Consider the following 54,077-nt stretch of genomic DNA (forward strand, 5'->3'; position numbering starts at 1 on the left):
CTACGATCAGACCAGACAACCGATCCTACCGGCCATCATAGTCGCCGCTCAACCGGCCATCGTAGTTGTCGCCGCGCAGATCGCCCGGCTGGGGGTGAAGGCCCTGATCGCCGGATCGCTCGCCAACCTGATGTCGGCGGCGCTGGCGGGCATGCTGATCGGGGCCTGAGGCCTCGCTTCCAAAGAATAAGGCGCGCGGGGATTATCGCCCCCGCGCGCCCTTATTCTTCCAATGCCTCAATCCTTGGCGGGCTCGGCGTCGCGGGGGGCCTTGGCGGCGACCGGGGCGGCGAAGCTCACGCCGTTCCGCGGCGGCGCCACCGCCTTGGTATCGCCGCCGGCCGCGCCCGCCACCAGCGAATCGAGCGTGGCGCCGTCGAAGCCCAGCTCGCGCATCAGGCTGTCGATCACCGGCGCCTGCGCGCGATAGCGCAGTGCCGCCGATACCGCCGAGTTGGCGAGGTTGCCGTCGCCCGCCGCGCCTGATCCACCGTCATTGGCGGCCGCGACCCCGCCGCCGCCGAGGCCGTCGACCTGCACGATCCTGATGCTGTCGATCGCCTCCATCGGCTTCGCCGCCTCGCGGATCACCTCCGGCAGCACCTTGAGCAGCGCCATCTTGGTCTGGAGCGAGATCTGGTCGGACGAGAGCAGGTTCGCCGCCTCGTTGATCGCCCGCTGGCCGGCGGCCTCGACCTCGAAGCGCACCCGCGCGGCGTCGGCCTTCAGCTTCTCCGCATCGGCCTCGCCCTGCGCCGCCGCGCGGAGCGCCTCGGCCCGGTCGGCGGCGGCCTGCTTTTCCGCCTCGGCCTGCACGCGGATGGCGATGGCGGCGCGCTCGGCCTCGCGGGCGGCGTCGATCAGCTCGATCCGCTTGACGCGCTCGGCCACCTCGGTCTCGCGGGCCGTGCCCACCTGCTCCTCGGCGGCGACGGCGGCCGCGCGCGCCTTGTCCGCCTCGGCCTTGGCCTGGCTTTCCTCGCGGCTCTTGTTCTGCACGGCGATCTGCTGTTCCTGCCGCGCGATCTCGATCGCCTGCGCCTGGGCGATCTTGGCCTGCTGGACGGCGCGGTCCGCCTCGATCTGGGCGGCGTCGGTCTGCTGCTTGGCGAGGATGCGCGCCTGGTCCGCCTCGCGCTGCCGCTCGGCCTGCTGGCGGGCGATCTCGGACGTCTGCTCGGCGCGGCGCATCTCCACCTCGCGCTCCTGCTCCAGCCGCGCGAACTCGCTGTCGCGGCCGATGGTGAGCGACTGGCGGGCGGCCTCCAGATTCTTCGCCTCGATCTGGACGCGGGTATCCTGCTCGATATCGTTGCGGGCTTTCTTGCGCAGCTCGATCTGCTCGGTCAGCTTGGTGAGACCCTCGGCGTCGAAGGCGTTGTTGGCGTTGAAATGCTCGATCGATGTCTGGTCGAGCCCGGTCAGCGAAACCGATTCCAGCTCCAGCCCGTTCATCGCCAGATCGGCCGACGAAACCTGCTGCACCTTCTGCACGAAATCGGACCGCTGCTCGTGCAGCTGGTTCATCGTCATACCGGCGGCGACGGAGCGCAGCGCATCGACGAACTTGCCTTCCACCAGCTCCTTCAGCGCATCGGGATTCATCGTCCGCATGCCCAGCGTCTGCGCGGCGATGGCGATCGCCTCGCGATCGGGCCGCACGCGGACATAGAATTCGGCCTTCACGTCGATGCGCAGGCGGTCCAGCGTGATCAGCGCGTCGCTGTTCTTGCGCTCCACCGCCAGGCGCACGGTGTTCATGTTGACCGGCATGGTCTCGTGGAACACCGGCAGCACCAGCGCGCCGCCGTTCATCACCACCTTCTCGCCGCCGAAGCCGGTGCGGACGAAGGCGATCTCCTTGGATGCGCGCTTGTAGAGCCGGGCGACGATGAAGCCCAGCGTCAGGATCAGCGCCAGCGCGATGCCGGCATAGATGCCGATGCTGACCAGCGAATTGCCCTGTTCGGTCACGGGTACGATGTTGCTCATCTAGCCTTCCAGTTGCAGCGATGATGGGCGGCCGGTGGCGATGGCGCGGAAGACGTTGCCTTCGCGGCGGACGAGCAGAATCTCCTCGTCCTCGCCGAAAACCTGGCCGTGATTGTCGGGTTCGGCCATCACATAATGGGTCTGGCCATGATGATCGCGGACCCGCGCCTTGGCGGGCGACCCGGGGGAGGCGCGGCCGACGACGATGGTGGCGCCAAGGCCCACCAGTTCGCCGGGGTCGATCGCGGTGGTCTCGTCGCGGGGCAGGATGCGGCCCAGCCCGCGTGCGAGGATGCCGGTGGCGGGCAGCGCCGCCACGCCGGCCGCCGGCGCCGCGATCCAGCCGGGCAGCAGCGCGCCAGTAAGATTCAGCGCCACCTGCTGGCCGATCAGCCCGATCAGGCCGAAGCAGGCGAGCAGCACGCACAGCAGCATCAGCAGCGGAATGCGGCCGATGCCCAGCCAGCCCAGCCAGTCGCCATCGCCGTCCATGTCGATCTCATGGCCGATCATCCCGGCGGAAAGCCCCACGGCCTCCACCGCGCCGATCAGCAGCATGAGGGCGAGCGCGACCGCGAACGCCAGATTTTCCCCAGCCCCCAGAAATTCGAGCAACGCCCTGATTCTCCCCCGCCTTCCCAGGACGCTATAGGCTGCCAAAGTTCACGTCGAGCGGAATGCGCCCGTCGCCGAAACTTCTCTGGAATTGATCGGGTTTCAATCTAAGGTCGCGCCGCACCGGGGAAGCATTGGGGACTATATGGGGCGGTTCTGGTCGTGGGGATTGATTGCGTTTGCCCTGATGCTGGGCGGCTGCAGCAAATCGGTCGAGCCGCCGCCGTCCACCGAGGAACTGGCCGAAGCCCCCGCAAGCCTAGAAAAGGGCGGAGATGCGATCCAGGTCAGCGTGCCGCAGATCGCTTATACTTATCATTATTCCTTCCGGCTGCCCGCCGATGCGATCGTCCGCGCGCAGGATCGCCATCTGGCGATGTGCGATCGGCTGGGGCCGGCGCGCTGCCGCGTGCTGGCGATGGGCCGTGCCTCGGGGGACGATGGCGGCGCCTCCGGTTCGATGACGCTCGCGGTCGAGGCGGGAATCGCCCGCAATTTCGGCACGGCGCTGGGGCAGGCGGTGGCATCCGCCGGTGGCCGCCAGGGCGATGCGAGCATCGAGGCGGAGGATCTTTCCAAGCGCATCGTCGACACGGAGGCGCGGGTGCGCGCCCGGCAAGCGCTTGCCGACCGGCTCATGGCCCTGCTCCAGACGCGCAACGGCCCCGTCGCCGATCTTGTCGCGGCGGAAAAGGCGGTGGCCGAGGTGCAGGAGGAGATCGACGCCGCCCGATCCTGGCTGGCCGAAGCGCGCGGGCGCGTGGCGATGTCGACCATCGAGATCGGCTACGCGCCGGATGATGCCGGCTTCTGGCAGCCATTGCGGCGGTCCGTGGGCAATGTCGCGGGCTTTTTCGGGGAAAGTCTGGGCCTGCTGGTCACGCTGGTCGCCACCATTCTGCCCTGGGTGCTGGCGGCGGGTGGACTGATCCTCGCGGTGCGCTGGCTGCGCCGGCGCTTCCGTCGCGACGAGGCCCACGACTAAGGCGCGCGCCGCCGAAGTTGCGCACCGCCCCGCTCCGTGACAGAGCGGGCGGATGCTCTCCGATCATGTCCTTTTCATCGATGCCGAGGCGCTTGTCGTCGATAAGCCCGCCGGCCTGCCGGTAACGCCGGTGCGGGACGGATCGTTGAGCGTGGAGAACCATCTCGATTCGCTGCGCTTCGGTTTCCAACGCCGGCCGCAGATCGTCCACCGGCTCGATCGCGATACCTCGGGCTGCCTGCTGCTCGCGCGCAACCCCAAGGCGCACAAGCGCTTTTCGGCCGCGTTCGAGGCGGGCAGCGTCACCAAGGTCTATTGGGCCGTCGTCAGCCCGCCGCCGGCCGAGGCGGAAGGGGTGATCGATCTGCCGCTCCTCAAGGTTTCGACCCGCGAGGAAGGGTGGCGGATGGTGGTGGACGATCGCGGCAAGGCATCGCGCACCCATTGGCGCAAGCTGATGGAGGCGGACGGCCGGGCGCTGATCGAATTCCGGCCCGAAACCGGCCGCACCCACCAGATCCGCGTCCATGCCGCATCGGGGCTCGGCGCGCCGATCGTTGGCGATTCGGTCTATGGCCGGGGCGATGCCGGGCCGATGCTGCTCCACGCCCGCGCGCTCACGGTGCCGCGCGAAGGCAAGCCGCCGGTGACGGCGCTGGCCGATCCGCCGCCCAGCTTCGGGCCGTTCGCGGCCCATGCCGCCGTTCCCGATGCCGCCGCCTGAACCCTGGCCGATCCCGGAGGACGCGCTGGAGGAGAAATTTCTCGCCGCCACCGGGCCGGGCGGCCAGAATGTCAACAAGGTAGCGACGGCGGTGCAGATCCGGCTCGACGTGTTCGCGCTGGGCCTCGCGCCCGATGTCTATCGCCGGCTGAAGGAACTGGCGGGCAGCCGCTTCACCGCCGATGGCGCGATCGTGCTGGTGGCCCGCACCCACCGCACGCGGGAGGCGAACCGGGCCGAGGCGCGCGAACGGCTGGGGGAATTGCTGGCCAAGGCCCATGTCCGCCCCGTGCGCCGGGTGAAGACCAAGCCCGGCAAGGCGGCCAAGGCGCGCCGGCTTGAAGGAAAGTCGCAGCGATCCGAAATCAAGCGCGGACGCGGCAAGGTCCGCATGGATTGAAGGAATATCCGATGTATCAGTTCGCCATGGCCGATGGGCAGGACAAGCCGGCCCTCTACCGCGATCTCGCCGCCGCGCTGGAGGCGGTGACGGCGGGCGAGCCCGATCCGGTCGCCAACATGGCCAATGCGGCGGCGCTGCTGTGGGAATATCTGCCCGATCTCAACTGGGCCGGCTTCTATCGCGCGCAGGGGCGCGAACTGGTGCTGGGGCCGTTCCAGGGCAAGGCCGCCTGCATCCGCATCCCCTTCGGCAAGGGGGTGTGTGGCACGGCGGCGGAAAGCGGGCAGGCGCAGTGCGTGGCCGATGTCCATGCGTTTTCCGGCCACATCGCCTGCGACGCGGCCTCCGCCTCCGAACTGGTGGTGCCGGTGAAGCGCGACGGCCGGGTGATCGCGGTGATCGATCTGGACAGCCCCACCCCCAACCGCTTCGATGCCGAGGACGTGGCCGGCATTACCGCGCTGGCGGTGATCCTGGCGGGCCGGATCGGCGAATAGAAGGCAGGCTCAGCTCAGCCGGTCCAGCGCCTCGTCGCTCAGCGATCCGGGGATGATCATCACCGGGCAGGGCAGCTTGCCGGCGTCCTGCCCGGCAAAATGGGCGACCAGCGGCCCCGGCGCGCCGGATGCGGCGGCGCCCAGCACCAGGGCGGCGGTTTCCGGCCGTTCCTTCAGCATCGCGCGCACCGCCGCCACCGGATCGCCGTCGCGCACGGTGATGGAAGGGCGCAGACCCGTTTCCTCGATCAGCTCGCCCGCCGCCTGCGCCACCAGCGCATCGGCGCGCAGCCGGGCTTCCTCCATCATCGCCGCCTGCACGCCGCCCCATTGCACGAACTCCGGGGGCGGGATCAGCGCCACGATCTCCACGGCGCCGCCCGTCTTGGCGGCGCGGCGCGCGGCGAAGCGCAGCGCGACGCGCGATTCGTCATTATCGTCGATCACCACCAGATAGGTGCGCATCGCTCGTCTCTCCCTGTTGGGGGCAAGACATGGGTGAAATGAAGCGCGCAGGCAAGCATGACGCGGGGGAAGGGGGCCTTGACCGGCAGGGCCGCTTGTCCGAGAGACGGTCGCCTGTTCCCTGCCCAGATATTCGAGGCCAGCCTTATGCCCATCGAACTCAAAATGCCCGCCCTCTCGCCGACGATGGAGGAGGGGACGTTGGCGAAATGGCTGGTGAAGGAAGGCGATACGGTGAAGTCCGGCGATCTCCTGGCCGAGATCGAGACCGACAAGGCGACGATGGAGTTCGAGGCGGTCGATGAAGGCACGATCGCGAAGATCGTCATCCCCGAGGGCACCGATGGCGTGAAGGTGGGCGAGGTGATCGCGCTGATCGCCGGCGAGGGCGAGGATGCCGCCGCCGCCGCGTCCTCCGCGCCCGCGCCCAAGGCGGAAAAGCCGGCCGAAGCCCCCGCGCCGAAGGCCGAACCCGCAACCGCCAAGGCCGAAGCCCCCAAGGCGGACGCGCCCCGTCCCGCCGCCCAGCCGGCCGCATCGGGCGATCGCGTGAAGGCGAGCCCGCTCGCCCGCCGTATCGCCCAGGCCCAGGGCATCGATCTCGCCGCCGTCACCGGATCGGGGCCGCATGGCCGCATCGTCAAGGCGGACGTGGAAGGCGTTAAGCCGGGCGCCGCCGCCCCGGCCGCTGCCGCCGGTGCGCCTGCTGCCCAGCCCGCGCCCGCGCCTGCCGCCGCTCCGGCCGGCATCCCGGCCGAGACGATCAAGCTTTCCAACATGCGCAAGACGATCGCCAAGCGGCTCACCGAGTCGAAGCAGACGGTGCCGCATTATTATCTGACGATCGACTGCAACCTCGATGCGCTGCTCAAGCTGCGGGGCGAGCTCAACGCCGGGCTGGAGGGCCGGGGCGTCAAGCTTTCGGTCAACGATCTCCTCATCAAGGCGCTCGGCGTGGCGCTGGCCGAGGTGCCGGATGCGAACGTCCAGTTCGCCGGCGACAACCTTGTCAAATTCCAGCGGTCGGACATTTCGATGGCGGTCGCCATCCCCGGCGGCCTCATCACCCCGGTGATCACGGACGTCGTCAACAAGCCGCTGTCGCGCATCGCCACCGAGGCGAAGGATCTTGCCGCCCGCGCCCGCGAAGGCAAGCTCTCGCCCGAGGAATATCAGGGCGGCACCGCCTCCATCTCCAACCTCGGCATGTTCGGCATCAAGCAGTTCGACGCCGTCATCAATCCGCCGCAGGGCATGATCCTCGCGGTCGGCGCGGGCGAGAAGCGGCCCTATGTCGTCAATGACGCGCTGGCCATCGCCACGGTGATGACGGCGACCGGCAGCTTCGATCACCGCGCCATCGACGGCGCCGTCGGCGCCGAGCTGATGGCTGCGTTCAAGCGCCTCGTCGAAAAGCCGCTGGGCATGCTGGCTTGAGCCGGGACGACGATATCCCGCCTTCGGGCGAACCGGCGATCCGCGTGATCGCGATGCCGGCCGATACGAACCCCTATGGGGACATATTCGGCGGCTGGCTGATGAGCATGATGGACTCGGCCGCCGGATCGGTCGCCTCGCGCTACTCGCACGGCCGCGCGGTGACGATCGCGGTGGAGGGGATGACCTTCCACCGCCCCGTCGTCGTCGGCGACGAGGTGTCGGTCTATGCGTCGCTGGTCGGCGTCGGCCGCACCTCGATGAAGATCGAGGTGCAGGCCTGGCGCCGCGCCCGGCACGACGACCGCAGCTATCAGGTGACGCACGCCACCTTCACCTTCGTCGCCATCGGCGAGGACCGGCAGCCCCGCCGCGTCCCCCCGCTGCCGGCGGACGGAGCGGCGAACTAGATAATCGTCGATGCGGGGGCGCTCCTCCCGCATCGCAGTTGGATCGGGAGCATTTCCTTGGCTGACACCTATGATCTCATCGTCCTCGGCTCCGGTCCCGGCGGCTATGTCGCCGCGATCCGGGCCGCGCAGCTCGGCCTCAAGGTCGCGATCGTCGAGCGCGAGCTGCTCGGCGGCATCTGCCTGAACTGGGGCTGCATCCCCACCAAGGCGCTGCTCCGCACCTCGGAAATCTATCACTACATGACCCATGCTGAGGCCTATGGCCTGTCGGTGGAGAAGCCGGGCTTCGACATCGCCAAGGTGGTGAAGCGGTCGCGCGGCGTCGCCGCCCAGCTCAACGCCGGCGTCAAGACGCTGATGAAGAAGAACAAGATCACCGTCGTCGAAGGCACCGGCACGATCACCGGCAAGGGCAGGCTGAGCGTCGAGAAGGACGGCAAGAAGACCGATCTCGCCGCCAAGGACATCATCATCGCCACTGGCGCCCGCGCCCGCGACCTGCCCTTCGCCAAGGCGGACGGCGAGCGGATCTGGACCTATCGCCACGCGATGACGCCCAAGGAAGTGCCGACGAAGCTGCTCGTCATCGGATCGGGCGCGATCGGCGTGGAATTCGCCAGCTTCTATTCGGACATGGGCGTCGACGTGACGATCGTCGAGATGCTGCCCCGCATCCTGCCGGTGGAGGACGAGGAAGTCTCCGCCTTCATGGAAAAGGCGCTGACCAAGCAGGGGATGAAGATCTTCACCGGCGCCGGCGTCGAATCGCTGAAGACGGGCGCCAAGGGCGTCACCGCCCAGATCAAGGGCAAGGACGGCAAGGTCGAGACGACCGAGTTCAGCCATGTCATCGTCGCGGTCGGCATCGTCCCCAATACCGAGAATATCGGGCTGGAGGCGCTGGGGGTGAAGACCACCAAGGGCCATATCGATACCGATCCGATGGGCCGCACCAGCGTGCCCGGCCTCTGGGCGATCGGCGATGTCACCGCGCCGCCATGGCTGGCGCACAAGGCGAGCCACGAAGGCGTGATCGCGGCCGAGGCGATCGCTGGCCAGCATCCGCACGCGATGGACAAGCGCAACATCCCCGGCTGCACCTATTCGCGGCCGCAGGTGGCGTCCGTCGGCCTGACCGAGGCGAAGGCCAAGGAAGCCGGCTATGAGGTGAAGGTCGGCAAGTTCCCCTTCATCGGCAACGGCAAGGCGATCGCGCTGGGCGAGGCGGAAGGCTTCATCAAGACGGTGTTCGATGCCAAGACCGGCGAGCTGCTCGGCGCGCACATGGTCGGCGCGGAAGTGACCGAGCTGATCGAGGGCTATACCGTCGCCAAGCAGCTCGAGACCACCGAGGCGGAACTGATCGAGACGGTCTTCCCGCACCCGACCCTGTCCGAGATGATGCACGAAAGCGTGCTCTCCGCCTACGGCCGCGCGCTGCACTTCTAGGGCAGGGCGATCCTCCCCATGCCCCGCCATCCTGACGAAAGTCAGGATCCATTGACGCTCCGCCCGGAAGGTGCGGAGCGGCGGGGGCAGGGATGACGGCCGGCCTCGATGCCGCCCTGCTCCACGCGCTGGCGGTCGAACCCGGATCGGCCGCCGCCGGACTCGCGCTTTTCTTCACGCGGTTCGGCGATGCCGGGCCGCGTTTTCTTATCGTTCTGCTGCTTGCGGCGCTGATCGGCTGGCGGCGCGGCCTCAGGCGCGCCGGCCTGTTCCTCGCCATCGTCGCGGGCGGGGCGCTGCTCGTCCTGCTGCTCAAGTCGGCGATCGGCCGGCCCCGGCCCGATCTGCTGCCGCATCAGGACATCGTCCGCTCCGCCAGCATGCCGAGCGGCCATGCCGCCAACAACCTGATCGTATGGCTCGCGGCCGCCCGTCTCTGGTCGCCGGCCTGGGGATGGACGGCGGCGGCCCTTGCGCTCGCGCTCGCCATCGGCCTGTCGCGGGTGATGCTCTCCGTCCATTGGCCGAGCGACGTGGCCGCCGGCTGGGCGATCGGCCTCTTGTGGGTCGCCGGCTGCCTCCGCCTCGCTCGCCGGGGGTGAATGCCCGATTGCCGGCGGCGGGAGGCGGGGTTACGACTGGCGACCGAGGACGAAGGGGGTCTTATGAAACAATCGCTTGCGGCGCTTTCCGCGCTGTTGCTCGCCACCGTAGCCGCGCCGGCTTCGGCGGAAACCGTGGTCGTCACGGCCGCACATATGTTCGATGCGAAATCGGGCAAGCTGCTTGACGATCCGGTCGTTGCCATCGTCGACGGCCGCATACAATCCGTCACTACGCGCGGTGATGCTCGGCATGTGTTTCCGGGGGGGATTCGGCGCGTCGATCTCGGCGAGATGACGATCCTGCCGGGCCTGATCGACATGCACGTCCACCTCGATGGCAACCCGCATTATGGCGGCTATACCGGCCTCCAGTTCACCGACAGCTTCTGGGCGATTCAGGGCACCGCCAATGCCAAGGCGATGCTGGAAGCGGGCTTCACCACCGTCCGCAACGTCGGATCGGGCAATTATGCCGATGTCGGCATGAAGCAGGCGATCGAGGAAGGGCTGATCCCCGGCCCCCGCATCGTGCCCGCGGCCCACGCGCTGGGCGCGACCGGCGGCCATTGCGACGAGACCTATCTGCCGCCCTCGTTCGAGGCGAAGGGCAAGGCGGTCGGCGATTCGGTGGACGAGCTTCGCCAGCGGGTGCGCGAGCAGCGCAAATATGGCGCGGAAGTCATCAAGGTCTGCGCGACGGGCGGCGTCTTCTCCCGCAATACCGAGCCGGGGCAGCAGCAGCTTAGCGAGGCGGAGCTTCGGGGCATTGCCGATGAAGCGCATATGTGGGGCCTGAAGGTCGCCGCCCATGCCCATGGCACCGCCGGCATCAAGGCGGCGATCCGCGCCGGCATCGACACGATCGAGCATGCCAGCCTGATCGACGATGAGGGGATCAGGCTGGCCAGGGAGCGTGGCACCTATCTTTCCATGGATATCTTCAACACCGAATATACCCAGTCGGAAGGCGCGAAGAACGGCGTGCTGGAGGATAATCTCCGCAAGGACCGCGAGATCGCCGAGATCCAGCGCCAGAATTTCCGCAAGGCGCATGATGCCGGCGTGAAGCTGGTGTTCGGCACCGATGCCGGGGTGATGCCGCACGGCACCGCCGCCGGCCAGTTCGCGATCATGGTCCGCTACGGCATGACGCCGGCGGAGGCGATCCGCGCCGCCACCCTCACCGCCGCGCAGGCGCTGGGCCGCGAATCGAGCGTCGGCGCGATCGAGCCCGGTCGCTATGGGGACATCATCGCCGTCTCCGGCGATCCGACCGCCAATGTCCGCCTGCTCGAATCCGTGCCCTTCGTGATGAAGGGCGGGGACGTGGTGAAGGACCTGCGCTGAACGGCGGCCGGCGGCTTATCCCGCCGGCTGCCTGATGGCCTCGATCGCGTCGTGCCCGGCCGATCCGGGCACCGTCCACACCAGATCGCCGTCGGTCCACTCCGCCGCCGGATCGACGGGGATCAGCCGCAGGGCCTGCCGCCCGCCGACCCGTTCGACGCCGAGGCGGTGGCCGACATAGCCGTGGCGCGCCAACTCCTCCATCAGCGCGGCGGGCGAGGCGTCGGCGCGGGCCAGGTGGCTCGCCACCATCTCCATCACGATCACGGGCTTGGCCTGGGCCATCGTCTTGCTCAGCCCGCGCAGCACGCGAAGCTCGAACCCCTCGACGTCGATCTTGATCACCGCCGGTATCTCGCCCGCCAGCATCTCGTCGCCCACGCCGATCGGGCAGGCGATGGTCTCGCCTTCGTCCGCATCGTAGCGCCGTGCGCCGAACGATCCCTCGCCGCTGTTCATGTGCGGCACGAACAGCGGAAGCGTGCCCGGCTCGTCGGCCAGGCCGCAGGCGTGGACGCGCGTGTTCATGATGCGGTTGCGTTCCAGATTGGCCTCGAACACGGCGCGCGGGCCGGGATTGGGCTCGAAGGCGATCACCCGTCCATCCGGCCCGGCCAGCCGGCTCAGCAGCAGCGATATCATCCCTTCGTTGGCGCCGATGTCCACCACCGTGTCGCCGCGCCGCACCACGCCCATCATCAGAAGCTGGGTCGGCAGGTCGTAGAAGCGGCCCAGGAAGAAGGTCGCCCGGTTGGACCAGCGGCGGATATCCACCCGCATCTCATAGCCGTGCAGCTTGCCGCGCACCCAGCGGGGCGGCTGCCCCGCCCAGAAGCCGTCATGGGCGTAGGTGCCGATCAGCCTGTTGTAGAGCTTGCCCCAGCCGGGCAGTTCCCGGCTTACATAAGGGCGGACGGTGCCGATGATGGCCGCCTGCGCGAATGCGTTGAACCATCCCATCCGTAATGTCCCCTGATCGATCGATTTGCCCGGACATACGGGCGAATCGCGACCCCCCGGTGACGACGATATGGAGCAGGCCGGCCTTTGCAACCGCGCCGCCGGGGCATAATGGACGGCGCGAGCCATTCCGGCGCCGCACCGATGGAATCGGGCGGGGCGGCGGGGTATCGCTTGCCCCGGCCGGGACGGCTGGCGGGCGCGAGGCGGCCCCCGTTGACCCAGGGCGACTCTCTCTCTATAGCGCCGCGCTGTTCGTCCGCCGGATTCCCGGATGGCGGACTAGCTTGAACATTGCTGATGCACGCAATGGTCCGGGCGGGTCGTTAGGCCGCCGGGGCCTTTGCGCGTTCCGGGCATGCCCCGGGGCAATTCGGGCATCGGTAAAGTAACCGCCGGTTTTTCCGGTAACAAAAGGTGAAGGGCTTCATGCCGACGATCAATCAGTTGATCCGCAAGGGACGCGAGCCGCAGAAGGCCAAGTCCAAGGTTCCCGCGATGGAGCAGAACCCGCAGAAGCGCGGCGTCTGCACGCGTGTCTACACGACCACCCCGAAGAAGCCGAACTCGGCTCTCCGCAAGGTCGCGAAGATCCGCCTGACCAACCAGCGCGAAGTCATCAGCTACATCCCCGGCGAAGGCCACAACCTGCAGGAGCACTCGGTGGTGCTGATTCGCGGCGGCCGTGTGCGCGACCTTCCGGGCGTGCGCTATCACGTGCTGCGCGGCGTGCTCGACACGCAGGGCGTGAAGGATCGCAAGCAGAGCCGTTCGAAGTACGGCGCCAAGCGTCCGAAGTAAGCTCTGGCCAAGGCCGGTTGACATGCCCGGCGCGGCCCTCGCGGCCCCGGGCGCCTAGATAAGGAAGTAACGAGATGGCTCGTCGTCGTCGTCCCGAAAAGCGCGAAATCCTGCCCGATCCGAAGTTCGGGGATGTCGTGCTCAGCAAGTTCATGAATTCCGTCATGCTCGACGGCAAGAAGTCGGTCGCCGAAAGCATCGTCTATTCGGCGCTGGATACCGTCGAGGCGCGCGCCAAGAAGGATCCGCTGGGCGTGTTCCACGATGCGCTCAACAACATCCGTCCGGGCATCGAGGTCCGCAGCCGCCGCGTCGGCGGTGCCACCTACCAGGTGCCGGTGGAAGTCCGTCCGGAGCGTTCGCAGGCGCTGGCGATCCGCTGGCTGATCGCCGCCGCCCGCGCGCGCAGCGAGAACACCATGTCGGCGCGTCTCTCGGGCGAGCTGCTCGACGCCGCCAACAACCGCGGCAACGCGGTGAAGAAGCGCGAGGATACGCACCGCATGGCGGAAGCGAACCGCGCCTTCTCGCACTACCGTTGGTAACGACGGGTTTGTAACCGCCGCTGGTAATCGGCGGGACTCGAAAGAGTCACACATACTTCCCATATCGTCGGGGACGGAGCGCACGCTCCGATCCCCGACATCGGAGATTAGATCATGGCCCGCAGCCACCCGCTCGCCAAGTATCGCAATATCGGCATCATGGCGCACATCGACGCCGGCAAGACGACGACGACCGAGCGCATTCTTTATTACACCGGCAAGTCCTACAAGATCGGTGAAGTCCACGAAGGCACCGCCACGATGGACTGGATGGAGCAGGAGCAGGAGCGCGGCATCACGATCACGTCGGCCGCGACGACCTGTTTCTGGGACGACCACCGGATCAACATCATCGACACGCCCGGCCACGTCGATTTCACCATCGAGGTGGAACGTTCGCTGCGCGTGCTCGACGGCGCGGTCGCCTGCTTCGACGGCGTGGCCGGCGTGGAGCCGCAGTCCGAAACCGTGTGGCGCCAGGCGGAGAAGTACAAGGTTCCGCGCATGTGCTTCGTCAACAAGCTTGACCGCACCGGCGCGAGCTTCGAGCGCTGCGTGGAGATGATCAAGGATCGTCTCGGCGCCCGTCCGCTCGTCCTCTATCTCCCGATCGGCATCGAAGGCGGCTTCAAGGGCCTGGTCGACCTGGTGAACAACCGCGCGATCGTGTGGCTCGAGGAATCGCTCGGCGCGAAGTTCGAATATCAGGACATCCCCGCCGACCTCGCCGATGCCGCGGCCGCCGCGCGCAGCGAGCTGATCGAGACCGCCGTCGAGCAGGACGATGCGGCGATGGAAGCCTATCTCGAGGGCAATGAGCCGGATGCCGCCACGCTGAAGGCGCTGATCCGCAAGGGCACGCTGAACTTCTCGTTCGTGCCGGTGCTGTGCGGCTCGGCCTTCAAGAACAAGGGCGTGCAGCCGCTGCTCGACGCCGTCGTCGATTACCTGCCGAGCCCGCTGGACATCCCGCCGGTCGAAGGCGTCAAGCTGGACGGCGAGACCAAGGATTCGCGTCCGGCCGACGATACGGCGCCGATGTCGGCGCTGGCGTTCAAGATCATGAACGATCCCTTCGTGGGCTCGCTCACCTTCGCGCGCATCTATTCGGGCAAGCTCGAAAAGGGCACCTACCTGAACTCGGTGAAGGACAAGAAGGAAAAGATCGGCCGCATGCTCCTCATGCACGCCAACTCGCGTGAGGACATCGACGAAGCCTATGCGGGCGACATCGTCGCGCTCGCCGGCCTCAAGGAAACCACCACCGGCGACACGCTGTGCGCGCCGACCGCTCCGATCATCCTGGAGCGGATGGAATTCCCCGAGCCGGTGATCGAGCTGTCGGTGGAGCCGAAGACCAAGGCCGACCAGGAGAAGATGGGCGTCGCCCTCAACCGCCTGGCCGCCGAGGACCCCTCGTTCCGCGTTTCGACCGACCACGAATCGGGCCAGACGATCATCAAGGGGATGGGCGAGCTCCACCTCGAGATCCTCGTCGACCGCATGAAGCGCGAGTTCAAGGTCGAGGCCAATGTCGGCGCGCCGCAGGTGGCGTATCGCGAATATCTCGCGAAGCCGGTGGAAGTCACCTACACGCACAAGAAGCAGTCGGGCGGCTCCGGCCAGTTCGGCGAAGTGAAGGTGAAGCTCACCCCCGGCGAGCGCGGCACCGGCTTCGTGTTCATCGATTCGGTCAAGGGCGGCAATATTCCGCGTGAATATATCCCCTCGGTCGAAAAGGGCATGCGCGAGACCGCCGAGACCGGTTCGCTGATCGGCTTCCCGATCATCGACTTCTCGGTCGAGCTGCTGGACGGCAAGTATCACGACGTCGACTCGTCGGCGCTTGCGTTCGAAATCACCGGCCGCGGCGCGATGCGCGAAGCGGCGCAGAAGGCTGGCATCAAGCTGCTCGAACCGATCATGAAGGTCGAGGTGGTGACGCCGGAAGACTATCTGGGCGACGTGATCGGCGACATGAACAGCCGTCGCGGCCAGATCCAGGGCACCGACAGCCGGGGCAACGCCCAGGTCGTCGAGGCGATGGTGCCGCTCGCCAACATGTTCGGCTACGTGAACCAGCTCCGCTCGTTCACGCAGGGGCGCGCGCAGTACACGATGCAGTTCTCGCATTATGACGAAGTCCCGGCGAACGTCGCGGACGAGGTGAAGGCGAAGCTGGCGTAAAGCTGAATTTGTGGTTATGGGCGCGTCCGCATCGGGCGGCGCGCTCGGAAAACGGTTTGAGAAGAAGGTAGGATACAATGGCGAAAGCTAAGTTCGAGCGGACGAAGCCGCACTGCAACATCGGCACCATCGGTCACGTCGACCATGGCAAGACCTCGCTGACGGCCGCGATCACCAAGGTGCTCGCCGAGACCGGCGGCGCGACCTTCGTCGACTACGCCAACATCGACAAGGCGCCGGAAGAGCGCGAGCGCGGCATCACCATCTCGACCGCGCACGTCGAGTATGAGACGGCCGACCGTCACTATGCCCACGTCGACTGCCCGGGCCACGCCGACTATGTGAAGAACATGATCACCGGCGCCGCGCAGATGGACGGCGCGATCCTGGTCGTGTCCGCCACCGACGGCCCGATGCCGCAGACCCGCGAGCACATCCTGCTCGCCCGTCAGGTCGGCGTGCCGCAGCTCGTCGTGTTCCTGAACAAGGTCGACCTGGTCGACGACGCCGAGATTCTCGAGCTCGTCGAGCTGGAAATCCGCGAGCTGCTCTCGAAGTATGACTTCGACGGCGACAACATTCCGATCATCGCCGGCTCGGCGGTCGCCGCCCTCGAAGGCAAGACCCCGGAAATCGGCCATGACGCCGTGCTGAAGCTGATGCAGGCCGTCGACAGCTGGATCCCCCAGCCGGAGCGTCCGCTCGACAAGTCGTTCCTGATGCCGATCGAAGACGTGTTCTCGATCTCGGGCCGCGGCACCGTGGTGACCGGCCGCGTCGAGACCGGCGTCGTCAAGGTGGGCGAGGAAGTCGAGATCGTCGGCATCAAGGACACCCGCAAGACCGTCGTGACCGGCGTCGAAATGTTCCGCAAGCTGCTCGACCAGGGCCAGGCCGGCGACAACATCGGTGCGCTGATCCGCGGCGTCGGCCGTGACGAGGTGGAGCGTGGCCAGGTGCTCGCGAAGCCGGGCACGATCACCCCGCACACCGAGTTCAAGGCCGAAGTCTACGTCCTGTCGAAGGACGAAGGCGGCCGTCACACGCCGTTCTTCGCCAACTACCGTCCGCAGTTCTACTTCCGCACGACCGACGTGACGGGCGAAGTGCAGCTGCCGGAAGGCACCGAGATGGTGATGCCGGGCGACAACGTCTCGATCGGCGTCAAGCTGATCGCCCCGATCGCCATGGACCAGGGCCTGCGCTTCGCCATTCGCGAGGGCGGCCGCACGGTCGGCGCCGGCGTCGTCGGCACGATCGTCAAGTAATTGCTTGCATGAGCCGGCCGGCTCCCCTACGGAGCCGGCCGGTATTTTTTCGCCCCGAAGGATTCGGCCGGCAGATTCGGTCCGGCTCCAGGGGCACGGCTCTTTCGCATCGGTAGAGAAATGGAAACGCAGAACATCCGTATTCGCCTGAAGGCGTTCGACCATCGCGTGCTCGATCAGGCCACCGGCGACATCGCCGACACCGCCCGACGCACCGGCGCGCTCATCCGCGGCCCCATTCCCCTCCCGACGCGCATCGAAAAGTTCACGGTCAACCGTGGACCGCACATCGACAAGAAGTCGCGCGAACAGTTTGAGGTGCGCACCTACAAGCGCCTCCTGGATATCGTTCAGCCCACGCCGCAGACGGTCGACGCTCTTATGAAGCTCGATCTCGCCGCGGGTGTTGATGTCGAGATCAAACTGGCCTAATAGGCCACCTCCCGTCGCGGCCGAATCGGCTGCGGCGCCTCGCGCGATTTTCCGCCACGCGGCGTAAGTCGAAAGGCGATCGGCCCCTGGGCCCTTCGATCGCGCGACGGAAGAGTAGGGATACCGGCCAGCCTTCAAGGCTGGCGACCGAGTCCCCGTCTTTCGCTTTTTACGAAGCGGAAATGATGGCCCTGACGGGGGCAAGGGTTCATTGGGCTGGGCTTCGGCGGTTGCGCCGGGGCCTTTTTCGTTGGCACGCTCCCCGCTGACGGGAGCCTCTGTTGGAAGGAACGGATCATGCGCACTGGCGTGATCGCGAAGAAGATGGGGATGACCCGCCTGTTCCAGGAAGACGGCCGGCACGTTCCGGTTACTGTTCTGTCCCTGGAAGGCAATCAGGTCGTCTCGGTCCGCGACAAGGAGCGCGACGGCTATGTGGCCGTGCAGCTCGGCGCGGGCACCGCGAAGGTAAAGAACATCTCGAAGCCCGAGCGCGGGCATTTCGCCAAGGCGGAAGTCGAGCCCAAGGCGCGCCTCGTGGAATTCCGCGTGGCCGATGACGCCGTGCTCGAGGTTGGCGCGGAAATCGCCGCCGACCATTTCGTGCCGGGCCAGTATGTCGACATTGCCGGCCAGACGCAGGGCAAGGGCTTCGCCGGCGCCATGAAGCGCTGGGGCTTCGGCGGTCTGCGCGCCACGCACGGCGTTTCCGTCTCGCACCGTTCGCACGGTTCGACCGGTAACCGCCAGGATCCGGGCAAGGTCTTCAAGAACAAGAAGATGGCCGGTCACATGGGTGATCGCCAGCGCACGCAGCAGAACCTCGAGATCGTCTCCACCGACGTCGAGCGCGGTCTGATCTTCGTCAAGGGCTCGGTGCCCGGATCGAAGGGCGCCTGGCTGATCGTCAAGGATTCGGTCAAGGTCGCGCGTCACGCCGATGCGCCCTATCCGGCCTCCGTGAAGAAGGCTGGCAGCAACGATAGCGCTCCGCAGGCCGAGGCTCCCGCCGAAGTCGCTGCCGAAGCCGCTGAAGGCCAGGAGGGCTGATCATGAAGGTCAAGGTTCAGACCCTCGACGCCAAGGCGTCGGGCGACATCGAACTCGCGGACGAGGTGTTCGGCCTCGAGCCGCGCGCGGACATCCTGCACCGCGTCGTCACCTGGCAGCTCGAAAAGCGCCGCGGCACGGCCCGTCCCACCCGCGAGCGTTCGGACGTTGCCCGCTCGGGCAAGAAGTTCGGTCGCCAGAAGGGCGGCGGCACGGCCCGTCACGGCGATCGCCGCGCCCCCGTCTTCATCGGCGGTGGTAAGGCCCACGGTGCCCGCCTTCGCGACTTCAACCCGTCGCTGAACAAGAAGGTTCGCGCGCTTGGCCTGAAGATGGCGCTCTCGGCCAAGGCCAAGGACGGCAACCTGATCGTCGTCGACGCGCTGGATGTCGCCGAAGGCAAGACCAAGACGCTCGCGGGCCAGCTCGCGAAGCTGGGCTTCGGCACGAAGGCGCTGGTGATCGACGGCGATGCGCTCAACGTCAGCTTCGCGCTGGCTTCGAGCAACATCAAGGGCGTCAACCTGCTGCCGGCGATCGGTGCGAACGTCTACGACATTCTGAAGCATGACACGCTGGTGCTGACCCGCGCCGCCGTCGAGAAGCTGGAGGCGCGCCTCAATGGCTAAGAAGCAGAACGAAGCGGTGGCACTGCGTCATTATGACGTCGTGCTCGCGCCGCACATCACCGAGAAGGCCTCGCTGCTCTCCGAGCATAATGCGGTGGTCTTCAAGGTCGCCGGCGACGCCAGCAAGCCCGAGATCAAGGCGGCTGTCGAAGCGCTGTTCAACGTCTCGGTGACGGGCGTGAACACCATCGTCCAGAAGGGCAAGACGAAGAAGTGGAAGGGCGCGCCCTACCGCCGCTCGGACGTGAAGAAGGCGATCGTGACGCTGGCCGAAGGCCAGTCCATCGACGTGACCACGGGGATCTGACGCCATGGCGCTGAAGCATTATAACCCGACCAGCCCGGCGCGGCGCGGCCTGATCCTCGTCGACAAGTCGTCGCTGTGGAAGGGCAAGCCGGTCAAGGCGCTTACCGAAGGCAAGCGCAAGTCCGGCGGCCGCAACAACATGGGCCACGCCACCGCGCGCGGCATCGCGGGTGGCCACAAGCAGAAGTATCGCTTCGTCGATTTCAAGCGCCGGAAGTGGGATCAGCCCGCGACCGTCGAGCGCCTGGAATATGACCCGAACCGCTCGGCCTTCATCGCGCTGGTGAAGTATGAGGACGGCGAGCAGGCCTACATCATCGCGCCGCAGCGTCTGGCTGCCGGCGACGTGATCGTGGCGGGCAAGAAGACCGATACCAAGCCCGGCAACGCGATGGAGATCGGCCAGGCCCCGGTCGGCACGATCGTCCACAATGTCGAGATGAAGCCCGGCAAGGGCGGCCAGATCGCGCGTGCCGCCGGCACCTATGTGCAGATCGTCGGCCGCGACAAGGGCATGGTGATGGTTCGCCTGAACTCGGGCGAGCAGCGCTACATCCGTTCGGACTGCATGTGCACGGTGGGCGCGGTGTCGAACCCCGACAACGCGAACCAGAACCTCGCCAAGGCCGGTCGCAACCGCTGGCTCGGCCATCGTCCGCTCACCCGCGGCGTCGCCAAGAACCCGGTCGACCACCCCCATGGCGGTGGTGAAGGCCGCACCTCGGGCGGCCGTCACCCGGTCACCCCGTGGGGCAAGCCGACCAAGGGCGCCCGCACCCGCAGCAACAAGGCGACGGACAAGTTCATCATCCGTTCGCGTCACGCGAAGAAGAAGAGGTAAGCCATGGCCCGTTCCGTCTGGAAAGGTCCGTTCGTCGACCTGCACCTTCTGCGCAAGGCCGAGGCCGCGCAGGAATCTGGTGCCCGCGCGCCGATCAAGACCTGGTCGCGCCGCTCCACGATCCTGCCGCAGTTCGTCGGCCTGACCTTCAACCTCTACAACGGCCGCAAGTTCGTGCCGGTGTCGGTCAACGAAGACATGGTCGGTCACAAGCTGGGTGAATTCGCGCCGACGCGCTATTTCCCCGGCCACGCCGCCGACAAGAAGGGCAAGCGCTGATGTCGAAGCCTGCATCCCCCCGCAAGGTCGGCGATAAGGAAGCGCTGGCGGTGGCCACCACCGTCCGCGGCTCGCCGCAGAAGCTGAACCTGGTCGCGGCCCTCATCCGCAACAAGAAGGCCGGCGACGCGCTCAACATCCTCGCTTTCTCCAAGAAGGCGATGGCGGTTGACGTCCGCAAGGTGCTTCAGAGCGCGATCGCCAACGCCGAGAACAACCACAATCTCGATGTGGACGCGCTCGTCGTGAAGGAAGCCTCGGTCGGCAAGGGCCTCGTCATGAAGCGCTTCGCCACCCGCGCCCGCGGCCGTTCCACCCGCATCGTCAAGCCGTTCTCGCGCCTGCGCGTGGTCGTCCGCGAGCAGGAAGAGGCTGGAGAATAACATGGGTCAGAAGTCCAACCCGATCGGCATGCGGTTGCAGATCAACCGCACCTGGGACAGCCGCTGGTTCGCCGAAGGCGCCGATTATGGCCGCCTGCTGCTTGAGGATCTGAAGATCCGCAAGTTCATCATGAAGGCGCTGCCGCAGGCGGCGATCTCCAAGGTGGTGATCGAGCGTCCGGCCAAGCTGTGCCGCATTTCGATCTACGCTGCCCGTCCCGGTGTCATCATCGGCAAGAAGGGCGCGGATATCGAGAAGCTCCGCAAGAAGCTGGGCGAGATGACGTCGTCGGACGTGAGCCTGAACATCGTCGAGATCCGCAAGCCGGAAATCGACGCCAAGCTCGTGGCCCAGGGCGTCGCCGACCAGCTCGAACGCCGCGTCGCGTTCCGCCGTGCGATGAAGCGCGCGGTGCAGTCGGCGCTGCGTCTCGGCGCGGAAGGCATCCGCATCACCTGCGCCGGCCGTCTCGGCGGCGCGGAGATCGCGCGGACCGAATGGTATCGCGAAGGTCGCGTGCCGCTGCACACGCTGCGCGCGAACGTCGATTATGCCGAAGCCGAAGCCCACACCGCCTATGGCGTGTGCGGGATCAAGGTGTGGATCTTCAAGGGCGAGATTCTCGGCCATGATCCGCTCGCCCAGGATCGGCTCATGATGGAAGCTCAGACGTCGGGGGTCCGGCCGGCGCGGTAAGGGGTTCGCCCCTTTCCACGTCGCCTGATCGACCGGACAATCGGTGTCAGAAGGCGATTAAGACATGCTGCAACCAAAGCGCACAAAATTCCGCAAGGCCTTCAAGGGCCGCATCCACGGCGATGCCAAGGGTGGCACTCAGCTCAACTTCGGCGCCTTCGGCCTGAAGGCGCTGGAGCCGGACCGGATCACCGCCCGCCAGATCGAGGCCGCCCGCCGTGCCATCACGCGCCACATCAAGCGCCAGGGCCGTCTGTGGATCCGCATCTTCCCGGACGTTCCGGTCTCGTCGAAGCCGGCCGAAGTCCGCATGGGCTCCGGTAAGGGTTCGCCCGAATTCTGGGCCGCCCGCGTCAAGCCCGGCCGCATCCTGTTCGAGCTGGACGGCGTTCCCGGCCCGCTCGCCCGCGTCGCTTTCGAGCGTGCGATGGAGAAGCTGCCGATCAAGACCAAGGTGGTCGCCCGCCTCGGTGAATCGATTTACGAGGCTGCGTGACATGGCCAAGATCAGCGATCTCAAGACGAAGACCGACGACCAGCTCTCCGAGCAGCTGGGCGAGCTGAAGCGCGAGCAGTTCAACCTGCGCTTCCAGGCCGCCACCAGCCAGCTGGAGAAGCCGTCGCGGGTGCGTGAGGTGCGTCGCACCATCGCGCAGATCAAGACCCTCCAGACCGAGCGCGCGCGCTCGGCCGCCAAGTAAGGAGACACCAGTCATGCCGAAGCGCGTGCTGACGGGGACTGTGGTCTCCGACAAGACCGACAAGACGGTGGTGGTGCTGGTGGAGCGTAAGGTGAAGCACCCGCTCTACGGCAAGATCATCCGCCGTTCGAAGAAGTATCACGCCCATGACGAGGGCAACGTGTTCAAGGAAGGCGAGACCGTCCGCATCGAGGAATGCGCGCCGATCTCCAAGCTGAAGACGTGGCGCGTTCTGGGCAAGGTCGGGGCCGAAAGCCCCGCCGTCGCCGGTTAAGGAGGACTGACCCATGATTCAGATGCAGTCCAACCTGGACGTGGCCGATAACTCGGGCGCCAAGCGCGTCCAGTGCATCAAGGTGCTCGGCGGTTCCAAGCGCCGCACCGCCACCGTCGGCGACGTGATCGTCGTGTCGATCAAGGAAGCCGCCCCGCGCGGCAAGGTGAAGAAGGGCGACGTGCACCGCGCCGTCATCGTCCGCACCGCGAAGGACATTCATCGTCCGGACGGTTCGACGATCCGGTTCGACGGCAACGCCGCCGTTCTGATCAACAAGAATAGCGGGGAGCCGATCGGCACCCGCATCTTCGGGCCGGTGGTGCGCGAACTGCGCCAGGCGGGCCACATGAAGATCATTTCGCTCGCGCCCGAGGTGCTGTGATGGCCGCGTTGAAGATCAAGAAGGGTGACAAGGTCATCGTCCTGTCCGGCAAGGACAAGGGCAAGACCGGCGAAGTCACCAAGTCGCTGCCCAAGGAGGGCAAGGTGATCGTGTCCGGCGTGAACGTCGCGACCCGCCACCGCAAGCCGACCCAGGTCAACCCGCAGGGTGGCCTGGAGCGCGTGGAAGCGCCGCTGCATGTCTCGAAGGTCGCGCATGTGACCGCCGACGGCAAGCCGACGCGCGTCCGCTTCGAAATCAAGGACGGCAAGAAGGTCCGCGTGGCCGTGAAGTCCGGGGAGCAGATCAATGGCTGACGCTTACAAGCCCCGCCTCAAGAAGCTGTACGAGGACCGCATCGTCCAGGCGATGACGGAGAAGTTCGGCTACACCAACCCGATGCAGGTGCCCAGGCTCGAGAAGATCGTGCTGAACATGGGCGTCGGCGAGGCGACGCAGGACAAGAAGAAGGTCGAGGTCGCGGCCCAGGAAATGACCGCGATCGCCGGCCAGAAGGCCGTCATCACCAAGGCGAAGAAGTCGATCGCGCAGTTCAAGCTGCGTGAAGGCATGCCGATCGGCGCGAAGGTCACCCTTCGTCGCGAGCGGATGTACGAATTCCTCGACCGGTTCGTGACGATCGCCCTGCCGCGCGTCCGCGACTTCCGCGGCCTTTCCGACAAGTCGTTCGACGGCCGCGGCAATTATGCCACCGGCCTGAAGGAGCAGCTGATCTTCCCGGAAATCAGCTACGACAAGATCGACAAGATCCGTGGCATGGACGTGGTCGTCGCGACGACGGCGAAGACCGACGAGGAAGCGCGCGAGCTGCTTCGCCTGTTCGGCTTCCCGTTCCCGCAGCCCGTCGTCGAAGAAAAGAAGGCGGCCTGATCTCCCTCGGGGAGACTGGCTCGATCCGATAAGGAAAGAGAACTTAAGTCATGGCGAAACTGAGTTCGATCAACAAGAACGAGAAGCGCAAGAAGCTCGTCAAGCAATATGCTGGCAAGTATGCGCGCCTCAAGGCGATCGCGGACGATGAAGGCAAGGACGAGACGGAGCGCCTGATCGCGCGCCTGAAGCTCGCCGAGCTGCCGCGCAACGCGAACCCCACCCGCGTTCGCAACCGTTGCGAGCTGACCGGGCGTCCGCGCGCTTACTACCGCAAGTTCCGGCTGTGCCGTGTCCAGCTGCGCGATCTGGCCAACAAGGGCCTGATCCCGGGCGTCACGAAGTCGAGCTGGTAAGGAACTGAAGATGGCTCTGACCGATCCTTTGGGTGATCTGCTCACCCGCATCCGCAACGGCCAGCGCGCGCGCAAGGACAGCGTCCTGTCCCCGGCGTCCAAGCTGCGTGCCCGCGTCCTCGACGTGCTGCAGCGCGAAGGCTATATCCGTGGCTACAGCTCGGAAGATCTCGCCGGCCACGATGGCCTGCGCATCGAGCTGAAATATTTCGAGGGCCAGCCGGCGATCCAGCATGTCGCCCGCGTCTCGAAGCCGGGCCGCCGCGTCTATTCGGGCGCCAAGGAGCTGCCGCGCATCCGCAACGGCCTCGGCATCACCATCGTCTCGACGCCGAAGGGCGTTCTGTCCGACGCGGAAGCGCGCGAGCAGAATGTCGGCGGCGAGATTCTCGCGGAGGTCTTCTGATGAGCCGCACGGGCAAGAAGCCGGTCGCCATTCCCGCGGGCGTGACGGCCACGATCGAGGGCCGCGAGCTTTCGGTGAAGGGGCCCAAGGGCACCCTCACCCTGCCGCTGGCCGATGAGGTGACCTACGCCATCGAGGACGGCCAGATCGCGATCCAGCCGGCCAACGACACCAAGCGCGCCCGCTCCTTCTGGGGCATGCAGCGCACCCTGGTGCAGAATCTGGTGACGGGCGTGACCGAGGGTTTCTCGAAGACGCTGCAGATCACCGGCGTCGGCTACCGCGCCAACCTTCAGGGCAAGAACCTGAAGCTGCAGCTCGGCTACAGCCACGACGTCGATTTCGCGGTGCCGGAAGGCATCACGATCGCGACGCCGGACCAGACGACGGTGCAGATCAGCGGCATCGACAAGCAGAAGGTCGGCCAGGTCGCCGCCGAGATCCGCCGCTGGCGCAAGCCGGAGCCCTATAAGGGCAAGGGCATCAAATATGCCGGCGAGTTCATCTTCCGCAAGGAAGGGAAGAAGAAGTAATGGCCAAGCTCTCTCTTTTCGCGAAGCGCCGCCAGCGCGTCCGCACCGCGCTGCGGGCTCGTGGCGCCACCCGTCCGCGCCTTTCGGTGCACCGTTCGGGCCGCCACATCTATGCCCAGGTGATCGACGACGCCGCCGGCCGCACGGTCGCCGCCGCCTCGACGCTGGACAAGGATGTCCGCGGCCAGACCGGCGCCACGGCGGAAGCCGCGGCTGCCGTCGGCAAGCGCCTGGCGGAGCGTGCCTCGGCCGCCGGCGTCACCAAGGTCGTATTCGATCGCGGTGGCTTTCTGTTCCATGGTCGGGTGAAGGCTCTCGCCGACGCCGCCCGCGAAGGCGGACTGGAGTTCTAATATGGCTGACGAAACCGAAATCCAGGCGGGCGCTCCTGCCGATGCGCCCGCCGCCGGCGGCGCGCCGGAAGGCGAGCGCCAGGGCCGTGGTCCGCGTGGCGGCCGTGGCCGTGGCCCGGGCGGTGATCGTGGCGGCCGTGGCCGCGACGGCAACCGTGGCCGTCGCGACGATCGTCGCGGTGGCGCCGAGGAAGGTGGCGAGGAGCTGATCGAAAAGCTCGTCCACATCAACCGCGTCTCCAAGACCGTGAAGGGCGGCAAGCGCTTCGGCTTCGCGGCTCTGGTCGTCGTCGGCGACGGCAAGGGCCGGGTCGGCTTCGGCCATGGCAAGGCGCGCGAAGTGCCGGAAGCCATCTCGAAGGCGACGGCTGCCGCCAAGAAGGCGATGATCCGCGTTCCGCTGCGCGAAGGCCGCACGCTGCACCATGACGGCAACGGCCATTTCGGCGCGGGCCGGGTGACGCTGCGCTCGGCGCCGCAGGGCACGGGCATCATCGCGGGTGGCCCGATGCGCGCCATCTTCGAAAGCCTGGGCGTGGCCGATGTGGTGACCAAGTCGGTCGGCACCTCGAACCCCTACAACATGATCCGCGCGACCTTCGAGGCGCTTTCGGATCAGACCAGCCCGAAGTCGGTGGCCCAGCGCCGCGGCAAGAAGATCGCCGACCTGCTGGGTCGTGGCGGTGCTTCGGCCGAGGTGGCGGAAGCCGAAGCCGCGGCCGTTACGGAGTAATCGGACATGGCGACCATCAAGGTGACGCAGGTCGGCTCGCCGATCCGCCGGACCAAGGACCAGCGCGCGACCCTCGTCGGCCTGGGCCTCAACAAGATGCACCGGACCCGCGAGCTGGAGGATACTCCGGAAGTGCGCGGCATGATCCGCAAGGTGCAGCACATGGTGAAGGTCGAGGGCTGATCCCCTCGGCCGTCCCGGCCGATTGCCGGGGCTCACAAGGCGCCGCGATGATGGCTTCGGCCGCATCGCGGCCCTTTGTCGATTTGGTCCATGGGCCGATTTGGGCTTTACGGCCCGGCGGCGAACGGGGTAGGGGCCTCGGCCTCTAGCCAGACAGATCGAGTCCGATTCCCGCGATGCGGGGCGGGCTCAGCGCGACAAAAGCGAAAGCGAGTGCACGATATGAAACTGAACGATATCCGCGACAATCAGGGCGCGCGCAAGGGCCGGGTCCGCGTGGGCCGCGGCATCGGCTCGGGCCTCGGCAAGACCGGCGGCCGCGGCCAGAAGGGCCAGAAGAGCCGCTCGGGCGTCTCGATCAAGGGCTTCGAGGGCGGTCAGATGCCGCTCCACATGCGCCTGCCGAAGCGCGGCTTCAACAACATCTTCGCCAAGGATTATGCCGAGGTGAACCTGGGCCAGATCCAGGCGCTGGTCGACGGCGGCAAGCTCGCCACCGACGGCGTGATCGATCACGCCGCGCTCAAGGCGGCGGGCGTCGCCCGTGGCGGCAAGGATGGCGTGCGCCTGCTCGGCAAGGGCGAGCTCAAGGCCAAGCTGTCGCTCAAGGTCGCCGGTGCGTCCGCCGGCGCCAAGGCGGCGGTCGAGAAGGCCGGCGGCTCGGTCGAGGTGATCGTGGTGGTTCCGGCGGCCGAAAAGGCTGCCGCCAAGAAGGGCAAGACCCTCGCCGCCAAGAAGGCCGCCAAGGCCTGAATTTCCGGTTGCGCTTTCCGGCCCGTTCTTGGTGTTCGGGGCTGACAAGCGCGACAGGGGCATTATATGAGGCGGCGGGGGGCGTAGAGGCACTCCGCCGCCTTCAATTTTTCCGGGGTCGTTAAACGCATGGCATCCGCAGCCGAACAACTGGCCGCCAACGTCAGTCTTTCCCAGTTCGCCAAGGCGACCGATCTCAAGAAGCGGCTGTGGTTCACGCTGGGCGCGCTCATCGTGTTTCGCCTGCTCAGCTTCGTGCCGCTGCCCGGCATCGATCCGGTGGCGCTCCACGCCCAGTTCGAAACGACCAAGGGCGGCGTTCTCGATTTCTTCAACACCTTTTCGGGCGGCAGCCTCTCGCGCATGAGCCTGATCGCGCTCGGCGTGATGCCCTACATCACCGCCTCGATCGTCGTGCAGCTCGCGACCTCGCTGTCGCCGTCGCTCGCCGCGATCAAGAAGGAAGGCGAGAGCGGGCGCAAGAAGCTCAACCAATATACCCGCTACGGCACGGTGCTGCTCACCGCGATCCAGGGCTATTTCATCGCCGTCGGCCTGGAAGCCTGGGGTGCGGACCAGGGCATGTCCGCCGTGATCGATCCGGGCATCCTGTTCCGCGTCACCACCGTGATCTCGCTGATCGGCGGCACGATGTTCCTGATGTGGCTGGGCGAACAGATCACCAGCCGGGGCATCGGCAACGGCGTCTCGCTCATCATCATGGCCGGCATCGTCGCCTCGCTGCCCACGCACCTCGCCCAGCTTTTCGAGGGCGGCCGATCCGGCTCGCTGTCGCCGGTGCTGATCCTCGGCGTGGTCGCGCTGATCGCGGGCCTGATCCTGTTCATCTGCTTCATGGAGCGCGCGCAGCGCCGGGTGCTGATCCAGTATCCGAAGCGCCAGACCGCGCGCGGCATGATGCAGGGCGATCGCAGCTTCCTGCCGCTCAAGATCAACACCGCCAACGTCATCCCGCCGATCTTCGCGTCGTCGCTGCTGCTGATGCCGCTCACGATCAGCCAGTTCGCCGGCCAGCGCGTGAACGACGATACCTGGTGGGGGTCGGTGCTGAGCTGGCTGAACCTCAACCTCGCCCATGGCGCGCCGATCTACATGCTGCTCTATGCGGCGGGCATCATCTTCTTCTGCTTCTTCTACACCGCGGTCGTCTTCAACCCGGAGGAGACGGCGGACAATCTGAAGCGTTACGGCGGCTTCATCCCCGGCATCCGCCCGGGCAAGCACACCGCCGACTATCTGGATTTCGTGCTGACCCGCATCACCGTGATCGGCGCGGCCTATCTGACGCTGATCTGCCTCGTGCCGGAATATCTGGCCTCGCGGGCGGGCATCAGCTTCGCGCTAGGCGGCACCAGCCTGCTGATCGTGGTCAACGTGACGATCGATACCGTCACGCAGATCCAGAGCCACCTGCTCGCCCATCAATATGGCGATCTCATCAAGAAGGCGAAGCTGAAGGGCGGCAATCGCCGCTGACGGCAAAGACCGGCAAACCGGCAATAGGGGGGACTAGCTTCCGATGAACATCATTCTGCTGGGGCCTCCGGGCGCGGGCAAGGGCACCCAGGCGGGCCGGCTGGTCGCCGAACGCGGCATGGTGCAGCTTTCCACCGGCGACATGCTGCGCGCCGCCGTCAAGGCGGGCACGCCGATCGGCCTCCAGGCCAAGGCGGTGATGGAATCGGGCGGCCTCGTCTCGGACGAGATCGTCTCCGGCCTGATCGGCGAGCAGCTCGACGCGCTGTCGCCCGATACCGGCGTGATCTTCGACGGCTATCCCCGCACCGCCGCGCAGGCCGAATCGCTCGATGGCCTGCTCGCCGCGCGCGGCCGCACCCTCGATCATGTGATCGAGCTGGAGGTGGACGAGGACGCGCTGGTCGAACGCATCACCGGCCGCTTCACCTGCGCGCAGTGCGGCGAGGGCTATCACGACAAGTTCAAGCTGCCCAAGGTGCCCGGCACCTGCGACGTCTGCGGCAGCCACGAGTTCAAGCGCCGGCCCGACGACAATGAGGAAACCGTGCGCACCCGCATGGCCGAATATCGCGCCAAGACCGCGCCGATCCTGCCGATCTACGAGGCGCGGGGCCTGGTCTCCCGCGTCGACGGCATGGCGCCGATTGCCGATGTCGAGGCCGCGATCGAACGGATCCTCGGCCCCCGATAGGAGGCGCGGGCACCCGCTTCGGGCCGCCGCCTCGTCATGCTATCATCCCCTCTCCCGATATCCGGGGGAGGGGATGATGCGTTTTACGGCCCCATTCGGTCTGGCCATGATCGGTGGAGCGGCGCTGGCCGCCGCGGCGCCTGCGGACGCGGAAGTCGTCTCCGCCTCCGCCGGTGCGTTCGAGATATCGCGCAGCGTCACCGTCCCCGTCACGCCCGATGCGGCCTATGGCGCGCTCGGCCATGTCGGCCGCTGGTGGAGCAGCGCGCACAGCTATTCGGGCAATGCCGCCAACATGACGCTGGACCTCCATGCCGGCGGCTGCTTCTGCGAGAAGCTGGCCGATGGCGGCTCCATCGAACATATGCGCGTGATCGCCGCCCGCCCCGGCCGCCTGCTCCGCCTGTCGGGCGCGCTCGGGCCCTTGCAGGCCGAAGCCGTCGCGGGGGTGATGAGCTGGACGCTCGCCGCCGATCCCGCCGGCGTCCGCATCGTCCAGACCTACAGTGTCAGCGGCCATGTTCGCGGCGGGGCGGACAAGATCGCGCCCGCCGTCGATCAGGTGATGGGCGAGCAGCTCCAGCGCCTCGCCGACTACCTCCGCGCCACCCGCACGCCCTGAGCGCCGGTCAGCGCGGGCGATCGCCCACCAGCGGGCCGATCGGCAGCATCTCGTTCGACGAGCGGATCGCCTCGGCCAGCGGCACGTAGCGCAGGTCGGTGCAGCCCAGGCTGAAGGACAGCGTCACCGCCTCGCCCGACTTGTCGACCCAGCGCACCGTCCAGCTCGGCGCGTCGGTGCGGAAGCTCTCGCATTCCTCCGGCCCGATCCGGCGGTCGGCGGCGGGGCGATAGGGGGCGAGCCTCTTCTCGATCGCGCGGAAGGTGGCGGGCTCCACCAGCAGCGCCTGCTCCCCCACCTTGGCGACGAAGCGCGTGCCGATGAAGCGGCCGCCGCCGTCCGCGAGGATGCGGGTGCTGTAGACCGGGCAGCGGCCGAAGCAGGGGCCGGCGGCGATGACGATCTCGGCCGTGTCGGCGTCGGCATCCGGCTCCGCGCCGGCAGGCTGGAGCGGCGCCATCGCAAGGAGACCGGCGGCACCCATCACCCTGGCTGCTGTCGAAAAGCTGCGCATCATCGAACGCCCCCTACGGATCGCGCGATCAGATAACATGTTATCGCGCTGGTGCCCGTGCAATTTATGGTAACAGCGGCGATATGATCGATTGCCCCGACCGGGCCTGCGCCCGGCGGGACGGAGGAGGATGCCATGCTGCTGTCGATGCTGTTCGCCGCCATGCTCGCCCCTGCCGCCGAGGAGCGCCGCCCCGGCGGCCAGCCGGAGGCGATCGTCTATCGCGATGCCGGCTATAGCGGCCCCGCCGTCGCGGTGGGCCGCGCCAACCCGGACATGGGCCTCGCCTGGCCGGTGCGCAGCATCCGCGTCAACAGCGGCACCTGGCAGCTCTGCCCGCAGCGCAATTATGGCGGCCGCTGCATCACGGTTTCGCGCAGCACGTCGAACCTCGGCAACCAGCTCGGGCCGGGAAGCCGCCTCGTCTCGATCCGCCCGATCGGAGCGGAGCCGCCGCGCCCCGTGCCCAACCAGTCGCTGCGCGGCATGGCGGCCGAATTCTTCCCCCGCCCCGCGCGGGACGGGCGCCGCGTCGCCGCCTGCGCCACGGGCAGCGCGACGGCCAATTGCGCCGCCCGCAGCGCCGACGCCTTCTGCCGCGCGCAGGGCTGGAACGGATCGAAGAGCGAGGCGCTGGAATCGGAAGGCCGCGCGGTCTACCTCGCCGACGTGCTCTGCGTCCGTTCGGGCTATTGAGCGAAGCCGCGCGCGGACGCTCTACCGCGCGATCATCCCCAGCTCGAAGGAAAGCTTCAGCAGCCGGGGCTCGGGTGCGGCGGGATCGGCGACGAAGGCCTGCGCCTCGCCGTTCACCGCGCCGCACAGGTTGAAGGGCGCGCCGCCGATGGCGATGGCCTGGCCGGGGCGGCAGCGGCGGACATGGCCGTCGCGGTCGATCTCGATATCCGCCGTGCCCAGCATCCGCCGCCGGTCGAAGCGCCGCTCGCTGCCCGGCAGCGGCCCCAGCGTGCCCACCGCCTCGCCGATCAGCCGCGCGTCGATCGCGATCGCCCGGCGATAATCCTCGCCCAGCACCGCCTTCAGGAAGGCCGGATCGGCGATCGCATCGCATTCCGGCGCGGCATCGGCCACGCTGCGCCCCGCGGTCTCCATGGTGCAGCCCAGCACATGGCCGCGCCCGTCGAGCGCGAGATGGGCGATGATGGCGGTATGTTCGAAGGTCGCGGGCGGATAGGGCGCGGTGGCGGCGGGGACGGGTGCCGCGGCCAGCAGCAGGTAGGGCAGCATCGATGAATCTCCTTGGGCCGCCATCCTAGTGGATCGCATCGGGCAAAGGCATCCGCTTTCGTCCGGTGCCCGATCCGCTGGACCGCGGACCGGGGCATTTCGTTCGCGGCGGAATCGCTGTAGGGCGCGCGGATGCTGCGCATCACCGAACTCAAGCTGCCGCTCGGCCACCCGCCCGAGGCGCTCGCCGCCGCGATCCGCGACCGGCTGGGCATCGCGCCGGAGGAATTGATCGATCACGCCGTCGCCCGCCGTGCCCATGATGCCCGGCGCAAATCGGCGATCCAGATGGTCTATTCGGTCGACGTGACCTTGAAGGACGAGGCGGCGGTGCTCGCCCGCTTCGCCGACGATCGCCACGTCCAGCCCACGCCCGACACCGGATATCGCCCGCCCGTGCAGGCGCCCGCCGGTCGCAGGGGCCTGCGCCCGGTGGTGATCGGGGCGGGGCCGTGCGGCCTGTTCGCCGGCCTGATCCTCGCCCAGATGGGCTTCCGCCCGATCATCCTGGAACGCGGCAAGGTGGTGCGCGAACGCACCAAGGATACCTGGGGCCTGTGGCGGCGCGGCGTGCTCAACCCCGAATCCAACGTCCAGTTCGGCGAAGGCGGCGCCGGCACCTTCTCCGACGGCAAGCTCTACAGCCAGATCAAGGACCCGCGCTTCCTGGGCCGCAAGGTGCTGACCGAATTCGTCAAGGCCGGCGCGCCCGAGGAGATCCTTACCGAGGCGCACCCCCATATCGGCACCTTCCGGCTGGTGACGATGGTGGAAAGCATGCGCCGGACCATCCAGGATCTGGGCGGCGAATATCGTTTCGAACATCGGGTGGAGGATTTCGATATCGCCACCGCGCCCGATGGCGGCCGCCGGCTGCGCGGGCTCCACCTCCACACCGGCGAATATCTGGAGGCCGACCATGTCGTGCTGGCCGTCGGCCACAGCGCGCGCGGCACCTTCCAGACGCTATACGATCGCGGCGTCCATATCGAGGCCAAGCCCTTCTCGATGGGCGTGCGGATCGAACATCCGCAATCCTGGATCGATCGCGCCCGCTTCGGCACCTGCGCCGGCCATCCCGATCTGGGGGCGGCCGCCTACAGCCTGTCGCACCATTGCTCCAACGGCCGCACCGTCTACAGCTTCTGCATGTGCCCCGGCGGGCGCGTGGTGGCGGCGACGTCGGAGGAAGGGCGCGTCGTCACCAACGGGATGAGTCAATATTCCCGCGCGGAATTCAACGCCAATTCGGGTTTCGTCGTCGGCATCGATCCCGAACGGGATTATCCCGGCCACCCGCTCGCCGGCATCGACTTCCAGCGGCATTGGGAATCGCGCGCCTTCGTGGCGGGCGGGTCCAGCTATCAGGCGCCGGGGCAGAAGGTGGGGGATTTCCTCGCCGGCCGCGCCTCCACCGAATTCGGGGAGGTCATGCCGTCCTACAAGCCGGGCGTGCACCTCACCGATCTCGCGCAGTGCCTGCCCGATTTCGTGGTGGATGCCTTCCGCGAGGCGCTGCCCGTCTTCGGCCGCCAGATCGCCAATTACGATCATCCCGATGCGATGATGACGGGCGTGGAAACCCGCACCTCGTCGCCGGTCCGCATCACGCGCGGCAGGGACTTCCAGAGCCTCAACACCGTCGGCCTCTTCCCCGCGGGGGAGGGGGCGGGCTATGCCGGCGGCATCCTTTCGGCGGGCGTGGACGGCATCAAGGTGGCCGAGGCCGTGGCGCAGAGCCTGGTCGCGGCGGGCTGAGGCCGCCGATCCGCCGCGCCCTTCGTTATTCCCGCCCGATCCATTCGGCCGCTTCCTCGATCGCGGTATAGATGCGGTCCAGCTCGCCGGCGGTGATGCAATAAGGCGGCAGGATATAGACGACATTGCCCATCGGCCTGAGCAGCAGCCCCCGGTCGCGGAAGAAGGCGTTGAGGCGCGGGCCGATCGCGGAAAGATAGTCGCTGCCTTCCTCCACGAACTCCATCGCCGCGATCGTGCCGGTCCGGCGCTTCGCCCTGATCCGGCCGCGCCCGTCCAGCGCCGCCAGCCGTTCCGCCTGCATCGCCGCCAGCGCCGCGATCCGATCGGCCACCGGCTCCTCGCGCCAGATGGCGAGGTTGGCGTTGGCCGCCGCGCACGCCACCGGATTGGCGGTGTAGCTGGACGAATGGAAGAACATCCGCCCGCGATCCGGCGAAAGATGCGCCTCGAATATGGCAGGCGTCGCCAGCGTCGCCGCCAGCGGCAGGGCGCCGCCGGTCAGCCCCTTGGAAAGGCAGAGGATGTCGGGCGCGATGCCGGCCTGGTCGCAGGCAAAGGTCGTGCCGGTGCGGCCCCAGCCGGTCATCACCTCGTCCAGGATGAACAGCACGCCGTGCGCCGCGCAGATCGCCCGCATGGCGGCCAGCACCTGCGGCCCATACATCATCATGCCGCCCGCCCCCAGCACCAGCGGCTCCAGGATGAAGGCGGCGGGCCTGTCCGCGCCCCGGCAGGCGGCCTCCAGCGCATCCAGCGTCGCCTGCTCGCGGCCCTCGGCGGGGAAGGGGATGGTGCCCACGTCGAACAGCAAAGGCTGGTAGGCGCGGTTGTAGACGCCGCGCTCGCCGACGGACATCGCCCCGATGGTGTCGCCATGATAGCCATGCTCCAGCACCAGGATGCGGTGGCGCGGCTCGCCCCGGTTCAGCCAATAGCCCAGCGCCATCTTCAGCGCGACTTCCACGCTGGTCGATCCGCTGTCGGAAAAGAATACGTGGGCGAGGCCGGCGGGCGCCATGGCGATCAGCCCGCGCGCCAGCGTCTCGGCGGGCTCATGGGTCCAGCCGGCGAAGATCAGCTGGTCCAGCCGGTCGGTCTGGGCGCGGATCGCCGCCTGGATGCGCGGCTCGCAATGGCCGTGGGTGATGACCCACCAGCTTGATATCGCATCGATCCAGGCGCGCCCGTCCGCGCCATACAGGGTCGCGCCCGCCGCCCGGTCGATCAGCGGTATCTCCTCGCCCAGCCCGTGCTGGGTGAAGGCGTGCCAGACGGGGGAGGGCGACGCGCTCATGCCGGCCGGGCCCTGAAATCGGCGATATCGAATCCCTCGGCGAAGGCCGCCGCCAGCATATCGGGCGTCAGCGGATCGAGGTGGGGCAGCCGCCCCAGCCGCCGCACCTGGCCGATGGCGGCGATGGTCGCCTCATTATCCTCGTTGGCCGGGCCGATATAGGCGATGCCGTGGATCGGCACGCCGCGCGCGCGCAGGGCCTCGATCGCGGACAGGCTGTGGTTGATCGTGCCCAGGCCGGTGCGCGCCGCCAGCACCACCGGCAGGCCCCAGCGCGCGAAGATATCGGCATAGAGCGTCGTGCGCGTCACCGGCACCAGCGGCCCGCCCGCGCCCTCGATCACCAGCGGGCCGGGCAGGGCGGGCGGGGCGATCGCCGCCGCGTCGATGGCGATCCCTTCCAGCTCGGCCGCGCGATGCGGGGAAAGCGGGTGGATCAGGCGGTGCGCCTCGGGCAGCGCCGGCCGGCCGCTCAGCCGCGCCACGATCTCGCTGTCGGTCTCCTCGTCCAGCCCGGCCTGGATCGGCTTCCAGTAGGTCGCGTCCAGCGCCGCGGTGAGGGCTGCCGCCAGCACCGTCTTGCCGATGCCGGTGTCAGTGCCGGTAATCACATATCGGGTCATGCGTTCAGGGTTCCGTAGGCGATATGGTAGGTGGCCCCGGCGCCCTCCGCTTCGAATGCCGCCATGGCCCGGCGCAGGGCGGGCGCCGGCACGGGCGGGCGCGGCACGCGCGGCCGGTGCGCGCCGATCGCCCGCAGCCCGGCCAGGAAGGCGCGGGCATCGGCATGGCGATCGACGAAATATTCGCTCTCCACCGTCGCGCCGAGCGCCGTCAGGGCCTCGGGGGCGGGATAGTCGCCCATGGCCGGGGCCTCGCCCGTCGCGGCGCGGTGCGCGGCATCCCATTCGGCCAGGCTGCCGGCGGCCATGGTGGCGAAGGCCAGCCGCCCGCCGGGGCGCAGCAGCGCCTTCAGCCGGCCGATCGCGCCCGGCAGGTCGGCGAACCACTGGAAGGCGAAGCTCGAACAGATCAGGTCGAAATCGCCCTCCACCTCCGGCCGCTCGCCATCGACCAGCGCGAAGCCCACGTCCAGGCGCGGGCCGATCCGTTCCGCGCAGCGATCGAGCATGGCGGGCGCGATATCGGTCAGCAGCCAGTCGCCCAGCCCGATCCGCCGGATCAGCGCCTCGGAAAGCAGGCCCGTGCCGCAGCCAATCTCCAGCACGCGCGGCCGGCGCGGCAGGGACAGGGCGCCGATGCGTTCCGCCAGCCGGCGCGCGGCATGGGCCTGCACCCGCGCCGCCGCGTCATAATGGCGCGCCTGGCCGAAGGCGTGGGCGACATGTGCGTTCACAGCAGGTCCCTCAGCAGGGCGGACAGGCCGGTCACGGCATCGGCGCCGGCATTGAGCGTCAGCGATATCCGCAGCCGCGATGTGCCGATCGGCACCGTCGGCGGCCGGATGCCCCGGACGTCGAAGCCCGCCGCCTGCACCGCGCCGGCAATCTCCATGGTTCGCTTGTCGTCGCCGATGATGACGGGGATGATCTGCGATCCCGTCGCCGGCAGCCCGGCCGCCGCCGCATGGTCGATCAGCGCCGCCAGCGCCGCGCGCCGTTCCGGCTCGTGCCGGACGATGCCGATCGCCGCGCGCACTGCCGCCGCCATCAGCGGGGAAGGCGCGGTCGAGAAGATGAAGCCCCGGCCCCGGTTCACCAGATAGTCGGTGATCGCGGCGGGGCCGCACAGCAGCGCGCCCTCGCAGCCCAGCGCCTTGCCGCAGGTGCTGAGCGTGATGACGTTGTCGCGCCCCTGCCACGGCGCCGCCAGCCCGCGCCCGTCCGGCCCGAACACGCCGGTCGCGTGCGCCTCGTCGATCAGCAGGAAGGCGTCGGTCTCGTCCGCCAGCGCCGCCAGCGCGTCCAGCGGCGCCCGGTCGCCGTCCATGCTGTAGAGGCTTTCCACCGCGATCCACACCCGGCCCTTGCCGCCGCCCGCGCGCCATGAGCCGATGGCATCGGCGAAGGCGTCCGCGTCGTTGTGCGCGGCGCTGGCGCGGTCCGCCTTGCCGGCGCGCATGCCTTCGTGCGCGCTGGCGTGGATCAGCTCGTCATACAGGATCAGGTCGCCGCGCCGGGGCAGCGTGGCGAAGGCGGTCGCGTTGGCGGCGAAGCCGGATGAGAAGAACAGCGCCGATTCGCAGCCGAAGAAGACGGCGGCCTCCGCCTCCAGCGCCTCATGCTCGGGATGGTTGCCGCGCAGCAGCCGCGATCCGCCGGCGCCCACCGGCACGCCGCGCGCCAGCGCCGCCGCCACCGATTCGGCCAGGCGCCCCGATCCGGCGAGGCCGAGATAGTCGTTGGAGGCGAAATCCGCGCCCGCGCGCGGGATAAGGCTGCGCCGCCGGCCACGGCGGGCAAGCGCGGCGAGGTCCGCCCGATGCTGGTCCAATATCGCCATCGCGGGCGCCCTAGCGGAAGGCGGCGGCGCTTGCAAAGCAGGCGGGCGCGGTGCATGGGCCGCCTCCGCCCGCCGGGATTGCGTGCTTGACTCCGCCCCGCCCCGGCCCTAAGCGCAGCTCATCCCTAGAGACCGGTTCCGGCGGCGTTTCGGCGTGCGCCGTTTTTTCGTTCTCTACGGGGTGCGTCGAGATGGGACGGGGAAGCCACCCGTCCTGTGGAGCAGGAGAATAGACAAGTGGCACGTATTGCGGGTGTCAACATCCCGACCAACAAGCGCGTCGAAATCGCGCTGACCTACATCCATGGCATTGGCCCGGCCAAGGCCAAGGAAATCACCGCCAAGCTGGGCATCGAGCCCGCGCGCCGCGTTCAGGACCTGTCGGACCAGGAAGTCCTTCAGATCCGCGAGACGATCGACGCCGGCTACACCGTGGAGGGCGATCTTCGCCGGCAGGTGGCGATGAACATCAAGCGCCTGATGGACCTGGCCTGCTATCGCGGCCTGCGTCACCGCAAGGGCCTGCCGGTCCGCGGCCAGCGCACGCACACCAATGCGCGCACCCGCAAGGGCAAGGCCAAGCCGATCGCCGGTAAGAAAAAGTAAGATAAGAAATCAGTCCGGGCGACTGGTTTCCTTACTTTTCCGCCGGGGGCGAGGCCTCGCAGAGACCGCCCCGGCGCCACGCAAGAGATTAAGGTCAGGATCTATCCATGGCACGTGAACCCCAGCGCCTTCGCCGTCGCGAGCGCAAGAACATCACCGCCGGCGTCGCCCATGTGAACGCCAGCTTCAACAACACCATGATCACCATCACCGACGCGCAGGGCAATGCGATTGCCTGGTCGTCCGCCGGCATGATGGGCTTCAAGGGCAGCCGCAAGTCGACCCCCTATGCCGCCCAGGTCGCGGCCGAGGATGCCGGCAAGAAGGCCGCCGAGCATGGCGTCCGCACCCTCGAGGTCGAGGTCAAGGGCCCCGGCTCGGGCCGTGAATCGGCGCTTCGCGCGCTGCAGGCGGTCGGTTTCCACATCACCTCGATCCGCGATGTGACGCCGATCCCGCACAATGGCGTGCGTCCTTCCAAGCGCCGCCGCGTCTGATTGTGCTTGGCGGGGGCCTTCGGGCCTTCGCCGCTGAGTTTTCCGGCCACGGCGGACGCGCCGTGGTCCAACCCCCAAGGGGAAGTCCATGGCTGTCAACGCAAAGAACTGGCAGGAACTGAAGAAGCCGCAGGGCCTCGAAAAGAAGGCGGGCGGCGACGGCAAGCGCAAGGCGACCTTCGTCGCCGAGCCGCTGGAGCGTGGCTTCGGCCTGACGCTGGGCAACTCGCTGCGCCGCGTGCTCCTCTCCTCGTTGCAGGGCGCGGCCGTCACCTCGATCAAGATCGAGAACGTGCTTCACGAATTCTCGTCGCTGACCGGCGTTCGCGAAGACGTGACGGACATCGTGCTGAACGTGAAGCAGATCGCGCTGCGCATGCAGGGTGAAGGCGCCAAGCGGCTCCAGCTTTCCGTCACCGGCCCGGCCGAGGTGACCGCCGGCGACATCGCCACCACCGGCGATATCGAGGTGATGAACCCCGAACTGGTGATCTGCCACCTCGACGAGGGCGCGTCGCTCAACATGGAGCTGACCGCCGATGTCGGCAAGGGCTACGTTCCCGCCGCCGCCAACCGTCCGGCCGACGCGCCGATCGGCCTGATCCCGGTCGACGCGCTCTACTCGCCGGTCCGCCAGGTCGCCTACAAGGTGGAAAACACCCGCGTCGGCCAGGAGCTTGACTATGACAAGCTCACCCTGACGATCGAGACCGACGGCACCGTCACCCCGGAAGATGCGATCGCTTATGCGGCCCGCATCCTGCAGGACCAGCTCCAGCTCTTCGTCCACTTCGACGATGCGCTCGTCCAGGCCGCTCCGTCGGCCGGCGGCGTCGCCGCGGCGCCCGCCGCCGGTGGCGAGCCGGAGCAGAACGCCAACCAGCTCAACCGCTACCTTCTCAAGAAGGTGGACGAGCTGGAGCTTTCGGTCCGTTCGGCCAACTGCCTCAAGAACGACAACATCATCTACATCGGCGATCTCGTGCAGAAGACCGAGGCGGAGATGCTGCGCACGCCGAACTTCGGCCGCAAGTCGCTCAACGAGATCAAGGAAGTTCTCGCTTCGATGGGGCTGCGCCTGGGCATGGAAATCCCCGGCTGGCCGCCCGAGAATATCGAGGAAATGGCCAAGAAGCTCGAACAGGAATTCTGACGATCGGCGGCTCTCCCGCCGATCGTCACCCCGGCGCAGGCCGGGGTCTCGCCGGACGGGAGCGCCGCTCTCCATCGTGGGAGGTCCCAGCCTTCGCTGGGATGACGTCGAAGAAGGGGAATGGGCGGCGCCCTTAACGGCCGCCTGGTCCGGGGTACCTGATACGGCCCCTGAACGAACTGGAAGGAAATACCATGCGTCATCGCGTTGGCGGTCGTAAGCTTCAGCGGACCGCGTCCCACCGTACCGCCCTGTTCCGCAACCAGTCGGCGGCGCTCATCAAGCATGAGCAGATCACCACCACGCTCGCCAAGGCGAAGGAGCTTCGCCCCTATGTCGAGAAGCTGGTGACGCTGGCGAAGAAGGGTGGCCTGGCCAACCGTCGTCTCGCCCATGCCCGCCTGCAGGACGAAACGCAGCTCAAGAAGCTGTTCGAGGTGCTGGCCGAGCGCTACAAGGATCGCAACGGCGGCTATACCCGCATCATCAAGGCCGGCATCCGCGCGTCGGACGCCGCGCCGATCGCGATCATCGAATTCGTCGATCGCGACGTTTCGGCCAAGGGCCAGGATTCGGGCCCGGTCGCCGGTGAGGACGATCTGGACGAAGCGGCCTGATCTTCAGGTTTCTTCGCAAAGTTGCATGAGAGGCCGGAGGCGTTAGTCTCCGGCCTTTCTTTTTGCCCGTTCGCCTTGAAAGTTCCCGCCGCCGATGAAAAATCTTGTCGCAGCCCTCCTGCTTGGCGCCGCCGCTCCCGTGATCGCAGCCCCCATCACCTATCCCGTCACCGAACGCGGACCCGTGGTGGAAAATCATTTCGGCCAGCCCATCGCCGATCCCTATCGCTGGCTGGAAAATGACGTGCGCACCGATCCCAAGGTGGCGGAATGGGTAGCGGCGGAAAACGGCGTCACCAACGCCTATCTTTCGACCCTGCCGGGCCGCGCCGCGATCAAGCAGCGGCTGACCGCGCTCTGGAACTATGAGCGGTTCGAGCTGCCGGAAAAGGCGGGCGCCAATTATTTCTACACCCGCAACGATGGCCTGCAGAACCAGTCCGTCCTCTACGTCCGCGCCGGGCTGGAAGGCACGCCGCGCGCGCTGATCGATCCCAATGGCTGGGCGAAGGACGGGGCCACCGCGCTCGCCGAATGGAAGCCCTCCAAGGACGGGACGAAGCTGGCCTATGCCGTGCAGGACGGCGGCACCGACTGGCGCACCGTCCGCCTGCTCGACGTCGCGACCGCGCAGCCGCTCGCCGATGAGCTCAAATGGGTGAAATTCTCGAACCTCGCCTGGGCGAAGGACGGCAGCGGCCTTTATTATTCCCGCTTCGCCGAGCCGGCGGCCGGCGCCGCCTTCCAGGCGCTCAACGAGAATCAGCAGGTCTATTTCCACCGCCTCGGCACGCCGCAGGCGCAGGACGTGCTGGTCTATGCCACGCCCGACCGGCCGAAGCTGGGCCATAGCGCGCAGGTGACGGAGGACGGCGCCTGGCTGGTCGTCACCTCGGCCGAGGGCACGGACGACCGTTACGAGATCACGCTGATCGACCTGCGCAAGCCCGGCGCCGCGCCCGTCACGCTGGTGAAGGGGCTGGAGAATAACTGGACGCTCGCCGGATCGGCGGGCGATACCTTCTATTTCGTCACCAACAAGGACGCGCCGCTCCAGCGGATCGTGGCGCTCGACGTCGCCGGCGCGGTGCGGGAGATCGTGCCGCAGGACAAGGCGACCATCGACAGCGCCGCCATCGTCGGCGGCAAGCTGGTCGTCACCTATCTGGTCGATGCCCGGACGGAGGTGCGGCTGTTCGGCCTCGACGGCCAGCCCGCCGGCAAGGTGGACCTGCCCGGCATCGGCACGGCGATCGGTTTCGAAGGCGATGCGGGCGACCCGGAAACCTTCTTCGCCTTCACCAGCTTCAACGTGCCCAAGGCGATCTACCGCTATGACGTGGCGACCGGCGCGGTCACGCCCTTCGCGGTGCCCAAGGTGGCGTTCGATCCGGCCGATTATGTGGTGGAACAGCGCTTCTACCGCTCGAAGGACGGCACCCGCGTGCCCCTGTTCGTCGTCTATCGCAAGGGCGCGAACCTCAAGGCCGGCCTGCCGACGCTGCTTTACGCTTATGGCGGGTTCAACATCGCCTCGCGGCCGTCCTTCAGCCCGGCGAACCTCGCCTGGATGGAGATGGGCGGCGTCTATGCGCTGGCCAACATCCGGGGCGGCGGCGAATATGGCAAGGCGTGGCACGATGCCGGGCGGCTGGCCAACAAGCAGAACGTGTTCGACGATTTCATCGCCGCCGGCGAATATCTGATCAACGAAGGCATCACCGGCAGGGGCCGGCTGGCGATCATGGGCCGGTCGAACGGCGGCCTGCTGATCGGCGCCGTCACCAACCAGCGGCCGGACCTGTTCGCCGCGGCGCTTCCGGCCGTGGGCGTGATGGACATGCTGCGCTTCGACCGCTTCACCGCCGGGCGCTATTGGGTGGACGATTATGGCTACCCGGATCGCCAGCCCGATTTCGATGTGCTGCGCCGTTATTCGCCCTATCACAACATCCGCGACGGCGTGCCTTATCCCGCGATCCTGGTGACGACGGCGGATACCGACGATCGCGTGGTGCCCGGCCACAGCTTCAAATATGTGGCCGCGCTGCAGGCCGCGCGGATCGGCGATCGCCCGCACCTGATCCGCATCGAAACCCGCGCCGGCCATGGATCGGGCAAGCCGACGGACAAGCTGATCGCCGAGTTCGCCGATCTCTGGGCCTTCGCCGCGCGGTGGACGGGGCTGGCGGTTCCTGGCCAGTAAGCTTGCTTACCGCCGCAACCTGATTAGGGCAGAGCCATGGCCGTCCGCCTCGAATCCCTGAGCAATCGTCGCGCGATCATCGATCGCCGCGATATCGCCGGCCGGCTCGACGAGATCGAGGGGAAGGATACGGCCGCCCTCCGCCGCGAGGCGACGGCGATCCTGAAGGCGGCGCTGGAACATGGCCGGGCCGAGATCGCCGCCCGGCTGGCGGCCGCCCCGACGCGCGGCACCGATGCGGCGACCGGCTATGCCTTCCTCACCGATCAGATCCTGCGGCTGGTGTTCGATTTCACCACCGGCCGGCTCTACCCGCTCAACAATCCCACGGCGGGCGAGCGGCTGACGCTGATGGCGGTCGGCGGCTATGGCCGGGCGGAGATGGCGCTCCATTCGGATGTGGACATCGCCTTCCTCACCCCCTGGAAGCAGACGGGCTGGGCGGAGCAGGTGATCGAATCCATGCTCTACCTGCTCTGGGATCTCGGCCTGAAGGTGGGGCATAGCAGCCGTTCGCTGGACGATATGGTCCGCATGGCGAAAAGCGATCTCACCATCCGCACCGCGATGCTGGAAGGCCGCTTCGTCTGGGGGGACGAGGCGCTTTACGACGAGGCCTCGGCCCGTTTCGACCGGGAGGTGGTGGCCGGCACCGCGCGCGCCTTCGTCGCCGAGAAGCTGGCCGAGCGCGACGAGCGCCACCGCCGCATGGGCGACAGCCGCTATGTCGTCGAACCCAATCTGAAGGAGGGGAAGGGCGGCCTGCGCGATCTCCACACTCTTTTCTGGATCGGCAAATATGTGAACCGGGTGCGGTCCGTGCCGGAACTGGTGGATACCGGCCTGCTCACGCCCGATGAGCTGCGCCAGTTCCAGAAGGCGGAGAATTTCCTGTGGGCGGTGCGCTGCCACCTCCACATCCTCACCAACCGGGCGGAGGACCGGCTGACCTTCGATGTCCAGCCCGATATCGCCCGGCGCATGCGCTATGCCGATCGTCCGGGGCGATCGGCGGTCGAACGCTTCATGCAGCATTATTTCCTCACCGCGAAGCGGGTGGGCGATCTGACCGGCGTGTTCCTGGCGCATCTGGATGAGGAGTTCGCCGCGCGCGGCCGCCGCTTCGCGCTGCCGCGCCTGCGCCGGAAGCCGCGCAAGCTGGAAGGCTTCGCCTTCGATCGCGGGCGCCTCACCACGCCGCATGACGATTTTTTCGTGCAGGACCCCGTCCGTCTGCTCCAGATGTTCGCGCTGGCGGACAAATATGAGCTGGAGATCCACCCCGTCGCCATGCGCCAGGCGGGGCGCGACGCGCGGCTGATCGACAATCGCGTCCGCCGCGATCCGCGCGCCAACGCCTATTTCCTCGATGTGCTCACCAGCCGGCGAAACCCGGAAACGGTGCTGCGCTGGATGAACGAGGCGGGCGTGTTCGGCCGCTTCGTGCCCGATTTCGGCCGCGTCGTCGCGCAGATGCAGTTCGACATGTATCACCATTTCACGGTGGACGAGCATACCATCCGTGCCATCGGCCTGCTTTCCGCGATCGAGAAGGGCGAGCTGGACGAGGATCATCCGCTGGCCAGCCTCATCATGCGCCAGCTCGTGTCGCGCCGCGCGCTCTATGTCGCGGTGCTGCTCCACGATATCGCCAAGGGCCGTGGCGGCGACCATAGCGAGCTGGGCGCGGAGGTGGCGCTCAAGCTCTGCCCCCGGCTGGGGCTGACCGCGGCGGAGACCGAGCTGGTCGCCTGGCTGGTGCGCTGGCACCTGCTGATGTCCGCCACCGCCTTCAAGCGCGACCTCGCCGATTTCAAGACGATCCTCGATTTCGTCGAGGCGGTGCAGAGCCCGGAACGCCTGCGCCTGCTGCTGGTGCTGACGGTGGTGGATATCCGCGCCGTCGGGCCGGGCGTGTGGAACAGCTGGAAGCGCCAGCTCCTCTCCGATCTCTACGAGGCGGCGGAGGAGGTGCTGCGCCTCGGCCACAAGCAGCGCGGGCGGAAGGAACGGGTGGAGGCCAAGCAGGCGGCGGTGCGCGACCGGCTCGGCTGGCCGGCCGATCGCTTCGACGCGATGGTGAAGCGCCTGCCCGAAGCCTATTGGGTGGCCGAAGGGGTCGACGTGATCGAACGCAACATGCGGCTGATCCACGATGCTGATGCCGGCGATCGCCCGCTTTCGATCGGGGCGGTGGCCGATCCCGAACGCGGCGCCACCCTCGTCACCATCTATGCCGCCGATCATCCCGGCCTCTTCTATCGCATCGCCGGTGCCATCCACCTGGCCGGCGGCAGCATCATCGATGCGCGCATCCACACCACGCGCGATGGCATGGCGGTGGACAATATCCTGGTGCAGGACCCGTTCGGCCGCCCCTTCGACGAGGAGGATCGCCTGCGCCGGCTGGAGTCGATGATCGACGACGCGCTCGCCAACCGCAGCCGCATCGCCGATCGCCTGGCCGCCAAGCCGCTGCCCCGCGCGCGGGCCGAAGCCTTCCCGATCGAACCCGTGGTGCTGATCGATAACCGCGCGTCGAACCGCTATACCGTGGTGGAAATCAACGCCCGCGATCGCCCCGCGCTGCTCAACGCGCTGGCCCACGCGCTCTTCCAGTCGAAGGTGACGATCCATTCCGCCCACATCGCCACTTATGGCGAGCGCGCGGTCGACGTGTTCTACGTGACCGACCTCACCGGCGACAAGGTGACGGGCGCCACCCGCCTCAAGGCGCTGGAACGCCGCCTGCTGGAGGCGGCGGGCGGCGAGGTTCTCGAACCCGCCTGATCCCTCCGCGCGACGGGGCGTGCGATTATCCCTTCCGGGGGGCTTGCGCTCGCCGGCTTATGGCGCGACCCTCCCTGCCGTCACGATCACGATTGCACCGCTCTGGCCGGTCACGGCGCAGCAGGAGGATGGCAGCGATGGTGGGGATCAGCAAAGGCATAAGGGCCATCGCGCTCGTCGGTCCGGCGGGCGCGGGCAAGACGAGTCTCGCGGAGGCGTTGCTCCACGCCGCCGGCGCGATCGATCGGCAGGGCTCGGTCGCCGCCGGCAGCAGCGTGGGCGATGCCAGCGCCGAGGCCCGCGCGCGCGGCGGATCGACCGAGCTCAACCTGATGCGCTTCGACTGGCAGGGCGATGGCTTCGTCCTGGTCGATGCGCCCGGCGGCGCGGGCTTTGCCGCCGATGCCGATCTGGCGGTGGCGTCCGCCGATCTCGCTCTGGTGGTGATCGATCCCGATCCGGCGCGCGCCCCGCTTGCCGAACCCACCCTGCGCCGGCTGGAGGCGATGGGCGTGCCGCATGCCCTGTTCGTCAACAAGATCGATCAGGCCCACGGCCGGATCGAGGATCTGCTGATCGCGCTGAAGCCGATGAGCGCCGCGCCCTTCGTCGCCCGCCAGATCCCGATCATGACGGGCGATGTGGTGACCGGCTTCGTCGATCTCGCGCTGGAACGCGCATATCATTACCGGCCGGGCGCCGCGTCCGAACAGGTGCCGATCGACGATGCCCTGCGCGCGCAGGAGGCGGCCGCCCGCCAGACGATGCTGGAGCAGCTTGCCGATCATGACGATGCGCTGCTCGAGCAATTGCTGTCGGACGAGGTACCCGATCTCGATCTCGTCTTCGGCGATCTCGGACGGGAAACGCGCGACGGGCTGGTCGTGCCGGTGCTGTTCGGCTCCGCCACAGACGGCCACGGCATCCGCCGCCTGCTCAAGATGCTGCGCCACGATGCGCCGGCCCCGGATCGTGCGGCCGTCCGGCTCGGCGTGGATCGCGCCGCCGCCCTCGTCCTCAAGATATCGCATGGCAGCGCGATAGGCCGGCTGGCGATCGCCCGGCTGTTCGAAGGGCCGCTGGCGGAAGGCGCCGATCTCTTCGCCGCCGATGGCCGGGCCGCGCGGGCGGGCGCGCTCTTCACCCTCCAGGGCGCGGCGACCGCTAAGGTCGGCCGGGCGGAGGCGGGCGATATCGTCGGCATCGCCAAGCTCGACATGGCGCGCGCGGGCGAGCTGATCGGCATCGGCGCGCCGCCGCCCGAATTTCTCCTGCCCGTCGATCCGCCGGTCGCCAATTGCGTGCGGGCGGTGGCGGCGGAAAACCAGAAGGACGAGGTTCGCCTGTCCACCGCGCTCAACCGGCTGGCGGAGGAGGATCCCGGGCTCCATTGGGGGCAGGATGGCGAGTCGCGCGAAACCCTGCTGCGCGGCATCAATGACGAGCATGTCGCGGTGGCGCTCGATCGGCTGAAGCGGCGCTATGGCGTCGCGGTCAGCGTCCGCCAGCCGGGCGTCGCCTATCGCGAATCGATCCGCAAGGCCTGCAGCCAGCGTGGCCGGCACAAGAAGCAGTCGGGCGGCCACGGCCAGTTCGGCGACGTGACCGTGGAAATCCGCCCGCTGGACCGCGGCGAGGGCTTCCGCTTCGAGGATCGCATCACCGGCGGCGCGGTGCCCAGGCAATGGATACCGGCGGTGGAGCAGGGCGCGCGCGATGCGGTTGCGCGCGGGCCGCTCGGCTTCCCGGTAGTGGACGTGGCGGTCACCTTGGTGGACGGCGCCTTCCACAGCGTCGACAGCTCCGAACTGGCCTTCCGCACCGCCGGCCGGCTGGCCGTGGCGGAGGCGCTGGCCGCCGCCGCGCCCTATCTGCTGGAGCCGGTGGCGCACGTCACGATCCACGCCCCCGGCAGCGCCACCTCGCGCATCGGATCGGCGGTGGCCAGCCGGCGCGGGCAGATGCTGGGCATGGCGCCGGAGGACGGCTGGTCGCGCTGGGACGCGATCGAGGTGCTGGTGCCCGAATCCGAGCTGCACGGGCTGGAGGGCGAGTTGCGGTCGCTCAGCCAGGGCATGGCGCGATATGAAGCGCATTTCGATCATCTGGCCGAGGTATCGGCCCGGCTGGCGGAAGGGATCGTCCAGCGCCGCGCCGAACCCGCGCAGCGTGGCCGCCAGCCCGCCTGACCGCGCGGCGCGCGTTCGGGCTGGCGCCGGAGGGCGGTGCGGGCTATCCCCATGTTCAGCCAGCCTTCATTTCCGGGGGCGCACCTCGGGTGGCATGATGAAATCCTGTTCCCTCCTGCTCCTCGCCGCGATGATCGCGGCCCCCGCCTGGGCGGCGGAGGAAGCCGATGGCCCGGCCGGCGGCCAGGTCATCAGCCTCACGCCTGAACAAAAGGAACAGCTTCTCGGCCGCAATACGGAAGCGGACGCCGATGCCGCGCTGCGCCGCGCCTCGGGCGGCGGCGGCAGCGAAAGCGCCGATGCGTCCCCGGCGCGGGTCTCGGGCGCGGGGGCGGGCGGCCCCCAGATCCATGGCGAGGCGGGCTTCATGATCGGCACCGGCGGCGCGCGCGGCGTGTTTGGCACGGCGGCGGTTCCGCTCGGCGAGAATGCCGGTGCGATCATCTCGTTCGAAAATACCCGCCTGCCGCGCGGGCGCGTGGTCGAACCCCAATATTGGCCCTACGCGCGGTAATGGCCTTCAATTCTTCCGCTGCCGCTGGCGGCGGTTGATCTCCACGATCTGCCGCATCGGCCGGGCGACGGCCAGCACGGCATACCATTCCCCCGGCAGCTTGGCGGTGCGGCGGTCCTCGCGCTCCAGCGCTCGCAGCTGTGCGCGCCACGTCTCGATCCATTCGCGCAGGCGGGCGACGCCGGTTGGGGAGAGCTTGATCGTCTCCGCGCCGAAGATGGTTTCCGGCCGGCTGTAATCCAGCGCGAAGAAATGCGGCTTCAGCAGCCGGTCGAAATGGCGGCGCAGCGGCTCGCGCTGCCAGATATGCGCCGGGTCCAGCCGCGCGCGCAGCCGCCCGCTCGGCAGCCGGTCGATCAGCGCCAGCCGTTCCAGCCGGTGGACATGGCGCTCCACCTCCTCGGCCGGCACGGAGAAGGACGCCACCGCCTCCGACGGCGGCCAGCCGTTCAGGATGAGGAAGAAGATGGTCGAAAGGATCGAATCCTTTCCCAGCGCCTCCTCCTGCGCCAGCGTCAGCTGTTCGGCTTCCGCGTCGCCGGGGCGGCGGCCCTCGATCAGCTCGGCCAGGCTCAGCCCCGCGATCGCCGCGATGCGCTCCAGCGTGCGCAAGGTCAGCCCGCGCCCGTGCAGCCAGCGTTTCACGGTGGCACTGCCCACGCCCAGCGTCTCGGCCAGCCGGGCCTGCGTCCAGCCCGCAGCCCTGAGCGCGCGGCGCAGCGCGGCCAGCATCGCCTCGGTCTCTTTTTCGACGGGATCGTCAGTTGATCCCGAAGGGCTCATTTCATGATCCATAGCCCCTGAATGTAGCTGCGGGGCCGGCAAGGCAAGCTTATTCTCCGCTTGGTCAGGCCGGATCACGGCCGGGGATAAGGCCGCAAAGGCACCCTCGAAAACGGAGAGAAGAATGTCGGATATCCTCATCAAGGGCGGCACCGTCGTCGATGGCACGGGCGCGCCGGCCTATCGCGCGGACGTGCGGATCAACCAGGGCACGATCACGGAGATCGGCCCCGATCTGAAGCCGGATGGCGAGCGCGTCCATTTCGCCGACGGCTGCTACGTCACCCCCGGCTTCATTGAAAGCCACACCCATTTCGACGCGACGATGTGGTGGCAGCCCGATCTCGATCCGCTGCCCGGCTATGGCGCGACCACCGTCATCCTCGGCAATTGCGGCTTCACCGCCGCCCCGCTGCACCCCGAAAAGGCGGCGCAGCTGGAGATGGTGAAGATATTCTCCTTCTTCGAGGATATTCCCGAAGGCCCCTTCCTCGAACATCTGCCGTGGGACTGGCGGAAATGGTCGGAATATAAGGCGTCGATGGTGGCGAAGGTGAAGGTGCCGGCCAATTATGCCGCCTTCGTCGGCCATATCGCCATCCGGCTCGCGGTGATGGGCCTCGATGCGTGGGAACGCGCGGCGACGGCGGAGGAGATCCGCCGCATGGCCGAGCTGCTGGATGACGCGCTGGCCGCCGGCGCGCTCGGTCTGTCGGACAATCTCCACGATCATGACGGGCAGGACCGGCCGATCCCGACGCTGGTGGCCGACGATGCCGAGTTCGAGGCGCTGTTCGACGTGCTCCAGCGCTATCCGGCCGCGACCTATCAGGTCATCATCGACACCTTCATGCGCAAGACCGGCCCGGCCTCGCTGGAACGGCTGGAACGGCTGACCAAGGGACGCGGCATCCGCATGCAGGTGGCGGGCGCGGTGCCGACGCTGGCCTTCCAGAAGGATATCCTGCCGACCTTGCAGGCCCGCGTCGCTGACATGCGCGCCAAGGGCTATGATCTGTGGCCGGGCATCGCCCATGTCTCGCCCACCAGCACGCTCAGCCTGGTCAAGTCGCTGATCTTCGCCCAGTCGAACGATTATGCCTGGCACGAGGTGGTGCTGGCCGAAACCCACGAGGAAAAGGCCCGCCTGCTCGCCGATCCCGACTGGCGTGCCCGCGCCCGCGAAAGCTGGGATACGAAGGCCTGGCCCCATTCGCCGATGAACAATCCGCAGGACCTGCACCTGATCGATTCGGAAAACGGCACCGGCCCCGTCGGCGTCACGCTGAAGGATTATGCCGACAGCCGCGGGCTGCACCGTTCGGATGCGATGGCCGAATGGATCCTCGCCAACGGCACGCGCTCCACGGTGCACATGTCGCCCTTCCCGAAGGACGAGGCGCTGACGGTCGATCTGATGATCGATCCGCGCACGGTGGGGAACATCTCGGACGCCGGCGCGCACGGGCAGATGCTGTGCGGCGGCGGCGAGAATATCCTGCTCCTCACCAAATATGTCCGCGACGAAAAGCTGATGTCGCTGGAACAGGCGGTCCACGTCATGACCGGCAAGCTCGCCAACTTCTTCGGCCTCGCCGATCGCGGCGAGATCAAGGTCGGCAAGCGCGCGGACATCGCCGTCTTCAACCTCGAGGAAATCCAGCGCCGCGAGATGGAGAAGGCGTTCGACGTGCCGGACGGCAAGGGCGGCACCACCTGGCGCTTCACCCGCAAGGCCGCGCCGATGCGGCTCACGCTGGTGAATGGCGAGCCGACCTTCGACGGCCGCAAATATACCGGGGCCACGCCGGGCACCTTCCTCGCCCCCGCCAACGATGCCCATGCCGCCGCCGTTGCGGCCGAATAAGGGAGGATCCGGCCATGTCGAACGTCAGCCAGGCGGACATTGATTATTATCACAACGGGATGCGCACCTTCACCACCGAAAGCTCGGTGCTGATCAGCTCGTCCAAATATCTCAACCATGCCGGCCTGCGCGCGCTGATCGCGCAGGAGATGCTGCGCCGGAACGGGGCGGACCTGCCCAACACCGCCTTCATCCCGCAGGTCGCCGCGATCCTGCACGAGATGGAGGACATGCCCGGCATCATCCGCCTGTTCGAGGAGGAGAAGCAGCGCCTGCCCGAATTCAAGCGCTGGCTGGATCGGCGCGTTACCTCGGACTTCAAGGCGGACGAGGTGAAGGATTATCCGCCCGGCACGCTGGGCCATGTGATCCACGATTTCCTCGCCAACAGCGGCTACGATATCGATCACTTCTTCCAGGGGATGAAGATCGACAGCGATTACACCTTCTACCTGAAGGAACGCGTCTTCACCCACGATATCGAGCATATGATAACGGGGTTCGAAACCAACTTCTGCGGGGAGGTGGCGCTGCTCGCCGCCAACGCCCGCAGCCTGTTCCGCTATTTCCGGCCGGAGCTGGCGGCCTTCATCAATCGTGTCGGCACCTATCTGAAGGCCAAGACGACGATGAAGATGGGGCTTTATTACCCGCAGGTGATCCCGGAAATGCTGGAGGCCGAGGATATCGGCGCCGCCCAGGGCAAGAACTGGAAGGTGCCGCTGATGATCGTGTGCTGGCGCGACCATCTCGACTGGAAGGTGGAGGACATACGCGAGGAATATGGCATCACCGGCGCGCCGCCCGCCGGCCATTGGGCGTGGACCACCGATGCCAGCCAGGATGCCCGTTCCGATCCGGCGCACGGCGTGGCGATGGCAGCCGAGTGATCCGGGCAAGGCGGCGGGAGGACCAGCCCGTCGCCTTGCGTTTCGCGGCGGGCTGGCGCAACGGCGGGGCATGGACCTCGATGCCCTCCTCGCCAATTATTTCGGCACGGCCGATCTCGCCTCGCTCGATGACGCGGCCTTCGCGGACGGCGTGGACCGGCTGGCGATCGCCTTCGCCACCGAGACGGAGCCCGGCCGCCGCTTCGCGCTGTGGGCGCTGCTCCATGGCATAGGCGAGGCGCCCGATCCCGCCATCGCCTTCAAGGACGATCCGCGGACCCGCGATGCCGCGATCACCTATGCCCGGCTGGCGGATCGCGCGGGGGATTGATCGCGCGCCCGGCTTGCCGGCGCGGCCTCCGCTCCTGTAAACCGCGCCGGTCTCCTCCAACGGATCGGGCCGATGTCGCTTCACACCTGGTGGCTGTTCTTCCTCGCGGTGTTCCTGCTGTGCGGCACGCCCGGCCCCAACATGCTGCATGTGATGACGCGCAGCGTGCATTTCGGCGCGCGGCGCAGCGTCGCGGCGATGGCCGGCTGCCTCGCCGCGCTGGTGCTGATCCTGCTCGCCTCCGCCACCGGGCTCAGCGCGCTGCTGATGGCCTCGCCCCGGCTGTTCGATGTGCTGCGCTATGCCGGCGTCGCCTATCTCGTCTATCTCGGCATCAGGGCGTGGCGCAGCGATGCCGCGCCGATCGACGTCGATGGCCGGGCGCTGGTTCCCTCACTCTCGCCGCCGGCCATGTTCCGGGGCGGCTTCGCGATCGGCATCAGCAACCCCAAGGCGCTGATGTTCGCGGCCGCCTTCCTGCCCCAGTTCATCGACAAGGCCCGGCCCGAAATCCCGCAGTTCGCGATCCTGGTCGCCACCTTCGCCGTGACCGAGATGTTCTGGTATGCGGTCTATGGCATCGGCGGCCAGAAGCTCGCCGGCTTCCTCACCCGCCCCGGTCTGAAGCGCGCCTTCAACCGGCTGACCGGCGGCATCTTCATCGGCTTCGGCCTCGCGCTGCTCGGCAGCCGGCCGTGACATATACCCAAGGATAATTCTCGATTGCCCTGGGCACGGCTACCTCCGGCCCCATGATCGCGAGACCCTTCGGCCGCAACTATGCCTGGGTGGTGGTGGCGGTGACGTTCCTGTCGCTGCTGGCCGCCGCGGGCCTGCGTTCCGCCCCCGGCGTGATGATGACCCCGCTGCAGGCGGCCTTCGGCTGGGATCGGGCGACGGTCTCGGCGGCGGCGGCCTTCGGCATCTTCCTGTATGGCATGGTCGGCCCGTTCGCGGCCGCGCTGATGCAGACGATCGGCATCCGCCGCACGCTGATCGGCGGCCTCGGCCTGATGGCGGTCTCGACGGGCTTGAGCCTCTTCATGACCGAGCCGTGGCATTATGTGCTGACCTGGGGGCTGCTTTCCGGCCTCGGCAGCGGCGCGGTGGCGCTGGTGCTGGGGGCCACCGTCGCGTCGCGCTGGTTCGATCGCCATCGTGGCCTCGTGATGGGCATATTCAGCGCCAGCACGGCCACCGGATCGCTGCTCTTCCTGCCGGTGCTCGCCTGGCTTTCCGAACAGGGCGGCTGGCGGCCGGTGGCGATGGCGGTGGCGATCGTCTCGGCGGCGCTGATCCCGCTGGTCGCGCTGCTGCTGCCCGAACGGCCGGCCGATGCGGGGCTGCTGCCTTATGACGCCGATGCGCCCCGCCCGCCGGAGCCGCCGGCCCATCCCAGGGAAAGCGTGGCGCTCGCCTTCCGCGTGCTGGGCAAGGCCGCGCGCACGCCGGTCTTCTGGCTGCTGTTCGGCACCTTCTTCGTCTGCGGCCTCACCACCAACGGCCTCGTCGGCACGCATCTGATCGCTTATTGCGGCGATAACGGCATGGGCGCGGTGCAGGCGGCGGGGCTGCTGGCGGTGATGGGCGTGTTCGACCTGTTCGGCACCACCGCCTCGGGCTGGCTCACCGATCGCTATGATCCGCGCAAATTGCTGTTCGTCTATTATGGGCTGCGCGGGCTTTCGCTGGTGGCGCTGCCCTTCACCGGCTTCGATATCGTCGCGCTTTCGGTCTTCGCCGTCTTCTACGGGCTGGACTGGATCGCCACCGTGCCGCCGACGGTGAAGCTCGCCGGCCAGCATTTCGGCGATCGCGATGCGCCGATCGTGTTCGGCTGGGTGGCATCCGGCCACCAGATCGGCGCGGCCGTCGCGGCGCTCGGCGCGGGCCTGCTGCGCGACATGACCGGCAGCTACGGTCCCGCCTTCATGATCGCCGGCTCGATCGGCGTGCTGGCGGCCTTCGGCGCGCTGGCCATCGCCCGCGACGTGAAGGTCCATCCGCGGCTCGCCTGAGGATGCGCCTCGCGCCGCACGCAAAACCTGCCCTTTCCGCGCCTTTTCAAACCTTGATCGTCATCGTGAAGCTGCGCTCGGCACCGGGCGCGATCTCCACCACGCCCGGCCGATCGCGGAAATCGCCCCCGAAGCCCGCCGGGTCGGCATGGCCCTGCCACGGTTCGATGCAGAGGAAGCCCGCGCCCGGCTTGCTCCACAGGCCCAGCGCCGGCATGTCGGGGAAGCCGATCTCCAGCATCCGCCCGCCCGGCACGCCATAGAGCAGCGACCGGCTGGCGAGATCGTCCAGGATCAGCGCGTCCTCCGCGAACAGGGCATCGTCCAGCGCCAGCTCGCGTCCGGCGATGGGCGTGGGGCGGGGCAGGGGATCGATCAGGCCGTCGGCATCCACGCGCCGCACCGGCGCGGGCTCCCCGGCGGCGAAGACCAGCCGGTGCGCCTTGCGCGGGCCGGCGCCCGGCAGCGGCCAGCGCAGCGCCGGATGGAAGCCGAAGCTCGCCGGCAGCGGCCTGTCGCCCATGTTCCGCGCCGTCGCCTTCATCTCCAGCGTGCCGCCGGCGATGGCGAAGGCCATGTCGAGCTGGAAGGCGAAGGGGTAGGCCGCCCGTGTCTCGGCATCGTCCGCCAGCCGGAACAAGGCC

At 67.9% G+C, this 54,077-nt stretch carries 64 protein-coding genes (1 of these 64 running past the window's edge); 52 read left to right on the forward strand and 12 right to left on the reverse strand.

Annotated elements, in window-relative coordinates; genetic code table 11:
• Positions 1-237 precede the first annotated feature (237 nt).
• Both CV103_RS17095 and CV103_RS17100 read right to left on the reverse strand, forming a co-directional pair.
• Entirely contained in the window at positions 238-1,992 is a 1,755-nt protein-coding gene (locus tag CV103_RS17095; protein ID WP_107395645.1) for a flotillin family protein, read from the reverse strand.
• Positions 1,993-2,607, reverse strand: a complete 615-nt coding sequence (locus CV103_RS17100; protein WP_107395646.1) for a YqiJ family protein — start codon at positions 2,605-2,607, stop codon at positions 1,993-1,995.
• 169 nt (positions 2,608-2,776) lie between these two features.
• Here CV103_RS17100 and CV103_RS17105 point away from each other — a divergent pair, with 169 nt between their 5' ends.
• The 4 genes from CV103_RS17105 to CV103_RS17120 are packed head-to-tail and all read left to right on the forward strand — an operon-like array spanning position 2,777 to position 5,216.
• The gene (locus tag CV103_RS17105) at positions 2,777-3,592 is read left to right on the forward strand and encodes a DUF4349 domain-containing protein (RefSeq protein WP_170112660.1); all 816 of its coding nucleotides are present in this window, start codon (positions 2,777-2,779) and stop codon (positions 3,590-3,592) included.
• A gap of 52 nt (positions 3,593-3,644) precedes the next feature.
• On the forward strand, positions 3,645-4,316 hold the full coding sequence (locus CV103_RS17110; protein ID WP_107395648.1) for an RluA family pseudouridine synthase: 672 nt from the start codon (positions 3,645-3,647) through the stop codon (positions 4,314-4,316).
• Entirely contained in the window at positions 4,303-4,716 is a 414-nt protein-coding gene (arfB, locus tag CV103_RS17115; RefSeq protein ID WP_041865257.1) for an alternative ribosome rescue aminoacyl-tRNA hydrolase ArfB, read from the forward strand. The genes CV103_RS17110 and arfB overlap by 14 nt, the downstream gene beginning before the upstream one ends.
• A gap of 11 nt (positions 4,717-4,727) precedes the next feature.
• Complete coding sequence (locus tag CV103_RS17120; protein ID WP_107395667.1) at positions 4,728-5,216, forward strand: GAF domain-containing protein; 489 nt, start codon at positions 4,728-4,730, stop codon at positions 5,214-5,216.
• A 9-nt stretch (positions 5,217-5,225) separates the two neighbouring features.
• Here the strand turns inward: CV103_RS17120 and CV103_RS17125 are convergent, their stop codons facing one another.
• The gene (locus CV103_RS17125; protein WP_015458370.1) at positions 5,226-5,681 is read right to left on the reverse strand and encodes a universal stress protein; all 456 of its coding nucleotides are present in this window, start codon (positions 5,679-5,681) and stop codon (positions 5,226-5,228) included.
• Between the two features lie 147 nt (positions 5,682-5,828).
• Here CV103_RS17125 and CV103_RS17130 point away from each other — a divergent pair, with 147 nt between their 5' ends.
• From CV103_RS17130 to CV103_RS17150, 5 genes are all read left to right on the forward strand, one after another.
• Positions 5,829-7,118 (forward strand): pyruvate dehydrogenase complex dihydrolipoamide acetyltransferase, encoded by a 1,290-nt coding sequence (locus CV103_RS17130; RefSeq protein ID WP_107395649.1) that lies wholly within the window; start codon positions 5,829-5,831, stop codon positions 7,116-7,118.
• Positions 7,119-7,171: 53 nt separating this feature from the next.
• Positions 7,172-7,528 carry an acyl-CoA thioesterase gene (locus CV103_RS17135; RefSeq protein WP_413818452.1) on the forward strand — a complete coding sequence of 119 codons (357 nt, stop codon included), beginning with the start codon at positions 7,172-7,174 and terminating at the stop codon, positions 7,526-7,528.
• Between the two features lie 57 nt (positions 7,529-7,585).
• Complete coding sequence (gene lpdA, locus CV103_RS17140; protein ID WP_107395650.1) at positions 7,586-8,980, forward strand: dihydrolipoyl dehydrogenase; 1,395 nt, start codon at positions 7,586-7,588, stop codon at positions 8,978-8,980.
• 92 nt (positions 8,981-9,072) lie between these two features.
• The gene (locus tag CV103_RS17145; protein WP_107395651.1) at positions 9,073-9,582 is read left to right on the forward strand and encodes a phosphatase PAP2 family protein; all 510 of its coding nucleotides are present in this window, start codon (positions 9,073-9,075) and stop codon (positions 9,580-9,582) included.
• 63 nt (positions 9,583-9,645) lie between these two features.
• Positions 9,646-10,932 (forward strand): Xaa-Pro dipeptidase, encoded by a 1,287-nt coding sequence (locus CV103_RS17150; RefSeq protein ID WP_015458365.1) that lies wholly within the window; start codon positions 9,646-9,648, stop codon positions 10,930-10,932.
• Between the two features lie 15 nt (positions 10,933-10,947).
• Here the strand turns inward: CV103_RS17150 and CV103_RS17155 are convergent, their stop codons facing one another.
• Positions 10,948-11,892 (reverse strand): FkbM family methyltransferase, encoded by a 945-nt coding sequence (locus CV103_RS17155; RefSeq protein ID WP_015458364.1) that lies wholly within the window; start codon positions 11,890-11,892, stop codon positions 10,948-10,950.
• A gap of 429 nt (positions 11,893-12,321) precedes the next feature.
• Here CV103_RS17155 and rpsL point away from each other — a divergent pair, with 429 nt between their 5' ends.
• From rpsL to CV103_RS17295, 28 genes are all read left to right on the forward strand, one after another.
• Positions 12,322-12,693, forward strand: coding sequence for a 30S ribosomal protein S12 (gene rpsL, locus CV103_RS17160; RefSeq protein WP_010127208.1), 372 nt, complete (start codon positions 12,322-12,324; stop codon positions 12,691-12,693).
• Between the two features lie 74 nt (positions 12,694-12,767).
• Positions 12,768-13,238 (forward strand): 30S ribosomal protein S7, encoded by a 471-nt coding sequence (gene rpsG / locus CV103_RS17165; RefSeq protein ID WP_015458363.1) that lies wholly within the window; start codon positions 12,768-12,770, stop codon positions 13,236-13,238.
• Positions 13,239-13,352: 114 nt separating this feature from the next.
• On the forward strand, positions 13,353-15,425 hold the full coding sequence (gene fusA / locus CV103_RS17170; protein WP_107395653.1) for an elongation factor G: 2,073 nt from the start codon (positions 13,353-13,355) through the stop codon (positions 15,423-15,425).
• 77 nt (positions 15,426-15,502) lie between these two features.
• Positions 15,503-16,693 carry an elongation factor Tu gene (gene tuf, locus CV103_RS17175; RefSeq protein ID WP_015458361.1) on the forward strand — a complete coding sequence of 397 codons (1,191 nt, stop codon included), beginning with the start codon at positions 15,503-15,505 and terminating at the stop codon, positions 16,691-16,693.
• A gap of 120 nt (positions 16,694-16,813) precedes the next feature.
• Positions 16,814-17,125, forward strand: coding sequence for a 30S ribosomal protein S10 (gene rpsJ / locus CV103_RS17180; RefSeq protein ID WP_011952197.1), 312 nt, complete (start codon positions 16,814-16,816; stop codon positions 17,123-17,125).
• Positions 17,126-17,422: 297 nt separating this feature from the next.
• The gene (gene rplC / locus CV103_RS17185) at positions 17,423-18,175 is read left to right on the forward strand and encodes a 50S ribosomal protein L3 (protein ID WP_070934953.1); all 753 of its coding nucleotides are present in this window, start codon (positions 17,423-17,425) and stop codon (positions 18,173-18,175) included.
• A 2-nt stretch (positions 18,176-18,177) separates the two neighbouring features.
• Positions 18,178-18,804 carry a 50S ribosomal protein L4 gene (rplD, locus tag CV103_RS17190; protein ID WP_015458358.1) on the forward strand — a complete coding sequence of 209 codons (627 nt, stop codon included), beginning with the start codon at positions 18,178-18,180 and terminating at the stop codon, positions 18,802-18,804.
• A complete protein-coding gene (locus tag CV103_RS17195; RefSeq protein WP_107395654.1) occupies positions 18,797-19,111 on the forward strand; it encodes a 50S ribosomal protein L23 in 315 nt (104 codons plus the stop codon). The genes rplD and CV103_RS17195 overlap by 8 nt, the downstream gene beginning before the upstream one ends.
• A 4-nt stretch (positions 19,112-19,115) precedes the next feature.
• The gene (gene rplB, locus CV103_RS17200) at positions 19,116-19,952 is read left to right on the forward strand and encodes a 50S ribosomal protein L2 (RefSeq protein WP_015458356.1); all 837 of its coding nucleotides are present in this window, start codon (positions 19,116-19,118) and stop codon (positions 19,950-19,952) included.
• A 3-nt stretch (positions 19,953-19,955) separates the two neighbouring features.
• A complete protein-coding gene (gene rpsS, locus CV103_RS17205) occupies positions 19,956-20,231 on the forward strand; it encodes a 30S ribosomal protein S19 (RefSeq protein ID WP_010127197.1) in 276 nt (91 codons plus the stop codon).
• Complete coding sequence (gene rplV / locus CV103_RS17210; RefSeq protein WP_015458355.1) at positions 20,231-20,614, forward strand: 50S ribosomal protein L22; 384 nt, start codon at positions 20,231-20,233, stop codon at positions 20,612-20,614. Before rpsS ends, rplV begins: the two co-directional genes overlap by 1 nt.
• Before the next feature lies 1 nt (position 20,615).
• Positions 20,616-21,311 (forward strand): 30S ribosomal protein S3, encoded by a 696-nt coding sequence (gene rpsC, locus CV103_RS17215; protein ID WP_015458354.1) that lies wholly within the window; start codon positions 20,616-20,618, stop codon positions 21,309-21,311.
• A gap of 64 nt (positions 21,312-21,375) precedes the next feature.
• Positions 21,376-21,807, forward strand: a complete 432-nt coding sequence (gene rplP / locus CV103_RS17220) for a 50S ribosomal protein L16 (RefSeq protein WP_015458353.1) — start codon at positions 21,376-21,378, stop codon at positions 21,805-21,807.
• Position 21,808: 1 nt separating this feature from the next.
• Positions 21,809-22,012, forward strand: coding sequence for a 50S ribosomal protein L29 (gene rpmC / locus CV103_RS17225; protein ID WP_015458352.1), 204 nt, complete (start codon positions 21,809-21,811; stop codon positions 22,010-22,012).
• Positions 22,013-22,025: 13 nt separating this feature from the next.
• Positions 22,026-22,286: a 30S ribosomal protein S17 gene (rpsQ, locus tag CV103_RS17230; RefSeq protein ID WP_015458351.1), complete on the forward strand. Its 261-nt coding sequence runs from the start codon at positions 22,026-22,028 to the stop codon at positions 22,284-22,286.
• 13 nt (positions 22,287-22,299) lie between these two features.
• Positions 22,300-22,671 (forward strand): 50S ribosomal protein L14, encoded by a 372-nt coding sequence (gene rplN / locus CV103_RS17235; RefSeq protein WP_015458350.1) that lies wholly within the window; start codon positions 22,300-22,302, stop codon positions 22,669-22,671.
• Positions 22,671-22,988, forward strand: a complete 318-nt coding sequence (gene rplX, locus CV103_RS17240) for a 50S ribosomal protein L24 (protein WP_015458349.1) — start codon at positions 22,671-22,673, stop codon at positions 22,986-22,988. Before rplN ends, rplX begins: the two co-directional genes overlap by 1 nt.
• Positions 22,981-23,562 (forward strand): 50S ribosomal protein L5, encoded by a 582-nt coding sequence (gene rplE / locus CV103_RS17245; RefSeq protein WP_015458348.1) that lies wholly within the window; start codon positions 22,981-22,983, stop codon positions 23,560-23,562. Before rplX ends, rplE begins: the two co-directional genes overlap by 8 nt.
• A 50-nt stretch (positions 23,563-23,612) precedes the next feature.
• Positions 23,613-23,918 (forward strand): 30S ribosomal protein S14, encoded by a 306-nt coding sequence (gene rpsN / locus CV103_RS17250; protein ID WP_015458347.1) that lies wholly within the window; start codon positions 23,613-23,615, stop codon positions 23,916-23,918.
• 10 nt (positions 23,919-23,928) lie between these two features.
• Complete coding sequence (rpsH, locus tag CV103_RS17255; protein ID WP_015458346.1) at positions 23,929-24,324, forward strand: 30S ribosomal protein S8; 396 nt, start codon at positions 23,929-23,931, stop codon at positions 24,322-24,324.
• Positions 24,324-24,857: a 50S ribosomal protein L6 gene (gene rplF, locus CV103_RS17260; protein WP_015458345.1), complete on the forward strand. Its 534-nt coding sequence runs from the start codon at positions 24,324-24,326 to the stop codon at positions 24,855-24,857. The genes rpsH and rplF overlap by 1 nt, the downstream gene beginning before the upstream one ends.
• A complete protein-coding gene (gene rplR / locus CV103_RS17265) occupies positions 24,857-25,210 on the forward strand; it encodes a 50S ribosomal protein L18 (protein WP_015458344.1) in 354 nt (117 codons plus the stop codon). Before rplF ends, rplR begins: the two co-directional genes overlap by 1 nt.
• Position 25,211: 1 nt before the next feature.
• Positions 25,212-25,943: a 30S ribosomal protein S5 gene (gene rpsE / locus CV103_RS17270; RefSeq protein WP_015458343.1), complete on the forward strand. Its 732-nt coding sequence runs from the start codon at positions 25,212-25,214 to the stop codon at positions 25,941-25,943.
• A 6-nt stretch (positions 25,944-25,949) separates the two neighbouring features.
• Entirely contained in the window at positions 25,950-26,126 is a 177-nt protein-coding gene (gene rpmD / locus CV103_RS17275; protein WP_015458342.1) for a 50S ribosomal protein L30, read from the forward strand.
• Positions 26,127-26,348: 222 nt separating this feature from the next.
• Entirely contained in the window at positions 26,349-26,879 is a 531-nt protein-coding gene (gene rplO, locus CV103_RS17280; RefSeq protein ID WP_015458341.1) for a 50S ribosomal protein L15, read from the forward strand.
• A 129-nt stretch (positions 26,880-27,008) separates the two neighbouring features.
• Entirely contained in the window at positions 27,009-28,376 is a 1,368-nt protein-coding gene (gene secY, locus CV103_RS17285; protein ID WP_015458340.1) for a preprotein translocase subunit SecY, read from the forward strand.
• A 43-nt stretch (positions 28,377-28,419) separates the two neighbouring features.
• Positions 28,420-29,070, forward strand: a complete 651-nt coding sequence (locus CV103_RS17290) for an adenylate kinase (protein WP_015458339.1) — start codon at positions 28,420-28,422, stop codon at positions 29,068-29,070.
• Positions 29,071-29,146: 76 nt separating this feature from the next.
• Positions 29,147-29,692: an SRPBCC family protein gene (locus CV103_RS17295; protein ID WP_107395668.1), complete on the forward strand. Its 546-nt coding sequence runs from the start codon at positions 29,147-29,149 to the stop codon at positions 29,690-29,692.
• Between the two features lie 7 nt (positions 29,693-29,699).
• Here the strand turns inward: CV103_RS17295 and CV103_RS17300 are convergent, their stop codons facing one another.
• Complete coding sequence (locus tag CV103_RS17300) at positions 29,700-30,209, reverse strand: DUF6438 domain-containing protein (protein WP_146163450.1); 510 nt, start codon at positions 30,207-30,209, stop codon at positions 29,700-29,702.
• Between the two features lie 132 nt (positions 30,210-30,341).
• On the opposite strand from CV103_RS17300, the gene CV103_RS17305 reads away from it, so the two are divergent.
• Positions 30,342-30,902 (forward strand): beta/gamma crystallin-related protein, encoded by a 561-nt coding sequence (locus CV103_RS17305; protein WP_070934943.1) that lies wholly within the window; start codon positions 30,342-30,344, stop codon positions 30,900-30,902.
• 21 nt (positions 30,903-30,923) lie between these two features.
• Here CV103_RS17305 and CV103_RS17310 read toward each other — a convergent pair whose 3' ends face one another.
• Positions 30,924-31,454, reverse strand: a complete 531-nt coding sequence (locus CV103_RS17310; RefSeq protein ID WP_070934941.1) for a hypothetical protein — start codon at positions 31,452-31,454, stop codon at positions 30,924-30,926.
• 132 nt (positions 31,455-31,586) lie between these two features.
• On the opposite strand from CV103_RS17310, the gene CV103_RS17315 reads away from it, so the two are divergent.
• Positions 31,587-33,212, forward strand: a complete 1,626-nt coding sequence (locus CV103_RS17315) for an NAD(P)/FAD-dependent oxidoreductase (protein ID WP_107395656.1) — start codon at positions 31,587-31,589, stop codon at positions 33,210-33,212.
• Positions 33,213-33,237: 25 nt separating this feature from the next.
• Here CV103_RS17315 and CV103_RS17320 read toward each other — a convergent pair whose 3' ends face one another.
• The 4 genes from CV103_RS17320 to CV103_RS17335 are packed head-to-tail and all read right to left on the reverse strand — an operon-like array spanning position 33,238 to position 36,972.
• The gene (locus CV103_RS17320; protein ID WP_107395657.1) at positions 33,238-34,509 is read right to left on the reverse strand and encodes an adenosylmethionine--8-amino-7-oxononanoate transaminase; all 1,272 of its coding nucleotides are present in this window, start codon (positions 34,507-34,509) and stop codon (positions 33,238-33,240) included.
• Positions 34,506-35,132, reverse strand: coding sequence for a dethiobiotin synthase (gene bioD, locus CV103_RS17325; protein WP_107395658.1), 627 nt, complete (start codon positions 35,130-35,132; stop codon positions 34,506-34,508). Before bioD ends, CV103_RS17320 begins: the two co-directional genes overlap by 4 nt.
• Positions 35,129-35,866: a methyltransferase domain-containing protein gene (locus CV103_RS17330; protein WP_107395659.1), complete on the reverse strand. Its 738-nt coding sequence runs from the start codon at positions 35,864-35,866 to the stop codon at positions 35,129-35,131. Before CV103_RS17330 ends, bioD begins: the two co-directional genes overlap by 4 nt.
• A complete protein-coding gene (locus CV103_RS17335) occupies positions 35,863-36,972 on the reverse strand; it encodes an 8-amino-7-oxononanoate synthase (protein WP_107395660.1) in 1,110 nt (369 codons plus the stop codon). The genes CV103_RS17330 and CV103_RS17335 overlap by 4 nt, the downstream gene beginning before the upstream one ends.
• A gap of 237 nt (positions 36,973-37,209) precedes the next feature.
• Between CV103_RS17335 and rpsM the strand changes: the two genes are divergently transcribed.
• From rpsM to CV103_RS17375, 8 genes are all read left to right on the forward strand, one after another.
• The gene (rpsM, locus tag CV103_RS17340) at positions 37,210-37,578 is read left to right on the forward strand and encodes a 30S ribosomal protein S13 (protein WP_015458329.1); all 369 of its coding nucleotides are present in this window, start codon (positions 37,210-37,212) and stop codon (positions 37,576-37,578) included.
• A gap of 107 nt (positions 37,579-37,685) precedes the next feature.
• Positions 37,686-38,075 (forward strand): 30S ribosomal protein S11, encoded by a 390-nt coding sequence (gene rpsK, locus CV103_RS17345; protein WP_010123860.1) that lies wholly within the window; start codon positions 37,686-37,688, stop codon positions 38,073-38,075.
• Between the two features lie 88 nt (positions 38,076-38,163).
• Positions 38,164-39,228: a DNA-directed RNA polymerase subunit alpha gene (locus tag CV103_RS17350; RefSeq protein WP_015458328.1), complete on the forward strand. Its 1,065-nt coding sequence runs from the start codon at positions 38,164-38,166 to the stop codon at positions 39,226-39,228.
• A gap of 194 nt (positions 39,229-39,422) precedes the next feature.
• Positions 39,423-39,845, forward strand: coding sequence for a 50S ribosomal protein L17 (gene rplQ / locus CV103_RS17355; protein ID WP_015458327.1), 423 nt, complete (start codon positions 39,423-39,425; stop codon positions 39,843-39,845).
• Positions 39,846-39,939: 94 nt separating this feature from the next.
• Positions 39,940-42,051, forward strand: a complete 2,112-nt coding sequence (locus tag CV103_RS17360) for a prolyl oligopeptidase family serine peptidase (RefSeq protein ID WP_107395661.1) — start codon at positions 39,940-39,942, stop codon at positions 42,049-42,051.
• Positions 42,052-42,087: 36 nt separating this feature from the next.
• On the forward strand, positions 42,088-44,841 hold the full coding sequence (locus CV103_RS17365; protein WP_015458325.1) for a [protein-PII] uridylyltransferase: 2,754 nt from the start codon (positions 42,088-42,090) through the stop codon (positions 44,839-44,841).
• A 137-nt stretch (positions 44,842-44,978) separates the two neighbouring features.
• On the forward strand, positions 44,979-47,030 hold the full coding sequence (locus CV103_RS17370) for an elongation factor G (RefSeq protein WP_107395669.1): 2,052 nt from the start codon (positions 44,979-44,981) through the stop codon (positions 47,028-47,030).
• A 97-nt stretch (positions 47,031-47,127) separates the two neighbouring features.
• Complete coding sequence (locus CV103_RS17375; RefSeq protein WP_139181779.1) at positions 47,128-47,544, forward strand: hypothetical protein; 417 nt, start codon at positions 47,128-47,130, stop codon at positions 47,542-47,544.
• A 6-nt stretch (positions 47,545-47,550) separates the two neighbouring features.
• Here the strand turns inward: CV103_RS17375 and CV103_RS17380 are convergent, their stop codons facing one another.
• Positions 47,551-48,327 carry a helix-turn-helix domain-containing protein gene (locus CV103_RS17380; protein ID WP_015458322.1) on the reverse strand — a complete coding sequence of 259 codons (777 nt, stop codon included), beginning with the start codon at positions 48,325-48,327 and terminating at the stop codon, positions 47,551-47,553.
• A 124-nt stretch (positions 48,328-48,451) separates the two neighbouring features.
• On the opposite strand from CV103_RS17380, the gene CV103_RS17385 reads away from it, so the two are divergent.
• The 5 genes from CV103_RS17385 (at position 48,452) to CV103_RS17405 (ending at position 53,433) form a co-directional block, all read left to right on the forward strand.
• Positions 48,452-50,194, forward strand: a complete 1,743-nt coding sequence (locus CV103_RS17385) for an N-acyl-D-amino-acid deacylase family protein (protein WP_015458321.1) — start codon at positions 48,452-48,454, stop codon at positions 50,192-50,194.
• A gap of 14 nt (positions 50,195-50,208) precedes the next feature.
• A complete protein-coding gene (locus CV103_RS17390) occupies positions 50,209-51,084 on the forward strand; it encodes a Coq4 family protein (protein ID WP_015458320.1) in 876 nt (291 codons plus the stop codon).
• A gap of 70 nt (positions 51,085-51,154) precedes the next feature.
• Positions 51,155-51,415: a hypothetical protein gene (locus CV103_RS17395; RefSeq protein WP_107395662.1), complete on the forward strand. Its 261-nt coding sequence runs from the start codon at positions 51,155-51,157 to the stop codon at positions 51,413-51,415.
• A 72-nt stretch (positions 51,416-51,487) separates the two neighbouring features.
• Complete coding sequence (locus CV103_RS17400; RefSeq protein WP_070934924.1) at positions 51,488-52,114, forward strand: LysE family translocator; 627 nt, start codon at positions 51,488-51,490, stop codon at positions 52,112-52,114.
• 53 nt (positions 52,115-52,167) lie between these two features.
• On the forward strand, positions 52,168-53,433 hold the full coding sequence (locus tag CV103_RS17405) for an MFS transporter (RefSeq protein WP_107395663.1): 1,266 nt from the start codon (positions 52,168-52,170) through the stop codon (positions 53,431-53,433).
• Between the two features lie 46 nt (positions 53,434-53,479).
• On the opposite strand, the gene CV103_RS17410 is transcribed toward CV103_RS17405, so the two are convergent.
• Positions 53,480-54,077 carry the 3' portion of an aldose 1-epimerase family protein gene (locus tag CV103_RS17410; protein WP_107395664.1) on the reverse strand. It continues 275 nt past the right edge of the window, so 598 of the gene's 873 nt are visible here — the last part of the coding sequence; the start codon falls outside the window, past its right edge; it ends in the stop codon at positions 53,480-53,482.

This window comes from Edaphosphingomonas fennica, from assembly GCF_003034225.1.
In the GTDB taxonomy this organism is placed as follows: Bacteria; Pseudomonadota; Alphaproteobacteria; order Sphingomonadales; family Sphingomonadaceae; genus Sphingomonas_E; species Sphingomonas_E fennica.

Bases quoted from the DNA above. Each gene is read 5' to 3' on its own strand.
- CV103_RS17095 (WP_107395645.1), bottom strand. From the start codon at position 1,992: ATGAGCAACATCGTACCCGTGACCGAACAGGGCAATTCGCTGGTCAGC.
- CV103_RS17110 (WP_107395648.1), top strand. From the start codon at position 3,645: ATGCTCTCCGATCATGTCCTTTTCATCGATGCCGAGGCGCTTGTCGTC.
- arfB (WP_041865257.1), top strand. From the start codon at position 4,303: ATGCCGCCGCCTGAACCCTGGCCGATCCCGGAGGACGCGCTGGAGGAG.
- CV103_RS17120 (WP_107395667.1), top strand. From the start codon at position 4,728: ATGTATCAGTTCGCCATGGCCGATGGGCAGGACAAGCCGGCCCTCTAC.
- CV103_RS17125 (WP_015458370.1), bottom strand. From the start codon at position 5,681: ATGCGCACCTATCTGGTGGTGATCGACGATAATGACGAATCGCGCGTC.
- CV103_RS17130 (WP_107395649.1), top strand. From the start codon at position 5,829: ATGCCCATCGAACTCAAAATGCCCGCCCTCTCGCCGACGATGGAGGAG.
- CV103_RS17135 (WP_413818452.1), top strand. From the start codon at position 7,172: ATGCCGGCCGATACGAACCCCTATGGGGACATATTCGGCGGCTGGCTG.
- CV103_RS17145 (WP_107395651.1), top strand. From the start codon at position 9,073: ATGACGGCCGGCCTCGATGCCGCCCTGCTCCACGCGCTGGCGGTCGAA.
- CV103_RS17150 (WP_015458365.1), top strand. From the start codon at position 9,646: ATGAAACAATCGCTTGCGGCGCTTTCCGCGCTGTTGCTCGCCACCGTA.
- CV103_RS17155 (WP_015458364.1), bottom strand. From the start codon at position 11,892: ATGGGATGGTTCAACGCATTCGCGCAGGCGGCCATCATCGGCACCGTC.
- rpsL (WP_010127208.1), top strand. From the start codon at position 12,322: ATGCCGACGATCAATCAGTTGATCCGCAAGGGACGCGAGCCGCAGAAG.
- rpsG (WP_015458363.1), top strand. From the start codon at position 12,768: ATGGCTCGTCGTCGTCGTCCCGAAAAGCGCGAAATCCTGCCCGATCCG.
- fusA (WP_107395653.1), top strand. From the start codon at position 13,353: ATGGCCCGCAGCCACCCGCTCGCCAAGTATCGCAATATCGGCATCATG.
- tuf (WP_015458361.1), top strand. From the start codon at position 15,503: ATGGCGAAAGCTAAGTTCGAGCGGACGAAGCCGCACTGCAACATCGGC.
- rpsJ (WP_011952197.1), top strand. From the start codon at position 16,814: ATGGAAACGCAGAACATCCGTATTCGCCTGAAGGCGTTCGACCATCGC.
- rplC (WP_070934953.1), top strand. From the start codon at position 17,423: ATGCGCACTGGCGTGATCGCGAAGAAGATGGGGATGACCCGCCTGTTC.
- rplD (WP_015458358.1), top strand. From the start codon at position 18,178: ATGAAGGTCAAGGTTCAGACCCTCGACGCCAAGGCGTCGGGCGACATC.
- CV103_RS17195 (WP_107395654.1), top strand. From the start codon at position 18,797: ATGGCTAAGAAGCAGAACGAAGCGGTGGCACTGCGTCATTATGACGTC.
- rplB (WP_015458356.1), top strand. From the start codon at position 19,116: ATGGCGCTGAAGCATTATAACCCGACCAGCCCGGCGCGGCGCGGCCTG.
- rpsS (WP_010127197.1), top strand. From the start codon at position 19,956: ATGGCCCGTTCCGTCTGGAAAGGTCCGTTCGTCGACCTGCACCTTCTG.
- rplV (WP_015458355.1), top strand. From the start codon at position 20,231: ATGTCGAAGCCTGCATCCCCCCGCAAGGTCGGCGATAAGGAAGCGCTG.
- rpsC (WP_015458354.1), top strand. From the start codon at position 20,616: ATGGGTCAGAAGTCCAACCCGATCGGCATGCGGTTGCAGATCAACCGC.
- rplP (WP_015458353.1), top strand. From the start codon at position 21,376: ATGCTGCAACCAAAGCGCACAAAATTCCGCAAGGCCTTCAAGGGCCGC.
- rpmC (WP_015458352.1), top strand. From the start codon at position 21,809: ATGGCCAAGATCAGCGATCTCAAGACGAAGACCGACGACCAGCTCTCC.
- rpsQ (WP_015458351.1), top strand. From the start codon at position 22,026: ATGCCGAAGCGCGTGCTGACGGGGACTGTGGTCTCCGACAAGACCGAC.
- rplN (WP_015458350.1), top strand. From the start codon at position 22,300: ATGATTCAGATGCAGTCCAACCTGGACGTGGCCGATAACTCGGGCGCC.
- rplX (WP_015458349.1), top strand. From the start codon at position 22,671: ATGGCCGCGTTGAAGATCAAGAAGGGTGACAAGGTCATCGTCCTGTCC.
- rplE (WP_015458348.1), top strand. From the start codon at position 22,981: ATGGCTGACGCTTACAAGCCCCGCCTCAAGAAGCTGTACGAGGACCGC.
- rpsN (WP_015458347.1), top strand. From the start codon at position 23,613: ATGGCGAAACTGAGTTCGATCAACAAGAACGAGAAGCGCAAGAAGCTC.
- rpsH (WP_015458346.1), top strand. From the start codon at position 23,929: ATGGCTCTGACCGATCCTTTGGGTGATCTGCTCACCCGCATCCGCAAC.
- rplF (WP_015458345.1), top strand. From the start codon at position 24,324: ATGAGCCGCACGGGCAAGAAGCCGGTCGCCATTCCCGCGGGCGTGACG.
- rplR (WP_015458344.1), top strand. From the start codon at position 24,857: ATGGCCAAGCTCTCTCTTTTCGCGAAGCGCCGCCAGCGCGTCCGCACC.
- rpsE (WP_015458343.1), top strand. From the start codon at position 25,212: ATGGCTGACGAAACCGAAATCCAGGCGGGCGCTCCTGCCGATGCGCCC.
- rpmD (WP_015458342.1), top strand. From the start codon at position 25,950: ATGGCGACCATCAAGGTGACGCAGGTCGGCTCGCCGATCCGCCGGACC.
- rplO (WP_015458341.1), top strand. From the start codon at position 26,349: ATGAAACTGAACGATATCCGCGACAATCAGGGCGCGCGCAAGGGCCGG.
- secY (WP_015458340.1), top strand. From the start codon at position 27,009: ATGGCATCCGCAGCCGAACAACTGGCCGCCAACGTCAGTCTTTCCCAG.
- CV103_RS17290 (WP_015458339.1), top strand. From the start codon at position 28,420: ATGAACATCATTCTGCTGGGGCCTCCGGGCGCGGGCAAGGGCACCCAG.
- CV103_RS17295 (WP_107395668.1), top strand. From the start codon at position 29,147: ATGCGTTTTACGGCCCCATTCGGTCTGGCCATGATCGGTGGAGCGGCG.
- CV103_RS17300 (WP_146163450.1), bottom strand. From the start codon at position 30,209: ATGATGCGCAGCTTTTCGACAGCAGCCAGGGTGATGGGTGCCGCCGGT.
- CV103_RS17305 (WP_070934943.1), top strand. From the start codon at position 30,342: ATGCTGCTGTCGATGCTGTTCGCCGCCATGCTCGCCCCTGCCGCCGAG.
- CV103_RS17310 (WP_070934941.1), bottom strand. From the start codon at position 31,454: ATGCTGCCCTACCTGCTGCTGGCCGCGGCACCCGTCCCCGCCGCCACC.
- CV103_RS17315 (WP_107395656.1), top strand. From the start codon at position 31,587: ATGCTGCGCATCACCGAACTCAAGCTGCCGCTCGGCCACCCGCCCGAG.
- CV103_RS17320 (WP_107395657.1), bottom strand. From the start codon at position 34,509: ATGAGCGCGTCGCCCTCCCCCGTCTGGCACGCCTTCACCCAGCACGGG.
- bioD (WP_107395658.1), bottom strand. From the start codon at position 35,132: ATGACCCGATATGTGATTACCGGCACTGACACCGGCATCGGCAAGACG.
- CV103_RS17335 (WP_107395660.1), bottom strand. From the start codon at position 36,972: ATGGCGATATTGGACCAGCATCGGGCGGACCTCGCCGCGCTTGCCCGC.
- rpsK (WP_010123860.1), top strand. From the start codon at position 37,686: ATGGCACGTGAACCCCAGCGCCTTCGCCGTCGCGAGCGCAAGAACATC.
- CV103_RS17350 (WP_015458328.1), top strand. From the start codon at position 38,164: ATGGCTGTCAACGCAAAGAACTGGCAGGAACTGAAGAAGCCGCAGGGC.
- rplQ (WP_015458327.1), top strand. From the start codon at position 39,423: ATGCGTCATCGCGTTGGCGGTCGTAAGCTTCAGCGGACCGCGTCCCAC.
- CV103_RS17360 (WP_107395661.1), top strand. From the start codon at position 39,940: ATGAAAAATCTTGTCGCAGCCCTCCTGCTTGGCGCCGCCGCTCCCGTG.
- CV103_RS17365 (WP_015458325.1), top strand. From the start codon at position 42,088: ATGGCCGTCCGCCTCGAATCCCTGAGCAATCGTCGCGCGATCATCGAT.
- CV103_RS17370 (WP_107395669.1), top strand. From the start codon at position 44,979: ATGGTGGGGATCAGCAAAGGCATAAGGGCCATCGCGCTCGTCGGTCCG.
- CV103_RS17375 (WP_139181779.1), top strand. From the start codon at position 47,128: ATGAAATCCTGTTCCCTCCTGCTCCTCGCCGCGATGATCGCGGCCCCC.
- CV103_RS17380 (WP_015458322.1), bottom strand. From the start codon at position 48,327: ATGAGCCCTTCGGGATCAACTGACGATCCCGTCGAAAAAGAGACCGAG.
- CV103_RS17385 (WP_015458321.1), top strand. From the start codon at position 48,452: ATGTCGGATATCCTCATCAAGGGCGGCACCGTCGTCGATGGCACGGGC.
- CV103_RS17390 (WP_015458320.1), top strand. From the start codon at position 50,209: ATGTCGAACGTCAGCCAGGCGGACATTGATTATTATCACAACGGGATG.
- CV103_RS17395 (WP_107395662.1), top strand. From the start codon at position 51,155: ATGGACCTCGATGCCCTCCTCGCCAATTATTTCGGCACGGCCGATCTC.
- CV103_RS17400 (WP_070934924.1), top strand. From the start codon at position 51,488: ATGTCGCTTCACACCTGGTGGCTGTTCTTCCTCGCGGTGTTCCTGCTG.
- CV103_RS17405 (WP_107395663.1), top strand. From the start codon at position 52,168: ATGATCGCGAGACCCTTCGGCCGCAACTATGCCTGGGTGGTGGTGGCG.